Source organism: Croceitalea sp. P059 (assembly GCF_031846365.1).
In the GTDB taxonomy this organism is placed as follows: Bacteria; Bacteroidota; Bacteroidia; order Flavobacteriales; family Flavobacteriaceae; genus Croceitalea; species Croceitalea vernalis.
Genome location: NZ_JAVRHW010000003.1, coordinates 30,001 through 87,671, shown reverse-complemented (window position 1 = coordinate 87,671; position 57,671 = coordinate 30,001). Strand labels below are relative to the sequence as shown.

The window sequence follows — 57,671 nt, the reverse complement described above, 5'->3', positions numbered from 1 at the left end:
CTAAAAAATCTTCGGTAAAAATTATTTTATTGTATTGCTTGAGTTCAACTGAAGTTAAGAATTCACCAAAACTCCAGTCTAATTCTTTATTAATTAAAATGATAGACAAAATCACTGCTGCAATCATAAAGGCCGTTTGTAAAGTATCGGTCCAAACAATAGTTTTAATACCTCCACGATTCGTGTATATCCAGATTAATAAAATGGATATAACAACCGTGATTTCGAAAGGTATTCCAAAGTCATCAAATACAAATTGTTGTAATACAATGGCAACCAAGTATAGTCTAAAAGCAGCTCCTAAAACTCGAGAAACAAAAAAGAAAAAAGCACCAGTTTTATGACTTACTACACCAAAGCGATTTAGTAAATACTCATAAATTGAGGTTAGGTTTAGTCGATAGTAAATGGGTAGTAATAAAAAGGCCACAACGAAATAGCCAAATAGGTAACCCAATACTACTTGAAAATATCCGAATTGTGATGCTTCTACCCAGCCCGGAACTGAGATGAATGTCACTCCTGATAAAGACGCCCCTACCATGCCGAACGCTACCAGGTACCAAGGAGACTTTTTTCCCGCTTTAAAAAAATCGGCATTAGAATCATTTTTACCAGTGAAATATGAAATTAGAAGTAGTACAATGAAGTACGCTGCTATAAGCAAGACTATTTGACTAGCTGTCATAAAATGATTTTATTTTGCAAAGTACAAATAACTCTAATCATAAATGTAAAATCGTAATTTTACGACTTCAAGAGAAAGAATGGAATACGCATCAAAGCTTTTAGAAAATGCAGTTTACGAGGTGGCGCAATTACCAGGTATTGGTAAAAGAACAGCTTTAAGACTAGTGTTGCATATTTTAAAACAGCCTGAGCAACAGACAGTGTCGTTGGCCGAAGCTTTAATTAAGCTGAGAACAGAAATTAATTTTTGTAAATCTTGCTACAATATTTCAGATACAGATTTGTGTGAAATATGTTCTAATTCAAAACGTGATACTTCAGTGGTTTGTGTTGTTGAAGATATACGCGACGTAATGGCAATTGAAAACACGTCACAATACCAAGGTCTTTATCATGTTTTAGGGGGTAAAATATCTCCAATGGAAGGTATTGGTCCACAGGATCTTAACATTAGTCCTCTAATTAATAAGGTCAAAGAAGGTGAGGTTAAAGAATTAATTTTTGCATTAAGTTCAACAATGGAGGGTGATACTACTAATTTCTATATCTACAAGCAATTAGAAGGAATGCAGGTGACTACTTCGACCATAGCAAGAGGAATTGCTGTAGGTGATGAATTGGAGTATGCCGATGAAGTTACTTTAGGTAGAAGTATTTTAAATCGAGTCCCTTTTGAGAATTCTATGAAAGCTAATTAATTTTAGTTAAAAGCAAGAAGTACGAAAAGTAGATTTTTGTACGTTAAAATCAATGATAAGGGCTTTTTTGTAGTATTTTTGCAAAATATAAGCCATAAACGATACTTTAATTAGGAATATGTCAAAGTTTGAATTGAAATTACCTCAGATGGGAGAAAGTGTTGCAGAGGCAACATTGACTACTTGGCTCAAAGAAGTGGGCGATATTGTCGAACTTGATGAAGCCATTTTTGAAATAGCTACTGATAAAGTAGATTCAGAAGTGCCAAGTGAGGTAGAAGGGGTTTTAATAGCAAGAAATTTCAACGTTGATGATGTTATTAAAGTTGGTGAGGTTGTAGCTGTAATAGAGACTTCTTCAGAAGGTTCAATTAATATTGATGACACAGAAGAGGCTATTTTAGTTGAAGAAACAATACAAGAACCTATAGCTGAAATTGAGAAGCAAGTAATTGAAGCAAAAGAAACAATTGCACAACCTGCTCAAGATTTTTCAAGTTCGGATCGTTTTTATTCCCCTCTAGTAAAAAATATTGCCAAACAAGAAGGTATTTCTATTAATGAGCTAGATAAAATAGCGGGAACGGGAAAAGAAGGTCGAGTTACTAAAAATGATATTCTTGATTATGTTGGTCAAAGAGGACAATCTACCAGTCCATCTGCCGATAAAAATGTAGTTAAACCTAAAGATTCAGTTAGCCTAGGCAATACTAGCGTTAATAGCGAAGCAGAAAAAACTATTGCTAATTCAATGACCAAAAATTTAGGTGACGAATTAATACCAATGACAAGAATGGGTAAATTAATTGCTCATCATATGGTAGAAAGTATTACTACATCAGCGCACGTTCAAAGTTTTGTTGAGGTTGATGTTACCAATGTTGTAAACTGGAGAAATAAAACAAAGAAAATTTTTGAACAACGTGAGGGTGAAAAGTTGACTTTTACCCCGATATTTATGGAAGCTGTAGCTGTGGCGTTAAAAAAGTACCCTATGATAAATATCTCTTTAGAAGGGGATAACGTCATCAAAAAGAAGCATATCAATATTGGTATGGCCGCTGCCTTGCCAGATGGAAATTTAATTGTTCCAGTTATTAAGAACGCAGACCAATTAAATTTGGTTGGTATGGCTAAAACGGTTAATGATTTGGCTAATCGTGCTAGAAATAATCAATTAAAACCAGACGATATTAAAGATGGTACTTATACCGTCACTAACGTGGGTAGTTTTGGGAGTATCTTTGGAACACCAATTATTAATCAGCCACAGGTAGGTATTTTAGCCCTAGGTGCAATTCGGAAAATGCCATCTGTCATTGAAACTGCAGAAGGAGATTTTATAGGTGTTCGTAGTAAAATGTACTTATCACATAGTTATGACCATAGAGTTGTTAATGGTGCTTTAGGAGGCATGTTTGTAAAAACCGTAGCCGATTATTTAGAGGCTTGGGATATTAATAGAGAAATCTAAATATTCTTCTTTCTTTTTGCTTTTACTTTTCTAATTTTAGGGTAGTTAAAAACTAAAAACAAATGAGGTCTTTTTTCATTGTTGTAATTGCTATCGTTCTTTTCTTTAGTAACATAAATGCTCAAGATACATCGTCTTATCAAAAAGAGATATTTGAGTTAGATAATAGGACAATGCCCTACAGGCTATTGTTGCCAAAAGATTTCGATGAAAATAAACAATATCCTTTTATATTGGTTTTACACGGTGCTGGGGAACGAGGTAATGATAACGAATCTCAATTAGTTCATGGTTCGAATTTGTTTTTAAAAAATGAGGTTCGAGAAAAATATCCTGCCATTGTTGTATTTCCGCAATGTGCAACTAATAGCACATGGGCAACTATTGGATATGGAGGTAACGGACAATTTACTTATTACAAAAAAGGTCAACCAACTAATGATATGCTGTTGTTGGAGGGGCTCATAAAATCTTTAAAAAAGAAATATAAAATTAATAAAGATCAAATGTATGTTGGTGGTTTATCTATGGGTGGTATGGGTACTTTTGAATTGGTTCGTCGAAATCCAAAAATGTTCATCGCTGCGTTTCCAATTTGTGGCGGTGCAAATCCAGCTATAGCTAATAGAATCAAGAAAACTCATTGGTGGGTTTTTCATGGCGATGCAGATAAAGTTGTACCATCAAAATACTCTACTTCTATGGTGAATGCACTGCAAAATGTAGATTCAGATGTAACTTACTCTTTATATCCGAATGTCGGCCATAACAGCTGGGATAATGCTTTTGCCGAAGCAGAATTACTACCTTGGCTATTTTCCATATCTAAATAATATCTTATGCAGCTGAAACTTACAAAACCAATTTGCTTTTTTGACTTAGAGACTACAGGTGTCAATGTTGCTAAAGACCGTATTGTTGAAATCTCTATTTTGAAAGTATTTCCTAATGGAAATAAAGAAAGCAAAACATGGTTAGTGAATCCTGAAATGGAGATTCCTGCCGAAGTAATTGCCGTGCATGGTATCTCTAATGAAAAGGTAGCTAATGAACCAACTTTTAAGCAGTTATCAAAAGAAGTTTATAAAATGATAAAAGATAGCGATTTAGCTGGCTTTAATTCAGACCGATTTGATATACCCTTGCTAGCTGAAGAAATGTTGCGTGCAGAGGTTGATTTTGATATGAAGCATATGGTTTCAGTCGATGTTCAAACAATTTTTCATAAAATGGAAAAAAGAACCCTTGGTGCTGCTTATAAATTTTATTGCGATAAAGATCTAGATGGTGCTCATAGCGCAGAAGCAGATACATTAGCGACTTATGAAGTATTATTGTCGCAATTAGAAAGATATCCTGAATTAGATAATAATGTTAAAAAATTATCTGAATTCACAACTCGAAAACAATCTTTGGACTTTGCTGGTTTTATAGGTGTAAATAAAGATAAAGAACCAATTTTTGCTTTTGGAAAACATAAAGGAAAAACTGTTGAAGATGTTATGGAGAAAGAACCAGGGTACTTTGGATGGATTCTGAACGCCGATTTTCCTTTATACACTAAGAAAGTTTTGACACAATTAAAATTGAGCAAGTTTAACAACAAACTATCGTAATGCGTTTGTTTCTTTTTTCGATTTTTGTTTCATTCAGTTCATTTTCCCAGAATATAGATTTTGAAGGTGTTGTGTTTGATACCAAATCAGAGACCCCTATACCATATGTGAATATAAGTTTTCTCAACACATTGGTAGGTACATCTACTGATGATAATGGTCATTTTATTATTGAGATTTCTGAAAATTTACTAAACAATAGGGTTCATATTTCATCCTTAGGATATAAAGACACTATAATGCCAGCCGAAGTAATCTATAAGACGAAAAAATTAAGTTTAGTTGAAGAAACTTACGAATTAGATGAGGTAGTAGTTTCAGAAAAACTTGGCGATGCAATAGTTTTAAATTCCATAGCTAGTTACGATATTACTAGTGGTTTTGACTCTTCTTCAACACCTTGGGTATTGGCCTTATATTTTCCCAATATTGGCGCAAGTAAAAAATATTTGAAGAATGCTACTATTTTTTTTAGAGATCAAAATGAATTTAAGAGTGGTCAGTCTAAATTTAGATTACGGTTTTATGCAGTAGACCCAGAAACTAAAAAACCATCAACTGATTTAGTTCGAAAAAGCTTGATTTTAGAATCGATTAAAGGAAATGATTTTACCTCTATTGATTTAGATGCTTTAAGTGTTGAGATGCCAAGAGACGGAATTTATGTGGGTCTGGAGTGGTTGTTTATTCCATACAACTGGTATAAGAAAGAAGATAAAAACAACTTGACGAATGCATCAATGATTGAAGATAGGTTCGCACCAACTTTTGGTGGTGTTTATTCTGAAAACCAAAATTATAAAGTGATGATTTACGGAATGGGAGAGTGGCAGGAGTTTAACGTAAAGTCAAAAGGTAATAATAAGAACTTTATTCCGGCAGTAAGTCTTAAAGTAGTTAAGAGATAACTAATATTTAAAAAATTATCTATGAAATTGATTTGTATAGGCAGAAATTATGCCGGTCATATTGACGAATTGAATAATGAAAGACCTTCAGAACCTGTTGTTTTTATAAAGCCCGATTCTTCGATCCTGCCTAGAGAACAAGATTTTTATATACCCGAGTTTTCCCATGATGTTCATTATGAGGTAGAGGTGCTTATTAAGATAAAAAAGGTGGGTAAACATATAGCCAGACAGTTTGCGCATAAGTATTACGATGAAATTGGTTTAGGAATTGATTTTACAGCTCGAGACCTTCAATCTAAGTTAAAAGCAAAAGGATTGCCATGGGAAAAGGCGAAAGGGTTTGACGGTGCTGCGGTGATAGGTAAGTGGATAGCTAAAGAAAAGTACGAAAATATTGACAATTTAGGGTTTTCATTGTTAAAAAATGGGGAATTTGTACAAAATGGAGATACATCGCTGATGCTGTGGAAGATAGATGAGTTAATTTCTTACGTTTCGACCTATTTTACCCTCAAAAAAGGGGATATTCTCTTTAGTGGTACCCCTTCAGGTGTTGGTAAAGTAAATGCAAATGATTACCTTGAGGGAAGAATTGAAGGTGAGCAATTTTTTGCTATTAATGTGAGATAATGATTTACAATTTAGATAAGATTAACGAAATGGCTGAAGGTGATGAAGATTTCATCGTATCAGTAGTTTCCGTTTTTCTAGAAGAAGTTCCCGAAGATATTGAGGCTTTAGAAAGTGCAATTGCCTCTGAAGATTTTGAGCAGATTTATAAAATGGCTCATAAAATAAAACCTAATGTTGATTTATTGGGTATGGAACAAACACGTGCTAATGCTTTAGAGATTGAAACCTTAGGCAAAAGCGCAGGTAATCTTGAAACTATTCAGGAAAAGTTTGCACTACTGAAAAAAGATGTTGAGCAGGTTGTTGCAGAATTGCAAAAAGACTTTGATATCTAATTGCTTGACTTTCGAGCTAAAAATTCCTTTTATTACTTTTAATCCCTGATAATCTTTTTTTCATTTAAATGGGTTTTATGCAGGCAGAAATCATTACAATAGGTGATGAGATATTGATAGGTCAAATTGTAGATTCTAATTCAGCTTTTATAGCGAAAGAGCTTAATAAAATCGGAGTATCAGTGTATCAAATCACTTCCATTCAAGATGATAAGCAACATATTTTAAATGCTTTGCAAGAATCAAATAGGAGGAGTCAAGTCGTAATTATTACTGGTGGACTTGGTCCAACAAAAGATGATATTACTAAACATACTCTTTGTCATTATTTTGAAGATACTTTGAAGCAGAATAAAACAGTTTTATCACATATAGAGATGTTGTTTAAAAAGTTTGTTTCTACCCCAATTTCTGATTTGAATAGATTACAGGCTTTAGTACCAACAAAGGCTGAGGTACTTCATAATAGCTTTGGTACAGCGCCAGGTTTATGGATGGAAAAGGATGGAACATCCTTTATTTCTTTACCGGGTGTACCTTTTGAAATGAAAGGTTTAATAACTAATGAAGTTCTTCCGCGAATTATAGAAAAATACGAACGACCACATATCATTCATAAAACTATAATGACTTACGGTTTGGGTGAGAGTGCTATAGCCATGAAAATCGAGAACTGGGAAAACAATCTTCCTGAGGAAATAAAGCTAGCTTACTTACCTAGTTTAGGTCGAGTTCGATTGCGTTTAACGGCAAAAGGAAAAAATAAGGAACAGCTTCAAACTAGAGTTAATAATGAAGCTAAAAAATTATACCCACTTATTGGTGATATCATTTATGGCGAAGAAGAAGATGATAATTTAGAGGCAGTTATTGGTAAGATGTTAACTCAAAAGCAAATGACATTAGCAAGCGCTGAGAGTTTTACTGGCGGTAAAATTGCGGAACAACTAACGGCAATTTCAGGTGCTTCTAAGTATTTTAAAGGTACTGTTGTTAGTTATAGCACTGAATCCAAAATAAATGTACTTGGCGTTGATGAAAATTTAGTAAAAGAACATTCTGTAGTCAGTGAAGAAGTAGCCGTGGCAATGGCTAAAAATGTGAAACAGATTTTAAATTCAGATTTTGCTGTAGCAACTACCGGAAATGCGGGTCCAACAAAAGGAGATTCCGAAGAACCAGTCGGCACGGTCTTTATTGCAATAAGTACTCCAGAACTTACATTTGCTCAGAAATTTACTATGGGAAATCACCGAGAACGTATTGTTCAAAAGTCGGTTAATAAGGCTTTTGAAATGCTTCAAAAAGAAATTCTAAAATTTTGAGACTTAATTTTTGTCTGTCTAACAGAAATAACTAAATTTGCACCCTCAATAAAATCACTCAAAAGTAAGAGAGATGTCTAAAGTTTGTGAAGTTACAGGTAAAAAGGTGATGTTTGGAAACAACGTTTCTTTCTCTATCAATAAAACGAAGAGAAGATTTGACGTTAATATTTCTAAAAAGAAATTCTACATCCCAGAAGAAGATAAGTGGGTAACGCTTAATGTTTCTTCTAAAGGAATTAAAATTATCAACAAGAAGGGTATCTCAGCTGCTTTGAAAGACGCTAGAGCTAAAGGTTTTGTGAAGTAAAAGATTAGAAAATGGCAAAGAAAGGCAACAGAATCCAAGTTATACTAGAATGTACAGAGCATAAAGAATCAGGTATGCCTGGTACTTCACGTTATATTACCACAAAAAATAAAAAGAACACACCAGACAGAATGGAGATTAAAAAATTTAATCCTATTCTTAAGCGTATGACTGTTCATAAAGAAATCAAATAATATTTAGGACATGGCAAAGAAGACAGTAGCAACCTTACAAGGAAGTTCAAAAAGATTGACAAAGGCCATCAAAATGGTAAAGTCACCTAAAACAGGTGCTTACACATTTGTTGAGTCCGTTATGTCACCAGAATTAGTAAATGATTGGTTATCTAAAAAATAATCTTTTACGAGAACATATATTTAGAGAGCCGCTTTTTAGCGGCTCTTTTTGTTTTATAAAAATGCACTTACTTTCCTATCTTTGATTTTCAACAATACATTATAATGAGTCTGTTTAAAAATATATTCTCTAAAGAAAAGAAAGAGACACTTGACAAGGGCTTAGAAAAATCTAAAAGCAGTTTTTTTGGCAAGTTAAGCAAGGCTGTAGCTGGAAAGGCTAAGGTAGATGACGAAGTTTTGGATAATTTAGAAGAGGTATTAGTAACTTCTGATGTTGGTGTAAACACTACATTAAAAATTATCGACCGTATTGAAGCTAGAGTTTCAAAAGATAAATACTTAGGTACTGATGAGTTGAATCAAATTCTTAGGGAAGAAATTGCTGGTTTACTTTCTGAAACACATGTAGGCGAGGATATTGATTTTTCTTTACCAATTACGCATAAACCTCATGTAATAATGGTGGTCGGTGTTAATGGAGTGGGTAAAACAACAACTATTGGTAAATTAGCTAAACAGTTTAAGAATAAAGGTTTAAAAGTGGTTTTAGGCGCTGGCGATACCTTTCGTGCTGCAGCAATAGATCAGTTAGAAGTTTGGGCTAATAGAGTGAACGTACCGATTATTAAGCAAAAAATGGGTAGTGATCCGGCTTCAGTAGCTTTTGATACTTTAAATTCAGCTGTAGCAGATGAAGCAGATGTAGTTTTAATTGATACCGCAGGTCGTTTACATAATAAAGTCAACTTAATGAATGAGCTTTCAAAAGTTAAGCGTGTAATGCAAAAGGTAGTGCCTGATGCACCTCATGAAGTGATGCTGGTATTGGATGGTTCAACGGGTCAGAATGCTTTTGAACAAGCCAAGCAATTTACCAAAGCCACCGAGGTAACTTCGTTGGCTGTTACAAAATTAGATGGAACAGCAAAAGGTGGAGTAGTTATTGGAATTTCAGATCAGTTTCAAATACCGGTAAAATATATTGGAGTAGGAGAGGGAATTGATGATTTACAGGTATTTAATAAATATGAGTTTGTGGATTCTTTTTTTAACTTATGATAGTTGAATACGCAATCTTACCTACTAGAGTTAAAGCCGTAATTATTGATAGCCTAATTATTGTCGCAGCAATGTATTTAATATCTGAAGTACTAGATTCATTTGAAAATGTTGCGGTATTAATCAAGATGTTTTGCTTCGCCCTAATTCTATTATATGATCCTATTTTTACAAGTTTGTATGGTGGCACAATAGGCCATTCATTTTGCAATATTTCAGTTAAAAAGGAAAGTGATTTATCTGAAAATATATCATTTCCCTTAGCAATCTTGAGGTATTTAATTAAAACAAGTTTAGGCTGGGTTTCTTTAATCTCTGTAACAGCCAATGATAAACGTAAGGCAATTCATGACTTTTTAGCTAAATCTGTGGTAATAGAATCTTAATAGAATATATGAAAGCGATACTTCAAAATATTTATATCCTAGCCTTATTTTGTAGCTTTTCATTGATTTCTCAAATAAATCACCCTAAAGCAAGTCCGTTTGCACAAGTAGCGCAAGAAATAGGTTTATCAAAGGTATCTATTACATATTCTCGGCCATCAGCAAGAGGAAGAAAAGTAATAGGCGGTTTAGTGCCATATGGTCGAATTTGGCGTGTAGGTGCAAATGAAAGTACTAAAATTAGTCTTGATACCGACTTTATGATTCATGGTCATGCGCTATCAAAAGGGGTATATGCTGTTTATGCTTTTCCTGAAGAAAAAGAGTGGCAGATTGTCTTTCATACCAATGTGAGTCATTGGGGTGATGGCCGTAAAAATTATAATCCAGAAGAAGATGCTTTTCGCATTAAAGTAAAACCTGAAAAAATTCCATTTCATCAAGAAAATTTTTTAATAGCTTTTGATTCCATCACTCATAACTCAGCAAATCTCAATTTACTTTGGGAAAACACCAAATTGACTATTCCGATGTATGTAGACACTGACAGTCAAATGGAGTTAGAGATACAAAGACAACTCAATGAAAACCCAACTGCACAAACGTATTACGAAGCGGCTCGCTATTTACAGGAACAAGAAAAAGACTTTGAAAAGGCTTTAGGGTATTTAAATAAGGCCTTGGAGATTGGTGGTGATACTTATTATTTTCATCGAGTAAAAAGTTTAGTACAGGCTGAACTTAGGGATTTTAATGCTGCTATCTCATCTGCAAAAAAATCACTTAAGATTGCTTCAGAATTAGAAAAAGATGAGTTTGTTCGTATGAACGAAATCAATATCAAAAGGTGGCAGAGCCTTCTTGAAAAATAATTTCTTTATTTCTCACCGATGTTGAGAAGTCTTATATTTAGATTTCTTTCAATAAAATCAATCGAAATGACACCAATTCTATCCTTAAATATTAAAAGACTTTTAATAGTTCTCATTACTATTTTTTCATTTTCTTGCAATCAGGAAAAGAAATCTAAAGAAGTCCCACTACATGTACTTTGGAAACCTTACAATGATTCTTCTGAAGTGTCAGAAAACTCAGAACATGAAAAGGTTAAAATGCGTTATAAATTTATTCAAAGCAAGGTTTTAGACAAGAATGAGGTATTTCAACCTTTGTATGAAGAGGTTTCTCAATTTTCGGAAGTAAAATATGAAATGATGAAACCTTTAGTGTTGGAGCAAGACATTCCGACCTTGCAAAGTCATGTTTCTAAAGGTAAATTTAGTTATGTAGAGTTAACCCAGTTCTATTTATATCGCATTTACAAATACGAATTACCAAATGAAACTACATTAAACTCCATCATAGCTCTGAATCCACACGTAATTGAAGAAGCTAGACAACTAGACAAAAACTCTGATGGTCAACACGCCATCTATGGAATGCCAATTTTATTAAAAGATAATATTGGTGCTTTGAATATGAATACAACTGCTGGGGCCATTGCTCTAATGGAAAATAAAACTGATGACGCTTTTATTGTAAAGAAGTTAAAAGAAAAGGGAGCCCTGATTTTGGGCAAAGCTAATTTAAGTGAATGGGCTAATTATTTATGTAGTTGCCCAAACGGTCAAAGTGCTGTAGGTGGGCAAACCTTAAATCCGTATGGTCGTCGCGTTTTTGATACTGGTGGTTCAAGTGCTGGAAGTGGTGCCACTACTGCTGCCAACTATGCAGTAGCTGCAATTGGAACTGAAACCTCGGGTTCAATTTTATCTCCATCTGGTCAAAGTTCTGTAGTAGGTTTAAAGCCTACTATAGGTGTATTGAGTAGAACAGGGATTGTCCCAATTTCTAGCACATTAGACACACCAGGTCCAATGACCAAAAATGTTATTGACAACGCTATTTTATTTGATGCTATGCGGGGTCGTGATATGAAGGACTCAAAATCTATACACTCTGAATGGCCAACTAATTGGTATCATTCATTTTCATTGACTTTTGAAAATAAAAAGTTAGGTGTTATTAAGAAATATCTTGAAAATGATTCTATTTATAATGCAACGGTAAAAAAACTAGAATCAGCTGGGGTTTCCATCATTGCTTTTGACCCACCAGATGTTAGTTTTGATGGTTTTTTATCAATATTGAATATCGATATGAAATATGATTTACCAAATTATATCTTCGAAGAAGTCAAGAACCTTGAAGATACTAGTCTAAAAGATATTCAGGATATAGTGGATTTTAATTTAAATGATTCTTTGGTAAGGATTCCATATGGTCAAATTCGGTTTGAAGGTATTCTAAATGATTCAACTACATTAGAAGAACTACATATAATAAAGAAAAGATTAAAAAATAATGGGCGCCATTTTTTTGATAAAGCAATTGACGAATACGGTTTAGATGCCGTTTTGTCCATAAACAACTATGACGCGGGTGCTGCAGCGATTGCAGAATACCCTGCTTTAACAGTTCCTATGGGCTATAAGAAATCTGGTGAACCAGTAAATTTAACTTTTATTGCTAAGCAATATGAGGAAGCCAAACTATATGAACTTGGAGCTGCTTTTGAAGCATTGAGTAGAGTCAGAATAATACCTGATTCTTATAAAGATTAGTTGATAAAATAATTCAATAAACCCCATAGTTCATTGTCAAAACTTGAAGGTCCTAATAGGTTTTAACCAGTATAGGTATTTAATTTTCATCTAAATACAAGAATTTCGATAGTTTTTGTTGTGAAAGCTTATCTAGTTGATATTAAAGCTTAATCAATAAAATCAATTAGTCGAAAGAAAAAGATAGCCTTAAAAAAGAAGCAATAAATTTTGGACTTAAACTCATTAAACTAATCTTGAAATGCTATTTTTACCCAATAATTGGATTGGAATTAAAATATTAATTCTCCAAATTATGTTAAAATTAGAGCATTCGAGATGGTTTTTAGTTCTGCCGTATTTTTATTCATATTTCTTCCATTAGTTTTATTTATAAATATAATTTTAAAAGAAAGGTATAGAAATCCTTTTGTTTTAATAGCAAGTCTTTTTTTTTACGCCTGGGGCGAGCATATGTTGGTGCTCCTTATGGTCTCGTCAATATGTATTAATTATCTTGTTGGTATAACAATATCATATTATCATCAAAAAGATAATAAAAGGGGAGCAGTTTATATCTTAGCTCTAGGGATACTTATTAATCTTTCGATTTTATTTTATTTTAAATATACCTATTTTATAATAGAAAATCTTGAATTATTAGGCTCCTCCTTTGAATTTGAAATAGACCTTATAGTACTTCCGATAGGAGTATCATTTTTTACTTTTCAAAATATTTCTTATTTGATTGATGTTTATCGAAAAGAAGTGGAGAGCCAGAAAAATTTGTTTCATTTAGGCCTCTATGTTTCTTTGTTTCCGCAACTAATTGCTGGTCCAATAGTGAGATACGTTGATATTCAGAAAGAAATTCAAAAAAGAATAATTACCAAAGAGTTATTTCTTTCTGGTTTAACGCGCTTTATTAGAGGGTTAGGAAAGAAGGTTCTAATTGCCAATACAGCTGGGTTAATTGCTGATAATATATTTTCTTTTCGACCTGATACCATTTCTAGTGGAATTGCGTGGTTAGGAATTATATGTTATGCTTTACAGATTTATTTTGATTTTTCTGGTTATTCTGACATGGCCATTGGGCTTGGTAGAATGTTAGGTTTTAATTTTAAAGAAAATTTTAATTATCCTTATATTTCAAAATCAATTCAAGATTTTTGGAGAAGATGGCACATTTCCTTATCAACTTGGTTTAGGGACTACCTTTACATACCGCTTGGAGGAAATAGAAAGGGAAAGAACAGAACATATATAAATTTAGTGATTGTTTTTTTTATCACTGGTTTATGGCACGGGGCTAGTTGGAATTTTATAGTTTGGGGCCTTTATCATGGTTTTTTCTTGTTAGTTGAAAGAGTTAATCCTTTTCAATTGCCACGGAGAATGAGATTTTTAAGTCATGTATATTTGATTGTGGTGGTATTGGTCGGATGGGTATTTTTTAGAGCAGAAAACTTACCTTATGCGATTGACTATATTTATCAAATGTTTGCTTTTCAAGAGGGTGTTAACTTCACTAGTCTGCTATATGTAAATACTTATACCTGTTCAGTAATTTTATTTGGTTTTTTATTGGCGACACCAATAAGAAAAAAAATAAAGAATGTTTTAATAGAACGGGTAGCTTTGGGAAAACCTATTTTTTTTGTTAGGTATGTTATATATGGAATACTGTTTTTCTTTAGTATTTTAGAATTGGCACAAGCCACTTATAACCCATTTATTTATTATAGATTTTAAATCAATTTCATGGTCAATCGATTAATCATAATAGGTAAGGGTTTTTTAATTTCGGCTTTGCTGGTTTATCTTTTATTCAACATAAAAGATAAACCAGCTTTTATAGAATTAGAGATTAAAGCAGAGTTTTTGCAAGATGATCACCTTCAAGTTTTTTATAAATATCTTGGACAAGAAAAGTTTACAGAAAAACAAAGTACAAGAATCACTTTTGAAGGAAAACAAGGGATTCGTAAATTTAGATTGAAATTACCTGTAATTAAATCATTACAAGAGTTAAGACTTGATTTGGGTCAAAATAAGAATCAGAAAGAGATAAATATTAGGTCAATTGATCTTATTTCTTTGGGTACTAGAGCTAAATTGAATCTAACGGACAGCTATTTTAACTCTAATGAGTTTATTGATATTCAAGGTGATAGAGTTTATTTAAAACCTCTTAATAATCTTTATGATCCATTTTTAACTTCTAATAACGAAGTGTCCAAACAATTAATAAATCTAAGAGTTCCACAGCCTATAATTGAGAAAAAATTTATTTATTTAATCGGATGCATTTTTTTTATTTCAATTACTACTTTTTTATTTTCTTTAAATACAATATTTTATTTTAAACAAACGATTGAGAATGTTTTCTTGATATTCTTTTTTACTTCTATATTCTTGCCAACCTTACTATTAAATTTGAAATCTGATAAAAATGAAATAGAAAAGAGAAAAATGGCGTCAAAGCCAGAATTTACTTTTAATCAGAATTATCCAGCTTTATTTGAAGACTATTTCAATGACAATTTTGGGTTTAGGAACAATTTAATTGAATTATCTGCTTTGATAAAAGTCAAAATTTTCAAATCTTCTCCAAAACCTGAAGAAGCCTTATTTGGTAAAGATGGATATCTGTTTTACAATTCTCTTAAAGGTTCCATGTATTCAAGCTATGCAAATAAGAATCTTTACACCAAAAAAGAAATAGAAGAGAAGTATCAAGAATTATTAAAACGAAAAGTTTTTCTGAATGATCAAGGAATAATTTATGTATGTGGTTTTTGGCCTAACAAACACTCTATTTATTCAGAAAAATTGCCATTTTCTATGAAAATGCAAATAAGAAATGAGTTGAATTTAAGGACTCAGATAACTTCTTATTTAAAACAGAAAAACTTTCACTTTTTTGATGTCACCCAAGATCTTATGAAAAGTAAACTACAATATAATTTATACAGAAAGTTTGACACCCATTGGAATTCGCACGGTGCTTTCGTGGGATATAAAAGTTTTTTCAATATAAATTATGCTCTTTTAGGTGTTAAGCCGTTTGACTATGAAGACTTTAAAATTTCAAATATAAAACATGATTTTGGAGATTTAGCAAACATTATGGGTGTTGAAAAAATGTCGTATACTGATGATTTTCCGGTGTTTGAATTTAAAAAAGGATTGAATTATTTTAGTGAAACAAACAATTTTAATTTCGATATTGAAACAAAGATTACAAAAAACCCAAACTGCGGAAATGAATTAAGGGTTCTTATCTTTGGAGATTCTTTTTCTAGAGCATTAGTTCAGTTTATCTCTTTACATTACTCAGAAGTCATATACCTCAACTCTAGTTATCAACAAACCATGATTCAAGAATACTCACCAAATATTGTTATAACTACAAAGGTTGAACGGGATATTAAATTTCTGTAAACCTTAATTTATCAGAAGAGTTAGTCTCTCCCAAAGTTCATTGTCAAAACTTGAAGGTCCTAATAGGTTTTCTCCTGTATCTTCTCCCATTCTTACAATTACCAAACCTTGACTTGGAACGATATATAGTTTTTGGTCGTTTTTACCTAGGCCAGAATAGGTGTCTGTTGGTGCGTTGGGTATCAATTCACCATTAAATTCTAATTGAGAACCTGGGGCTCTGTATGCAGATTTGCCATTTAACCACCACAAATAACCATAAGCGTCATTTATATTTTGTGAAGTAGATTTCATATCACTTATATAATTGGTGTCGGCCAAAATAGTTTCTCCGTCCCAAATACCATTGTTTAGATTTAATAAACCAAATCTAGCCATGCTACGAGCAGTACTAAAATATACGTTGTTCAAGTCATTGGTAGAAAACCAGAAACCATCCATGCCTATTCTATCCCTTAAGTTTGTATTAAAATAATCGGACCAATCTTCCTGAGTTGCACTCTGAACTACGCTTTGTAATAAAGTGTAAGGTCCGTTATGGTAAGCCCAACGATTACCTGCATCAGAAACATATGTCAAACAATTGGCTGTAACACAATCAAACTGCAAATCATTCAAACCAGTGGTCATTGTAAGTTGATGCCAAACTGTAATTAAATCTTCCTTCTCTTCTTCTAATGAAGTCCAGTTTTGTCCTAGATAATTTGAAGATTTATCGTTAATACTCAAAAAGCCATCTTCTTGTGCCAATCCTACTGTAAAAGCGGTCAAGGTTTTACCTGCTGAAGCCCAATACCAACTTGTATTTTGTGTGTGGTCATCAAAGTACCATTCTACTAGTAATTGTCCATCTTTTAAAATAATAAAGGCTTTAGTGTCATTCTGATCTAAAAAATCTCTTAAAGGTTCTTCAGCACTACTATCCCAACCAGCTTCGACTACGGACATGGTTTCCCAAGTTGCCGATTGTAAGGGTGGAAAATACAAATTTCTAACTTCAGACTCTTCTTGATTTTCAGTATTGGTATTACTTGGTTCAATGCTATCTGTAGAACATGATATTATAAAAAAACTTATTAAGATATATATGATTGAATTTTTCATCAGTTCAAGGTTTTAGATTTGGACTCTTAAAGGCTTTAAAAGTTTAACGTACTAGCTAAAGAAATATGCATTAAAATCGACCAATTGCAGTGCTTGTTGTATTTTTGCCCTCCATTCAAAGAATATGCGGACAAAATCACTTAAAAAGAACAAAATCAACGTAGTAACCTTAGGCTGTAGCAAGAATGTTTATGATTCCGAAGTTCTAATGGGACAACTTCGAGCGAATAACAAAGAGGTGGTTCATGAAGAAGAAGGCAATGTGGTTGTAATTAATACTTGCGGATTTATAGCGAATGCAAAAGAGGAGAGTGTTAATACTATTTTGGAATATGTTCAAAAAAAGGAAGCCGGAGAAGTGGATAAGGTATTTGTTACTGGATGTTTAAGTGAGCGATATAAGCCAGATTTACAAGTAGAGATTCCTAATGTGGATGAATATTTTGGCACAAGTGATTTGCCAAATTTATTAAAAGCTTTAGGTGCAGATTATAAACATGAATTAATTGGTGAGCGCTTAACCACAACACCTAAAAATTATGCGTATTTAAAAATTGCTGAAGGTTGTGATAGGCCTTGCTCTTTTTGTGCAATTCCTCTAATGCGCGGGAAACATAAAAGTAAACCGATTGAAGAATTGGTTCAAGAGGCAGAAAAATTAGCTACAAAAGGGGTAAAAGAACTGATATTAATAGCTCAAGATTTAACCTATTATGGTCTTGACTTATATAAGAAAAGAAACCTAGCTGAATTACTTCAAAAATTGGTTGCTGTTGATGGAGTTGAATGGATACGTTTACATTACGCTTTTCCGACTGGTTTTCCTATGGATGTGTTAGATGTAATGAGAAATGAACCAAAAATTTGCAATTATATTGATATTCCGTTGCAGCATATTGCTGATCCTATTTTAAAAAGTATGCGTCGCGGAACTACAAAAGCCAAGACTACTAAGCTTTTACAAGATTTCAGGGCAGCAGTACCTGAAATGACAATTAGAACTACCTTGATTGTAGGTTATCCTGGTGAAACTGAAGAAGATTTTCAGACTTTAAAACAATGGGTTGTGGACATGCGTTTTGAACGTTTAGGTTGTTTTACTTATAGTCATGAAGAAAATACACATGCTTATGGTTTAGTAGACGATGTTCCTGAAGAACTGAAACAACAACGCGCTAATGAAATTATGGAGGTACAATCTCAAATTTCTTGGGAATTGAATCAAGAACGCATAGGAGCAATTTATCGCTGCATTATTGACCGTAAAGAAGGTAATCATTTTGTAGGCCGTACGGAGTACGATTCTCCTGATGTTGATAATGAAGTTCTCATTGATGCTAAGAAATATTATGTGAAGATTGGTGATTTTACCAAAATAAAAATTACAGAAGCATCTGATTTTGATTTATACGGTGAACCTATTTCATAAAAAAAGCGCAATCATATCTAATTGCGCTTTATCTTTTTTTTACTTAATTTTATTCTTGTTCTGGAGACAAAAGGCTGTAAACAAAACCAGCAAGTATTGCACCTAAAATTGGAGCAACCCAAAACAACCAAAGTTGTGGTATAGCCCAGGAACCGTCTGCAAATAATGCTTGACTAGTACTACGAGCAGGGTTTACAGAAGTATTTGTTACAGGGATACTGATTAAATGTATTAAAGTTAAACCTAAGCCAATAGCAATACCGGCCGTACCTTTTGGAGCTTTAGAATGAGTAGCGCCTAAAATAATCATTAAGAACATAAAAGTTAATACCAATTCAGCAAAAAAGGCAGCAACCATATTGTAACCAGCCGGTGAATGTTCACCAAATCCGTTGGCGGCAAATCCTCCAAGTTCGAAACCTGGTTTTCCAGTGGCAATAACATACAAAACGGCAGCGCCAGCAATTGCGCCTAAAAGCTGAGCAATAATGTAAGGAAACAAATCTTTTTTGTCAAAACGACCAGCAACAGCAAGACCAATAGATACGGCCGGGTTTAAATGACAACCAGAAATATGACCTATTGCATAAGCCATAGTTAAAACGGTTAAACCAAAGGCCAATGCCACCCCTACAAATCCAATACCAAGTTCTGGATAGGCAGCGGCAATAACAGCACTACCACACCCGCCTAATACGAGCCATAATGTTCCAATAAATTCTGCGATTAATTTTTTCATGATTTCTAAATTTAGTTAGTGTTCTAGTTTAGAAACCATTAGACTTATAAAGTCACATATGCTATTAACTTTTCAACCGTTGGGTGATCATTTCCTCCAGCTGGCTCAATAGTAATGTTTAGTGATTCTGCTTTATCTATATACTTTAGGGTAATAAGCTCTTCATTTGTAGGTAATAAACCCATATCAATCATTTCGCCATCAACATCACTCCACATTTGGTACGTGCTGTTATTTGGGAGTTCAGGCAAACCCTGTGCATTAACAACGACCATTTTATTTTCATGGTTCACATAAGCCACTGCTCTTGAATTTGGTACTAAATCATTTCCATGTAATATGAGCGGTATTGTTTTCGGTCCGTTAATGGTTTTTAAGCGTTGATTGGTTAAAATATAATTTTCTTCCAAAGCATTTAATCGTTCTTGTAAGACCATTGTTTGATTTTGCAAAGAATTATAGTTTGTCTTGGTATTTTGCCAACGATTAAACATTAAGAATGAGGTCATAAAAAATAGAACAGCGACACTTGCTGCTGCATAAAGCCAAATTCTTTCTTTAGACTTTTTTGTTGATTTATGAAGCTTTGTTTGTAATTGAACTTTTACATAATCTGGCGGGCTTATGGCATTTTCTATAGCCATTCTTTCGAAATCTTCTTCTAAAAGTTCAAATTGAGTTCTTAATTGTTCATCACTAGCAATGGCAGCAATGACCTCTTGGCTTTCAAGTGATGAAAGCTCGTCTAAAAGGTATTTTTCTAATAATCCGTTTTCTAATATTTTCTTTCTATCCATCATCAAAAAGTTTCTATTAGTAACCCAATGATTATCAACTCATGACTATAACTTTCGCGAAGCAAAACTAATGCTTGACGAATATAAGATTTGAAAGTACCCAAGGGAACTCCCATCTCTTGATTGGCCTCACGGTGGGTGTAACCCCTAAAATACACTAAAGAAATAGCTTCTTGGTGATGAGGTTCTAATTTGCTAATTGCTCCGTTGAGTCCATTAAAATCTGATTCAGGTTCTAATGTTGCTTTTCTAGTATTTACACTTAATTCTTCACTTTGGATGAGCAAGTCAGGTTTTCGCAAAGAATTTAAAGTAACATTTTTTGCAATGCGATAAGCCCAAGTATAAAATTTACCCTTTGAAGCATCATAAGAGTCAATTTTTTGCCAAATCTTGATAAAAGTCTCTTGTAATAAATCTTCAGCCATTACCTGATTACGGCACATTCTTATAATAACACCAAATAGAGCACCTGAATACTTATCGTATAACAAGTACAGCGCGTCTTTATCCTTTTTGGATAATCGACTGATTATTTCAATGTCCTCTAAGTTATGGGGCATAAGCGATGTTAAAGATATGATAAAATAAGGTTGAACTCATCCAACGGTATTTTTAGGGTGTAAATAAGAACATTAAACATTGAAAAATTAATAATTCTATTAAACAATTAAAAACACAAAAATGAAAAAAGTAATTTTTATTCTTTCAACGGTAGCATTAGTTTTATTTACACAATCAACAAATGCTCAAAAATCTCAAAACATTGTGGATATTGCAGTATCTGTAGACGATTTCTCAACTTTAGTTACTGCTTTAAAAGCAGCAGATTTGGTTGGGGCACTTCAAGGTGATGGTCCTTTTACAGTTTTCGCCCCGGTGAATTCAGGATTTGCAAAAATTGATGCAAATACATTGAATTCTTTACTTGAACCGGCAAATAAAGAAAAACTGGCTGCAATATTAACTTATCATGTAGTAGCTGGTAAAATTGTAGCTGCTGATGTTGTTGCGGCATTAGAAAAAGGAAATGGAAAAGCAGAATTAACGACTTTAAACGGTGGTAAAGTAACCGCGGTTAGCAAAGATGGAGGTATCTTCTTAATGGATGCTAATGGTAATTATAGTAAAATAGCTAAAATAGATGTTATGGCTTCAAATGGTGTAATACACATTATCGAAGATGTTGTAATGCCTCAATAATTTCCCAAATGTATTTATATAAGAACCATCGCTTTTAGCGATGGTTTTTTATTTTACTATACATTCACAAAAGGTTCGTTCAATATAGGTTCTTGCTCATTAAGAGTTAATGCGGTTTGAATGGTTTGACTCCAAATAGCATATCCTTTTTTGTTAAGATGTAAACCGTCGCTCAAATATAATTCAGGCCTTGGTCGATTTTCAGTAGTAATCATTCTAGCAAAAACATTGATGAATTGTGCGTTGAGCTCACCAATAATATATTTTGATAATAAAAGATTGGTTTCAATTATTTGAGGAATTAAATATGTTCTTTCAACACTTGGTTTTAAGCTAATAAAAGCTAATTCTACGGCATCATATTTCTGATGAATTAGGTCTACCAATTCCTTGCAATCTGCGAGTACCTCATGAGGTGTTTTGCCCTCAGCTAAATCATTCTCTCCTGCATATAAAACAATTTTACTTGGGTTTACGTTCTGAAATATTTCTGAAAAATAGTGGGTACACCATGAAAAAGAAGACCCTCCAAATCCTAAATTTAAAACATGTAATGGATGTAAGTCTTTTTTCATGTTTACCCATAAACGAATGGAAGAGCTACCATAAAAAGTAATAAGGTCATTTTGATGATTTAGCTTGTTTACCCTATTCTTAAGTCTTTTAATCTCGTTACTCCATATCTCTGGCGGATTAGACAATTCTTCAGAGTTTATTTGCTTAATCTTAAAATTGTCCGCTTCTTCAATAGTTTCTTGAACATAATTAGCATAGGTCTTTTGATAAGCTTCTACAAACTTAATTAAGTCTTTAGTTGAATTCGATTTTACATATTCGCTGACTTTAAAAGGAGCCAAAATTTTACAATAGTAGAGATTGTCTTTTATTTTTTTATCAAAATTAACAATTACAATAGGGATGATTTTTGGTTCTGGTTTTGAGTTGAGAGCAAGTTTAAAGCTTCCTAACTTAAAAGGACCAGGGGAATTTTCAGTTTTATATGAAGTGCCTTCCGGGCTAATAATCAAATTATAGCCATTTTTTAAATAGCGTTCTCCGTCTTTATAAAAAATACTTCTCACTTCTTTTTTGGTGGTGGAAGACTTATGTTCTGATTCTTTTGTAAATACATTAATATGTCCTAGTTTGTTGTAGTAATTTTGATGTCCATATTCTTGACCCTGACCAATACGAACAGTTCTAATACCAGGTTCGCCATATTTTTTATCTAAAAGCATAGCGCTCACAAAGTGGGAATCTAATGTTATTTGAAAATTGTTGTTTAAAGTATAAAGCTCATCATTAATAAGATGATTATAAATGAATATATTTCCGCTTTCTTCGGGCATGTTTTCCCAACCTTCGATGTGATATGCCAATGGTTCAAATAAGTCTGTAGTTGCTTTTGCGCAGGCCTTTCTAACTTGTTTAGAGTTATTTAATTTGTTGTTTGCTACGGTTTCATAAATATGATGTAAACCATCAATAAAGTCTAGTTCTTCTTTGTCATCTTTTAAAAGCTCAAGACTTAATGAGGCCAAATGTCTTTCTAAAGAAGTTCCTTCGCTTAATAGATTTTCTAGAATATTATAAGCTATTTTTTTAGTTGTACTGTTTTTTAAAAGATGATTGATTTGATGAAACTTAGAAGTTAATGGAAGTCTTGACTTGTTGTTTTCAATCAATTGAAACACTGCCTGAAGATTGTATTTACCCAAAAGACCAATATATCTTAAAAAGGCGGCATTAATTTGATTTCCAATTAGCCATAAGAGTCGTTTATAGAATTGTTCTTCAAAAGAAGGCTCGTCTTTGATAAGTATTGAGAAATCTTTGTAGTCAATAAAATAAACTGCTGTTTTCTTTGTAGTAATAGCTGAGCAAATATCTTTTTCATCAATCAGCGAGGACCATCCAAAAATAAATCCTGCATTACTTATTGAGCGTTGTTTTATTTCAATATTATCCACTTTTCTTTTGATGCTTACTTCGCCTTCAATGAGAATGTATACACCGGCTGCAATACGGTCTTGTATGTATAAAACTTCATAGGGTTCGTATTCACGACGTTCGGCAATAGCTGCTAATTTTGAAAGCCTACCCTCGTTAAATTGGTCAAGAAAAGGAGAACAACGCATTAGGGCTATGATTTCTGAATTATGAATTTCAGGCTTCATAAAAAACTCTTTATCTCTTGTTAGGGGATAGGGTTGAACAGGTTGCAAAAGTTCTACTTGTTTTAGTAAAGCAACTCTAAGTTGATGATATAATTTTGAACATATATTTTGTAATAGTTTGTTCTGAATATCTTTTTTAAAATGATTCTCAAGTTCAGCAATGGTTACTTCGAAGAAAATGGAATCATGAGAAGAAACTACAGTTTTGTAGTGGTATCTTTTTGCGGGTAAAAGACCACTTAAACCTATAGTACTAAATGGTTCGGAAATTTGACATACTAAAATTTCTTGATTAGTTTCTTGCAGTGCAATAAAATAGTCAAAAGCTCCTTGAATTAACCATCGGAAGGTGGTTACTTCTCTATGAATATCAGAAATAATAGTGTCTTTCGCATAATTTCTGGTTTTACCTTCAGGAAATAAATTTTTAAGTAAAGAAATCTCAATCTCTTCTTTCAACGGTTGTCAGTTTGGCGTTCATAAGTATTGAAACTATGAAAATTGAAAGAAGTAGCCAGTGATATTGAGAATTAAAGAGAATGTGGAAATTTAAACTAAAATGATTGACGTATTCTAAAAAAAAGGACCCAATAAATAAATATTAAAAAATTGATAGTTTTTTATTTTCGGCCTAATTCATAATCATATAACTCTCTTCCTAATTGAGCCAAAAAAGGTATGCCTATATCGTCATATTCATAATTGTCATCATTAAAGACACCATCGCTATTGACTAAAATTGTAGCAGTAACTAGAAAATCTATATTGTTTTTGGTGTCTTTTATGTAGGCGCAATCGGTTAAAGTTCCATAAGCATAGCCAACCTTATTATAAATTTTTATGTAATCTGGTATAGGCTCCTTAGTATCACCGTACATAAAGAACTTACCATAGCTATCATAATATTCTGCTTGGTTATAACCAGTGTTTTTTGGCAAGGTATGCATAGCATGGAGTAAAAACTCATGCTGATTTTTATTGAGTTTAAAACGTTCTACTTCAGGAAATTGATTTGGAAAAATAATCCTTTTAAGCAGCTCGTGCTGCGAGTTAATTGGATAGTAATTTTTTAAACCAAAATCAAAAGGTTCTTCATAAAGAGAATCACCAGCATAAAACCCATCACCTTTTTTTACTCCGTTGAATTTTAGTTGCTCCGGTATCTTTGAGGTAATTGATTCTGAAGTTGTAGTTGTACTATCATTTAGATAAATCACTAAGGGTTTTGTGGTTACTTCATCAGCATTAATTGTTGATAGCCTATGTGCTATTCTGAAGGGTTGAAGTCCTTTTAATCTAATTCTATTATTTAAATCATCAAACCCTAAGAACTCAATCAGTCTGTTATTTGCGTCGTTATCACTAACAGCAAAAATTTCTTCTATCGATCGCGCAAAGTTGCTTTTTATAGAATCACCTTCTACATAAAAGTTTGAATATCTATTTAATGAATCTAATTCATTAAGTTTTTCTAGTGTTGCTACTGCTGCAGGAAATTTAACTGTACTCGCAGGATAGAAGTAATTGTTTTTTTCAACTTGAAAGTCATAATCTGTAAAGATAATGCTGTCGTTTAGTCTATCTATTTTGGTATAACGTATTTGAACTTCATGTTGTTCAATACTATCTGCTACAACACTGATTTTTCTGTTTTCTGATTTAAGTGCCTCAAGTAAAGGATTTTTAGGTTCCTCTTTTTTGCACGAAAAAATTAGACATACGAATACTAAAAAGTATATTTTTTGAGATTGCATAACCTTTAGTTCTTAATCTAAATATAATTCTCCTCTATGCGGTTTTAAGTCGTCTCGGGCTTGTATCATTTCAAACTCGGCAACAACCAAAAAAGCAATACTATGCATATCACTTAAATGGCCAAATCCTGTAGTATCAAATTTTAATTCTTCATTTAAAACATATTCTTGCAAATGTTTTTCATAATGCTCGGCGGTTTTAGCCGCAGCTGGGCCTTTAAAATCCCAAATGAACTTAATTTTTCTGTCAAGAATTTTTTCCATTAACGGTTCTAATTTATAGATGGTTTTTATTTAAGCCTTTAATACGGTTGAAAATACTAAAATATTGATTTACAGCGACACTAAAAATGTGTTAATCAATTCCAAACAGCTTGTGTGGCTTTAAGTAATTGTTATTTTTGCGCAATGCTTTTTTTAAAACATCATAATAATAAGTACTTCTTTCTTATTGGGGTACTTTTTTTAGTGTCTTGTGGTTCTTTCTTTAAAGACGGTGAAGATACTTTGCCAATAGCTAGAGTAGGCGAGTCTTATCTTTTTGCTGAGGATCTTGAGCCCTTTATCACAAAGGGGATGTCTAAACAGGATAGTACAGCCTTTGCCGTTAATTTTATAAACAAATGGGCTTCTAAACAACTATTACTTTCTAAATCTAAAATTAACCTATCAGAAGAACAGTTGAACGAGTTCAACCGGTTGGTTAATGATTATAAAACTGATTTGTACACTCGTGCGTATACTGAGGCTCTGGTGCAACAGGCAAATGATACTGCTATTAGTAGTTCTCAATTAAAGACTTTTTATGAAGGTCAAAAAGAGAACTTTAAACTGAATGAAAAAATAGTTCAGCTTAGATTTGTTGAGTTGCCAAATCAATTTTTAGATAAAAAGGTAGTGGTTGATAAGATTAAATCATTTACCGAAGACGATAAAAACTATCTTGACTCGATTGGGGTTCAATTTAAGAAGATCCACTTTAATGATTCAATATGGGTCAGTGCATCTAGAGTGCTAAATGAAATAGCCCCGCTCAATAGCACCAATGAAGATAGGTACTTAAAGAAATCACAATTTTTTGAATTACAAGATTCATTGGGGGTATATTTGGGTAAAGTTACTGGTGTTTTGAATGTTAATGACATCGCACCGCTTTCTTATATAAAAACAGATATCAAAAGAGTACTGTTAAATCGGCGACGATTAGAGTATGTAAGAAAGTTAGAAACGGAAATTATAGACGAAGGTATTCAGAAAAACGAATTTGAAATATATGTGCAAGAAAATTAGAATTTTTACAGCTTTATTTTTTGTAATTGTAATTGGAGTATCAGCTCAAGAAACTAAAAGTAGTGAGTTGACTACTGAGAATAGTGATGAAGCTAAAGACACTGTAGTAATAGGTAAAAGAGTAAAATTAGATGGTATTGCTGCAGTAATTGGCGATTATGTAATTTTAGATTCTGATGTTGAAAAAACATTAATTGACTTAAAAAGTCAAGGGGCTACTACTGATGATATTACTCAATGTCAATTACTAGGAAAACTAATGGAAGATCGTCTATATGCCCACCAAGCAGTCCAGGATAGTTTATTGGTCTCTGATGACCAAGTAAATGCCACTAGTGATCGCCAAATTCAACAATTGACTTCGCAGGTTGGATCAATTGAAAAAGTATTGAAATTTTATAAAAAGCCTGATTTAGCCAGCTTCAGAGCCGAACTTTTTGAAATAAACAAATTGCAAATGTTGTCTCAAAAAATGCAAGGTAAGATTGTTGAAGAAATCGAAGTAACGCCTGAAGAAGTACGACAGTTTTTTTATAAAATACCAGAAGATGAACGCCCTGTTTTTGGTGCTGAATTAGAAATCTCTCAAATTGTTAAACAGCCTGAACCATCAGAGGAGGAAAAGCAAAAAATTATTGATAGACTTAATAATATTAAACAAGACGTAGAAGAGAATGATGCAAGTTTTAATGTAAAAGCAATACTTTATTCTCAAGATCCTGGTTCAAAGTCTAAAGGTGGTTTTTATAGTATGACTAGACAAACACCTTTTGTTAAGGAATTTAAAGATGTTGCTTTTAGTTTACAAGAAGGTGAAATTTCGGATCCTTTTGAGACACAATTCGGATATCATATTATTATTGTCGAAAAAATTAGAGGTCAAGAGGTCGATTTAAGGCATATTCTGTTAAGGCCTGAAGTGTCCGATGAAGAAATGTTAAAAGCTTCTCAAGAATTAGATTCAATCAGGCAGCAGGTTTTAGATGGTAAATATACTTTTGCCGAAGCTGCTCAAAATTTTTCTGATGAAAAAGAAACCAAATTTGATGGTGGTCTTTTACGTAATCCTGTAAATTTTGATTCCAAGTTTGAGTTAACTAAAATGGACCCTACCTTATATAATCAAGTACGTAATCTTAAAGACGGTGAAATTTCAAGACCAACACGTGAAGATGATCCTCGAGGTGGCCCGTCAAAATATAAAATCATGCAGATTTCAAATCGTTATGATGAACATAAAGCGGATTTTGCAAGGGATTACATAAAAATTCAAGAATTAGCCTTAAGGGATAAGCAGTTTAAAGCTGTACAGAAATGGTTAAAAGAAAAAATAGATGACGTTTACATTCATGTTGATAGCGAAAATAGAGATTGTGATTTTGCTAATAATTGGGTAAAAAACTAGTATGTCAGATGTAACCGCTATTGAAAATCTTGTTCAAAAACACAAGGCCCTAAAGTCTGAAATTGCAAAGGTAATTGTTGGTCAGAATGAAGTTGTTGACCAAATTCTTTTATCTATTTATACTGGCGGTCATTCTCTTTTAATTGGAGTGCCAGGTTTGGCAAAAACTTTAATGGTAAATACCATAGCTCAAACCTTAGGTTTAGATTTTAAACGTATTCAGTTTACCCCAGATTTAATGCCAAGTGATATTTTAGGAAGCGAGGTTTTAGATCAAAACAGAAATTTTAAATTCATAAAAGGACCAATTTTTGCTAATATTATTTTGGCAGATGAAATTAATCGTACGCCCCCTAAAACTCAGGCCGCGCTTTTAGAGGCCATGCAAGAAAGGGCAGTAACAATTGCTGGTCAGCAACATAAACTTGAACGTCCATATTTTGTTTTAGCCACACAAAACCCTATCGAACAAGAAGGTACTTATCCTCTTCCAGAGGCGCAGTTAGATAGATTTATGTTTGCTATCAACTTGTCTTATCCTTCAATTGAAGAAGAAATAAATATTGTAAAGTCTACAACTGCTGATAATTCAGTTGTGCTCAACACCTTGTTTAGCGCTGATGCGATTAATGAGGTTCAGAGTTTGATTCGTCGCATTCCCATAGCTGATAACGTAGTTGATTATACAGTACGTTTAGTAAACAAAACGAGACCTAATGTTGAAGGTGTTTCTGATTTTGTAAAGAACTATATTGAATGGGGTGCTGGACCTCGAGCTTCTCAAAACCTAGTATTGGCTGCTAAAGCACATGCTGCGGTCAATGGTAAATTCTCTCCAGACATTGAAGATGTTAAAGCTGTCGCCCCTGGTATTTTAAGACATCGTATTCTTAAAAATTATAAAGCAGAGGCTGAAGGTATTTCTGAAGATAATATTATTCAAGAATTGTTGTAAATAATAAAAACTGTATTGGTTATTTTTAGTTGATAAAATGACAATTATGGCCATAGGTTTACTTGCTTTTTAATAAAAGTGGTCTCATACCCTAATGTATTATTTTATACCCGACTTCATTTTTGTAATTTTAGCAAATTGTAATACTAAAATATTTTTGCAGAATGGCGTTTGACATTGACATGATTAAAGAAGTCTATGCTACCATGGGAGAAAGGGTAGACATGGCAAGGAAATTAGTTGGAAAGCCTCTTACACTGGCTGAGAAAATATTGTATTCCCACCTTTGGGACGGAAATCCTTCTAAAGTATTTCAAAGAGGAAAAGACTATGTCGATTTTGCTCCTGACCGCATAGCTTGTCAAGATGCGACAGCACAAATGGCTTTGTTACAGTTTATGCAGGCTGGAAAGCCAAAAGTTGCGGTACCAACTACGGTTCATTGTGACCATCTTATTCAAGCAAAAAGCGGAGCTGCTGTGGATTTGAAATCTGCGAACAGTAGTAGTGCCGAAGTTTTTAATTTTTTAGAATCAGTTTCTAATAAATATGGAATAGGCTTCTGGAAACCTGGCGCTGGTATTATTCATCAAGTGGTTTTAGAGAATTATGCATTTCCGGGTGGAATGATGATTGGTACTGATTCGCATACTGTGAATGCAGGTGGATTAGGAATGGTTGCTATTGGAGTTGGTGGCGCTGATGCTGTAGATGTTATGGCAGGTATGGCTTGGGAACTTAAGTTTCCAAAACTAATTGGAGTTAAATTGACGGGTACTATTTCAGGTTGGACAGCGCCTAAAGATGTTATATTAAAAGTTGCCGAAATACTTACTGTTAAAGGTGGTACAGGAGCAATTGTTGAATATTTTGGACCTGGAGCTAAAGCATTATCATGTACCGGTAAAGGTACTATTTGTAATATGGGAGCTGAAATAGGGGCAACAACTTCAACTTTTGGCTACGACGAATCAATGGAACGCTATTTACGAGCTACTGAAAGAGCTGATATTGCTGATGCTGCTAATGCCGTTAAAGAGCATTTAACTGCTGATGATGAGGTTTATGCAAACCCAGAACAATACTTTGATCAGGTTATTGAAATCAATTTATCTGAATTAGGACCTTTATTAAATGGACCATTTACTCCAGATTTATCAACTCAAATTGGTAATAGTATGACTGAAAAAGCCACGCAAAATGAGTGGCCAATTCAAGTAGAATGGGGATTAATAGGTTCTTGTACCAATTCATCTTACGAAGATTTATCAAGAGCTTCATCTATAGCACAGCAAGCTTTAGATAAAGGATTAAAAATGAAGGCTGAATTGGGAATTAATCCTGGTTCTGAACAGGTTAGATATACAGCGGAACGCGATGGAATCCTCGGTATTTTCGAAGAATTAGACGCTAAAATATTTACTAATGCTTGTGGACCGTGCATTGGTCAATGGGCTCGTTATAGCGATCCAAAAAATGCACCTAAAAATAGTATAGTTCATTCTTTTAATAGGAACTTCGCAAAACGTGCTGACGGAAACCCTAATACGCACGCTTTTGTTGCTTCGCCAGAAATTACGGCAGCAATTGCTATTGCTGGTCGATTGGATTTTAATCCTTTAACTGATACCTTAATCAATGAGAATGGTGAAGAGGTAAAGTTTGACGAACCAACTGGGTGGGAATTACCTCCAAAAGGTTTTGAAGTGGAGGATGCTGGATTTATAGCTCCGATGGAAAATGGAAGTGGCGTTGAAGTGGTTGTTGCACCAACTTCTGAACGTTTACAGTTGTTAGAACCTTTTGTTCCAATACAAACAGAAGATTTACAAGGTGTTAAACTTTTGATTAAAGCTTTTGGAAAATGTACTACCGACCATATTTCCATGGCCGGACCATGGTTGCGTTACCGAGGTCATTTAGACAATATTGCTAATAACACCTTAATTGGTGCTGTCAATGCATATAATAAGAAAACCAATTTTGTTAAAAACCAATTAACTGGAGAGTATGGCGGTGTTCCGGATACTCAAAGAGCATATAAAGCAGAGGGAATTAAATCAATTGTAGTAGGTGATCATAACTACGGTGAAGGTTCATCAAGAGAACATGCAGCAATGCAGCCACGTCATTTAGGCGTTGCGGCTGTCTTAGTAAAATCATTTGCAAGAATACACGAAACAAACCTTAAAAAACAAGGTATGCTTGGGTTGACTTTTGTAAATGAAAGCGACTATGATTTAATTCAAGAAGATGACACCTTCAACTTTGTTGACATAGCATCATTTGCACCAGGTACTCCCCTTACGCTTGAAGTAATTCATACAGATGAAACTAAAGATACTATAATGGCGAATCACACATACAATCAATCTCAAATAGATTGGTTTAATGAAGGATCTGCTTTAAACGTTATTAAGAAAGAAAACGCATAAATTGATATAAGCAAAACCAAAAAGCTCTTGAGATGTCAAGAGCTTTTTGGTTTTAAAGAACCATTGTATATGGCCATAAAGAAAAAGACAGTTTTAAATATAACTGTTATATTATTCATTCTTTCATTTTTTGTGACACCTCTTGGACACTATGGAAAGCTATTTTTAAATAGGATTTTTTCATTCTCACCGTACATAGTGGATGAAGCTAATCGAAGACAAATAACAGATTTTGATTGGCGTTTGAAAGATGCTGAATGGAATTTAGTAAATTTTGAAAAATCGAAGGGAAAAATTACTCTCATTAACTTTTGGGCATCATGGCGCTTACCCAGCGAGGCTGAGTTAAAAAGTATTCAAGATTTATATAATCAATATAAAGACCAGGTTGATTTTTATATTATTACAAACGAGAATCGACCGCCGGTTGAGGAATTTATGCAGAAGCATGATTTCACTTTTCCTGTTACTTATTTGATAATTGGTGATAAGTCAGCGGTCGAAGTGCCTGAAAAACCCCCTTATTCTTACCTAATTGACCAAACTGGAACCATTGTTATAGAGCAAGATGGTATAGCTGATTGGAATACTTCTACTGTTCGAGATTTAATTGATGATTTGATTGCTCGTTAGAATGAGTCAAGTTACTACCCTTACTTTTTTTAGATTTTCAAGTTTTAAAGAAAAACTTTGGGCTTTTACAATGATGCAATTTGCTCATAAACATCTTTCCAATATAAAAGGCCAACAGTTTTATAAACTTTTAGGTACCGGTCAAGAGGGTTTCAGCCCTAAGCCAGATTTTTCAACTTACGCCATAATTCAGGTTTGGGAGAATGAAACTTTTGCAATGGATTATCATCTTTCTAACCCATTAGTCAAACGCTATAAAGAAAAGTCGATTGAGCATTTTCAGGTCTATCTTAAAAACATCATAGCTCGTGGTGAATGGGCAGGACTAAATCCTTTCAAAAAGAGTAGTGATTTATCAGATATCCAAGCTTATGCAGTTATTACACGTGCTACTATTAAAACCAGGTTATTAGTGAAATTTTGGAAGTTCGTACCTAAATCCAGAAAAGGGCTAATGAAAAATGAAGGATTGCTTTTGACTAAAGGAATAGGGGAGTTACCTTTTAAAAATATGGCCACTTTTAGTTTGTGGAGAAGTCTAGATGATTTAAACAAATTTGCATATCAAACTAAAGGACATCTAAAAGCAATTGGAAAAACACGAGAATTGAAGTGGTATTCTGAAGAGCTCTTCGCCCGTTTTCAACCTTATAAGTCCTACGGAACGTGGTTTGGTGAAAACCCTCTAAATTCTATTAAATAGGAAAGTAATAGAATAATCCAAAAAATAATACCTGCGCAAAGAATAGATGTATTGATATAGTACTATTTCCTTTAATATTTGAATAATGCAGTATTGTTTGTAAGATTATACCAATGGCCAGCCACGCAACATAATTATCTAGTGGAACTTGTCCTTTGAATTCCCAAAAATCAAACACCGGAGCACTTTTTTCCATTAAAAAATCAAGACCTACCATTAAGACAGCTCCGAAGACAATTTTAGACCACTTTTTCAGCTTTAAAATTTTAGCTATTTCAGCAGTAATAAATGTTAGTAAAGCCCAATACGTGCCTATTAAATATGGCACACCATCAAATTTGAGACCTAAATTTTTACCATAACTATATTGACCAAATAGTAAGCCGTAATTAACTCCTAACCATTCCGCTAACATTCCAATCAAAAAAAACAAAACGAAGAATACCCATTTCTTTTTAGTGTTCATGGAAAAAAGCCAAACGAAAAGCACTAAACTAATCAGTAAGTTTAATGGTGATTTTGAAATAAACCAATTAGTGTCACCCCAATAAATACCTATGGCCCCTGAAATATGAAAAAGCCAAATGATTCCAACTCCGAAGGTAACTCGCGATATTTTATTTATGATATTTTCAATCATTAGGTATTACGTCAATTAAGATTTTGGCAGAAAATAAGCAAAGTGGAATACCGCCACCCGGGTGCACAGATCCACCGCAGAAAAATAGGTTTTCAATTTTTGTACTAAAATTTGGATGTCTTAAAAAAGCAGCGAATTTAGAATTACTGGCAGCACCATATAAAGCTCCTCTATGAGAGCTTGTGCTTGTTTCAATACCTACGGGGTCTAAAATAAATTCAGTGGTAATGTAACTTTCTACATCAGTTTTAAAAACACGATTAATTTTCTCTACAATAGTGGTACGGGCTTTTTTAATTAGTTCGGGCCAGTCTTGACCATAATTGCCTGGAGCATTAATCATAACAAACCAATTCTCTGAATCTTTTGGAGCATCCTGGGTATTTTCCTTGCTTGTAATATTGATATAAACGGTTGGGTCATCATGCAAAGTTTTCTCATCAAAAAGCTTTTGAAACTCTTTCTTGTAATTAGCGCTAAAAAGGATATTGTGTAAATCGAGTTCTGGAAACTCTTTGTTTATTCCCCAATAAAAAATAAGCGCTGAACTTGAACGTTCTTGTTGTAATACTCTTTTCGGCTGTTTTTGTTGAGTTAGTAGTTTCTTATAAGTTGGATATACATCCATGTTACTTACAACTATATCTGCTTTTAAAGCTTCACCATTACATCTGATGCCTTTGGCGATATTGTTTTCAACTATAATTTCATCAACCTGTCGATTAAAATGAAATTGTACCCCAATATCTTTCGCTAGTTTATATATAGATTTGGTTATACTATGCATTCCTCCTTTAGGAAAATAGGTTCCGAGGTCCATCTCTAAATGAGGAATCATAGACATAATGCCTGGTGTTTTAAAAGGTGAAGACCCATTATAAGTGGCATACCTATTAAATAGTTGAATGAGTTTAGGGTTTTTAAAATACGATTTGTTTTCAGTGTCTAGTGATTTATAGATACCCATTCCACCGATACGAAGAAGTGCTTTTAATGTTTTTTTAGAGAAATACGTACTTGATTTATGGAGTGATTTTTCAAGAAAAATAGAACTAGTATGCTCATATTTTTTTTTATTATTAACTAAATATTTTTTGATGTTTTCTGACGACTCGGAAAAGACTTCGGCTCCTTGAATGGCAAAAGTATCTGAATCTGCTGAAGCCTGAAATCTTGTACCATCTTCCCAAAAATAATTGCAGATAGTTTCTTTTCGTGAATATTGAAAATAGTCTTCTGGTTTTTTACTATGTAGTTCAAACAGTTCAGTGACTAACCAAGGCATGGTAAATAATGACGGTCCTAAATCAAATCGATAACCATCAACAGTCTTGGAATGTAATTTTCCCCCAGGATACGAATTCGATTCAAAAACAGTTACATAGTATCCTTTTTTGATTAATCGGATTGCAGAGGCTAATCCTGCTATTCCAGCGCCAATAATAATGGCAGTTTTTGGCATTACTTTTTAAAATACTTAAAAGGAACTACAAGCATTCCGAAACATTCTCCATGGTCCTTACCTAAATGTTTATGATGCATTTTATGTGCTCTTCGAACACCTTTTGCGTACCAATTATTGGCGTTTCTTAATAGCTTAAATCTTTGATGAATAAATATGTCATGAACAACAAAATAGGCAATACCGTACGCGAGAATACCGAAACCTAAAGGGTATCCATACCAGAAACTAGTTTCGGACCCTAAATAAAAACAACTCATACTCACAACAGCATAAAAAATAAAAAAGAAGTCATTGCGCTCAAACCATGAATCATGATCTTTTTTGTGATGATCTTGATGCAGCTTCCAAAGAAAACCATGCATCACATATTTATGAGTGAACCATGCCATGAATTCCATTGTAGAGAATGTTCCTAAGAAAATGACAATCCAAAGAAAAATTTTCATTGTACTAAACCAATTGAAGTTTGTAATTAACGTAAGATTTCGCTAAAAGACCAAATTTTTGGTAATTAGGAACACGAATTCTAGTATTCTTTATTTCAAGAGGAGGCGTATTTTGAAGTTTTTGTAATAGTTTGTTATAATATTTATACGCTGTATAAACACCAAACTTAGCATCAGCTGGTAGTCTTTCAATACCAGAATAGCCCAATGCAAAGTCTGTTTTAATTTCGTCCACGATTCTCTTTTTAGAAACTTCGTCTAGCTCCAACAAATTTGTGTTTGGAAAATACGAACGTTCTAGAAGCTCAAAATCAGCTTTCAAATCTCGTAAGAAATTGACTTTTTGAAAAGCAGAGCCTAATGCCATTGCAGACTCTTTTAATTCTTCGTATTGCTCTTTATTACCATCTACAAATACACATAAGCACATAAGACCTACAACATCTGCAGAACCGTAAATGTATTCTTTATATTCAGCATTTGTTTTATATTGTTTTTTAACCAAATCCATTCGCATACTTTTCATAAAAGAAGCCACAAGATCAAATGGGATATCATATTTATGATAGGTATATTGAAAAGAATTTAAAATTGGGTTTAAACTAATTTTATGCTCAATTGCATTTTGCAAATCTTTTTCGAAATTATTGAAAAGCTCTTCTTTATTATAGTCATGAAAGGTGTCGACAATTTCATCTGCAAAACGCACAAATCCATAAATATTATAAATATCGCTTCTTATTGAAGTGCCTAACATTTTAGTTGCTAAGGCAAATGACGTACTGTATGATTCAGTCACTATTTTACTACAGTCGTAAGACACGTTATCAAAAAGAGATTTCATTTTAAATGTGTTTTTTAATAATCAATTCGGAGACCAATTTACCTGATATTAAAGACGGAGGCACTCCTGGCCCTGGCACAGTTAATTGTCCGGTAAAGTATAAGTCTTTTACTTTTTTACTTTTTAATCCAGGTCTTAAAAAAGCAGTCTGGGTTAATGTGTTTGCCATTCCGTACGCGTTGCCTTTAAAAGAATTATACTCTTCTATAAAGTCGTTGACACAGAAGCTTTCTTTAAATATAATGTTATTTTTTACATCCTGCTTTGTTCTTAACGCGAATCGATTAAGAATAAGGTCAAAATATTGATTTCGTAATTGTTCTGTATCCTCAAGCCCTGGCGCAATAGGAATTAGAAAAAAGCCCGTTTCACAACCTTGAGGCGCCATACTATCATCCGTCACTGAAGGAAAATTTGCATAGAATAAAGGTTCGCTAGGCCATTTCGGATTGTCATAAATTTCTTCAGCATGTTTTTCAAAGTCAGTATCGAAAAATAGATTGTGATGCTCTACATTATCTAGTTTTTTATCAAAACCAACATAAAATAATAAAGAAGATGGAGCGTAAGTTTTCTTATGCCAGTAGGCCTCAGAATATTGTCTATAGTTTTTATTTAGCAGAGTTTCACTGTGATGATAATCTGCTCCGCTTATGACAACATCAGCATATATTTTCTTTCCATCCACTTGGATACCGGTTGTTTTTCCGTCCTTGACTTCTATTTTTTGAACTGCAGAATTAACATGAATATGTACACCCAAGTCCTCGGCCAATTTTTTCATGGCTTTGATAATTTCATACATACCACCTTCAGGATGCCAAGTGCCTAAACCGAAATCAGCAAAATTCATAAAACTATAAAATGAAGGCGTGTTACTAGGTTTGGCACCTAAAAACAAAACTGGGAATTCTAAAGTTGAAATTAATTTTGGATTTTTAAAACGCTTTCTTACCTCTTGACTTATAGTTTTAAAAAATTGATCTACTCTTAAAACAGTGTCTTTAGTTACAAGCTCAAATGGGGATAATCCAGGTCTAAGCACTATTTTATTAATGGCGATATCATAATTCTCTTGGGCTTTATTTATAAAACTTCTAAGATGTTCTGAACTTCCTTTTTCAATGCGTTCAAATTCATCACATATCTTATCCATACAGTCACCGATTGTAATGACTTCATCAGAAAAAAATATTTTATAGGCAGGGCTTAACTTGTTGAGTTTATAGAAATCAGAGGTAGATTTACCAAAATCATTAAAGAATTTTTCGAAAATATCAGGCATCCAGTACCAACTTGGTCCAATATCAAAAGTGAATCCTTCTTTTTTTAATTGTCTAGCTCTACCACCAACAGTTTCATTCTTTTCAAAAACTGACACATCAAAACCTGCTTTGGCAAGGTGACACGCTGCAGATAACGACGAGAAACCAGATCCAATAACTACTACTTTCTTCATATAATGTAATACGCTTACGCTAAACTATTGGTTAATTTTTCAATAGAATTAAATGTTTTAATAGAATCTGGTAGTGTTTGTTGCGAAATATGTTGCACTTGATGTCCAAGAATCCAAAGCTTAGAATTGCCAGACTGATTTAATGTGGTATTGAATTGTTGTATATATTTTCCAATTTCATCTTTGTTTGGAGATACTGTGAAATAAGAAACAAAATGAAGGTTGTCATAGTACTTTAATAAATCTACCAAGTTTTCAATTGGCATTGTTTGCCCAAGGTAAATAGATTTATAGCCTTTTAAAATAATTTCATAGTTAAGATATAAAAGCCCTAATTCATGAATTTCATTTTCAGGTAAGAATAATGCAAAAACCTTGTCTTTTCTAGTAGGCTCAATGAGTTGTAACTTCTCAGTATTAATGTAAACCTTTTGTTTAATCAAATTAGTTATAAAATGTTCGTGAGAAGGACTTATGGTATCAGTTTGCCATAAAAGCCCTAACTCATTCAAGAGTGGAATAAAAACTTCGTTAAAAATGTCTCTAAAAGAACGCTCTGCGAGTAAGCTATTGTAAGTGTTGAAAAATAGGGTCTGATCAAAATTTATCATTGACAATTTGAACGCATTGATAGCATGACTCTTTTCACTATTCTTGGCTACAATTTCCCGGACTATAACCGGAATTTCGCTTTCAGGAAGTTTCGCAATTTTTGATATTTTATATCCGTTGTGATATAGAAGGGTGATGTTCAAAAGCTTTTGCAAACTTTTTAAACTGTATGTTCTAATATTAGTAGACGTTCTTTCGGGTGAAAAGAGATTATAACGCTTCTCCCATATTCTAATAGTATGCGCTTTAATTCCGGATAGGTTCTCCATATCACGGATGCTGAATAATTTCTTTACGTTGTTCATTTTTTTAGAAAAATCGTTAAACAAAGTTACAATTTTAATAATACTATTGTTATAAGCAAGAGTTAAATTTTCATGAAAGTCTAATAAGAAAAGGATACCAAATAAAAAACCTCTTAATTATCATAAGAGGTTTGTGCGCACGAGAAGACTCGAACTTCCACGGCCTAGTGGCCACCAGCCCCTCAAGCTGGCGCGTCTACCAATTCCGCCACGTGCGCTAAAGAGTGCGCAAAAATAATCAAAATACTTGTTCTAATAACTAACTTGATTTCATTAAAAAAGAGTTTAACTGCTTTTATGGCATAAAAAAAACCAACCTAAATTTAGATTGGTTTTTATAAAGTGACCTGACTGGGGCTCGAACCCAGGACCCTCTCCTTAAAAGGGAGATGCTCTACCAACTGAGCTATCAGGTCAAACGCTTTAGAAGAAATTGCCCTAAGCGGCTGCAAATATAATATCAATTATTAATTTATCAAGCCCATTTAGTAATAAATTTGTGTTTTTAAAATCATAAAATGTCTAAGAACTTAAAAGTAGTCTTATTAGGATATATGACTAGTGGAAAATCTACCATTGGAAAAGTATTAGGTGAGCAATTAAAAATAGCCTTTGTTGATTTAGATGATAAGATTGCCGATGCCGAAGGAATGCCGGTTTCTGAGATATTTAGTAGAAAAGGAGAATTATTCTTTCGAAAAAAAGAAACTGAAATACTTAGTAGACAACTAAATGAAGAATCTAGTTTTATTCTTTCCCTGGGTGGTGGAACACCTTGTTACGGAAAAAACCTCGAAATCATCCATGCGAAGACTGAAAATACTTTTTATTTAAAACTTAATATTTCGTCATTACTAGAGCGCCTAACAAATGAAAAAAGTAAAAGGCCTTTGGTGGCCAATATTGCGGATGATGATTTGCCTGAATTTATAGGAAAACATTTATTTGAAAGAAATCAGTTTTATGCTTCAGCTAAACGTATTATTGAATGTGACGGAAAATCAGTTCAATGGATTGTGGACGAAATCGCAAATAAACTACTTTAAAAAAACTGCATCATTTTTTGTTTCAAATACCACCTCAATATGTTCATTCAGTGATGTTGATAGTGAAATGCCTTTATAATCAGCCTTAACAGGATACTTTTTATGATTTCTATTCACTAAAACAGCAGTCTTTAATTGCTTTAATGGTGTTTTTAAAAAATGATGAACGCCATAAATAAGTGTGGTGCCCGAATTTAAAACATCATCAACTAACACAACTGATTTGTTGGTGTAATCTTCAATTGACAGCGAAGTTGAGACACCGCTATCTAAAGGATTTGACTTATTCATTTGTACTTTGCAAAGCGTTATTTCGGCTTGTGTGATTTTTCTAAGGATTTGACTTATTTTTTTTGCAAAATTGAGGCCTCCACCTTCTATTCCAGCAATAATTATCTCCTTCTCTTCAACATTACCTTCATAAATTTGATAAGCAATACGCTTGGTTTTGTGCTGTATTTGTTGATGTGTCAGAATTTGATTGATCATAGTATTATGATTTTAGCAAAGATAAAACAGATTATTCTGATTCATCTAGATAACCGTCAATATCACGTCTATCTTTTTTTGTTGGTCTACCCATGCCTTTTTTTCTGTAATAGTCTTTTGCATGTTTTAACAATTCGTCATGGTGAAAGGCTTCTTTTGGAGTAGTGTCTTTTCTGTAAACATTGACAAGTTTAGCACCAACTCTGCTTTCTGGCAAATCTAAAATTGTTAGTTGATAATCAATTTGATTTTTTCGAACAACTAGTTTGTCCGTAGGATATACATCTCTTGACGGTTTGACGACTAGACCATTGACTTTAATTTGCCCCTTTTTACAGGCAGTGGTGGCGATATTTCTTGTTTTATAGTAGCGAACGCTCCATAAGTATTTGTCAATACGCATATCGAATGCAAATGTTTGTTAAGATTAGAATCAAAAATAAGGGAAAATTGTATCTTGCGCGTTCCAATAATTTAATGCTTAATGAAAAGGTTTTTATTATTATCAATTGTATTAACTGTTTTATGTTCGTGTAATGGAGATGATGGTATTTTAGAAGCAGACCCGCCAAGACTTTTAGCAGAGGTTGCCGCTGAGAATGAGGCTGAAATACAAGAGTTTCTTCAAACGCATTTTTATAATTATGAAGAGTTTCAGACCGCAGCTTCAGATTTTGATTTTAAAGTTGTAATAGATACTATAGCTGGAGATAATGCTTCAAAAATACCATTGTCGCAGCAAGTTGAATCTGAAGTTGTTTTAATTTCTTCTACAGATTTTGGACTAGAGGAAGATGAGGTTGATATTCCACACACTTATTATTGGCTAGTTGCTAATGGAGGTGGAGGTAGTGCGCCAACCGTTGCTGATTCTACTTTTGTTGTATTTGAAGGTGTTGCTATAGACGGTAATGTTTTTCAGAGTCAAATAGGGAGCGGTATTTGGTTAGACTTACAAGGTAATGGAACAGCTGCAAACCCTGGAGTTGTTGCCGGTTTACAGGAAGGAATAGTAAATTTTAAATCGGGTACAGATGTGACAGATTTTCCTGATGGTACATTTGAAATTGATAATTTTGGATCCGGATTAGTAATTATGCCATCCGGACTTGCCTATTTTAATGGTACTCAACCAGGCTCATCTTATGAGCCTATAATTTTTAATATCAATCTTTTAGCAGTTGAAACTGCAGATCATGATAGAGATGGTGTGCCTAGTATACTAGAAGATAGAGATAATGACACTGATTTATTTAATGATGATACTGATGAAGATGGGATACCAGATTATATAGATTTTGACGATGACGGTGATGGTACTTTTACTGAGGATGAAGATGTTGATGGAGATGGTGATCCAACCAATGATGATACTGACGGTGATGGTATTCCGGATTATTTAGATCCAGATAACAGCTAAAAAAAAGCCCCAATATTGGGGCTTTTTAATTTTATATTTTCAAAGAAAAACTCAAAATTAATTGATCTGGTCTAGTATCAACTCTATCACCGTTTAGGGTAGTGATGTTAGAATTAATAAAATTGACCTCGTTCTCACTAAAACCTCTTTCATAACGTAAGTCAATTCCGAACTTGCCAAGATTTACTCCCGCACCAATGTTAAGACCTACGGAAAAATTGTTTTCAACATCGTCAAAAGTGATTCCATCAAATTCTGTATCTAAAAGATATTGAAAAGCCGGTCCAGCAAAAACATGTAAAGGTCCAATAACTTTAGTACCTACTAAAATGGGTACATCTAATTTCTTAATCTTTAGGTCACCTTCATCGTAACCAGAGCTAGTACTTGTATAAACGACTTCAGGGCGTAGGTAAATTCTATTTCCAATTTTACCAAAAAAGCCAACATGAAATCCTGCGTTCTTATCAGGGTTTTCAAAAGCCTGTTCAGCAGAATTAAAATAATCGCCGTTGCCATTGTAATTTAAACCTGCTTTGATACCAAAGCTTGAACCTGCTTGTGAAAAAGCTGTAGTACTAATAAGTGCCACAACCAAAACTAGAAGTGTTTTTTTCATAATGTGTTTCGTTTTAATAGTTACGTTGAAAAGAGGTATCAAAGACGATACCAAAACCTATTTTCTTTTCAATACTTTTAAAACGGCTTCCTCTATAGCTTTATTGTTGAGACCATACTTATCCATTAATTGGTCAGGAGTACCACTTTCACCAAAGATGTCTTGTGTTGCTATAAACTCTTGCGGTGTTGGATGATGTTGGGCTAATGTTCTAGAAACACTTTCGCCTAACCCTCCTAAATAGTTATGCTCTTCTGCCGTTACAATGCAACCGGTTTTTTTAGCAGAAGCTATAATAGCCTTTTCATCAAGAGGTTTAATGGTATGTATATTAATAACTTCGCAAGAAATGCCTTGGTTTTCTAAGGTTTCAGCAGCTATTAAAGATTGCCATACTAGATGACCAGTAGCAACAATAGTTACATCAGTTCCTTCACTCAGCATTAGAGCTTTTCCAATTTTGAAGTCTTGGTCAACCGGTGTAAAATTTGCAACTTTAGGTCTTCCAAAACGAAGATATACAGGACCATGGTGTTCGGCTATTGCTAAAGTCGCGGCTTTTGTTTGATTAAAATCGCAAGGGTTAATAACCGTCATTCCAGGCAGCATTTTCATTAGACCAATGTCTTCTAAGATTTGATGTGTAGCCCCATCTTCACCTAATGTTATACCAGCATGTGAAGCACAAATCTTTACATTTTTATCTGAATAAGCAATAGATTGTCTGATTTGATCATATACACGACCGGTAGAAAAATTTGCAAAAGTACCGGTAAACGGAATTTTTCCTCCAATAGTTAAACCAGCTGCAATACCCATCATATTCGCTTCTGCAATTCCAATTTGAAAAAAACGTTCAGGATTCTCATCAATAAAGGTTTGAATCTTTAAAGAACCTACTAAATCAGCACAAAGTGCTACAACATTTGGGTTAGTTCTTCCTAATTCAGTCATACCAGCTCCATAACCACTTCTTGTATCTTGCTTTCCTTGATCTATATATTTTGTCATAATTCCCGCTTGGTCTCCCTCATAGGGAGAAAATTATTTGTTTTATTCAATTTAATCGACCCTCTTAGGGTTAAGGATTTAATAATCCCCTAAAGTTTCTGGATTTTGTGAAAGTGCATTTTCTAACTGCTCATCACTGGGCGCCTTTCCGTGCCATGCGTGTGTATGCATCATAAAATCAATACCATTACCCATCATGGTGGTCATTACGACACAAACTGGTTTTCCTTTCCCAGTTCTGGTTTTTGCTTCTTTCAGGCCATCAATAACTTGTTGTAATTCATTACCATTTTCAATCTCCAAAACATCCCAACCAAAAACTCTAAATTTTTCAGCTACATCTCCTAAAGGTAAAACATCGTCTGTTGATCCATCAATTTGTTGGCCATTCAGGTCTATAGTAGCAATATAATTATCGACTTTATTACCAGCGGCGTACATAATTGCTTCCCAATTTTGTCCCTCTTGTAATTCTCCGTCACCATGCAAACTGTATACAAGCTTGTTATCGCCATTTAACTTTTTTGATAAGGCTGCGCCTATAGCAACAGACATTCCTTGACCTAAGGAACCTGAAGCTATTCTTACTCCAGGTAAACCCTCATGAGTTGTTGGATGACCTTGGAGTCGTGAATTAATTAATCTAAAAGTGTTTAATTCTTCTACCGGAAAATATCCTCTACGTGCAAGTACACTATAAAAAACAGGAGAAATATGTCCGTTAGATAAAAAGAATAAATCTTCTCCATTTCCATCCATGTCAAAACCATCTTTAAGTTCCATTATCTCATTATATAATGCAACAAAAAACTCCGTACAACCAAGAGAACCTCCAGGATGCCCAGAATTGACTTTGTGAACCATTCTTAAAATATCTCTTCTTACTTGAACTACTAAGTCTTGTAATTCTTTAATTTCTGCCATCAGATTAAATTTATTTCTCTTCAAAAGTAATTGCATTCAGTCTGGTAAACAAGCTCAAATCCATTATTTTACCAAACCCTTTGCGGATTAAACTTTATTTTTTTGTTAAGGAGTTCTTGCAGGCCAGTTTCCTATATTTGCCTTTCAAAAAACAGCTTTGAAATATTCCCTATTACATAAAGATAAAGCTAGTAAAGCAAGGGCAGGAGAGATTATAACGGATCACGGCACTATACAAACGCCAATTTTTATGCCTGTTGGTACCGTAGGTACCGTCAAAGGTATTCATCAACGTGAATTACGTGATGATATCAATCCCGATATTATTCTTGGTAATACCTATCATCTTTATTTAAGACCAGGTATAGATATTTTAGAAAGAGCAGGTGGTTTACATAAATTCATGGGTTGGGATAGAAATATTCTAACGGATAGTGGAGGTTATCAAGTGTATTCTCTTTCTGGAAATAGAAAGATTAAAGAAGAAGGCGTAAATTTTAAATCACATATTGACGGATCGAGCCACTTTTTTTCGCCTGAGAGTGTTATGGAAGTGCAAAGAGTTATTGGGGCAGATATTATCATGGCTTTTGATGAATGTACTCCGTACCCCTGTGATTATGGTTATGCAAAACGTTCTATGCATATGACGCACCGTTGGTTAGATAGATGTATCTCTCATTTAAATAAAACCCCAACGAAGTATGGTTATAGTCAGGCTTTTTTTCCTATTGTTCAAGGCTCAACCTATAAAGACTTAAGAAAGCAATCTGCAGAATATATAGCCGAAGCGGATGCTGTAGGTAATGCTATTGGTGGCTTATCAGTAGGAGAACCTGCGGAAGAAATGTATGAAATGAGTGAGATTGTTTGCGATATTTTACCGGAAGATAAACCTCGGTATCTTATGGGTGTAGGAACTCCCCTTAATATATTAGAAAATATAGCACTCGGAGTTGATATGTTTGACTGTGTAATGCCAACACGAAACGCTAGAAATGGTATGCTTTTTACAGCTCATGGAACCATAAATATCAAAAATAAAAAATGGGAAGATGACTTTTCAGCAATAGATGAAATGGGAATAACTTGGGTAGATACCGAATATTCTAAAGCTTATTTAAGACATCTTTTTGCGGCCAATGAGTATTTAGGAAAACAAATAGCGACAATACATAATTTAGGGTTTTATCTTTGGTTAACAAGACAAGCAAGGGAGCATATCATTGCGGGTGACTTCGCAAAATGGAAAGAAACAATGGTAAAACAAATGGATAAAAGGTTGTAATGCTAACGATTCTAGATAAGTACATTTTAAAGCGTTATTTAATTACCTTCATTGGTATACTACTTCTTTTTATTCCTATCGGGATAATGATAAGCCTAGCTGAGAAAATCGGCAAGATTATAGATAATGAAGCGCCGTTAGCCGAAGTAATCGTTTTTTATGGAAACTTCAGTTTGGTTTTGGGTAACATCCTAATGCCAATATTATTATTTCTTTCAATTATTTTTTTTACTGCCAAACTTGCTGGAAATACTGAAATTGTGGCCATTTTAAGTTCTGGTATATCTTATTGGCGTTTTTTAAGACCATATCTTATAGGTGCAAGTCTGGTTGCAGTACTGATTTTTATAATGGGTCAATTTATTGTACCACATGCTAGTATTGGCTTTAATGAGTTTGAATACAAATATTTTAAAAAGGGTCGACAAGACAGACAAACGAAGAATATATTTAATCAACTTAATGAACGCGATTTTCTTTATGTTAGCAGCTTTGACCCAAATAGACAAATAGGGTATAATTTTACTTATGAGCATTTTAATGATGAAAATCAGCTTGATTATAAGCTATCTGCCGCAAATATTCGATGGGTTGAGAAGGACAGTACTTACAGACTTACTTCATACACCAAAAGAAAAATTAAAGATGGTTACGAGTTAGTAGAAACTAAAAGAAGATTGGACACCGTATTCAACTTTAAGATAGATGATTTGACACCGGTTTCTTACATAGCTGATACAAAGAATCTCTTTGAGTTGAATAAGTTTATTGATGATCAAAAACAAAAAGGAGCTTCAAATATTAATAGCTACGTTTTGGTAAAGTATAAACGTTGGGCATTACCAATAGCTGCTTTTATTTTAACTATAATAGCTGTTGCAGTGTCATCTGTTAAGCGAAGAGGTGGTATGGGTTATAGTTTACTTCTGGGTATTGCTTTAGGATTAGTCTACATATTTTTTGATAGAATTTTTGGGACTATGGCTGAGCAGTCAGGCTTTTCACCAATACTGGCAGTTATAATACCCAATCTAATCTTTGGAATATTAGGAATTGTATTGCTCCAAAAAGCGAAGCGATAACATAAATACGACTTAGAATAATAGTATTGCAGTATTTGATACATGTTATATATTTGTCGCACCAAACCAAATTGACTACAACATAAAATTTTATGGAATATTTAGAATTTGAACTTCCTATCAAAGAACTTGAAGACCAACTTCAAAAATGTATGATTATCGGGGAAGAAAGTGATGTTGACGTAACTGAAACTTGCCAGCAAATAGAAAAAAAGCTTGCAGATACTAAGAAAGATATTTATAAAAACTTGACCGCGTGGCAACGTGTTCAGCTTTCAAGACACCCAAATAGACCATATACGATGGACTATATCAATGCTATTTGCGGAGATACTTTTTTAGAATTACATGGTGATAGAACGGTTAGTGATGATAAGGCCATGATCGGTGGTTTAGGTAAAATTGGTGACCAGAGTTATATGTTTATTGGTCAGCAAAAAGGGTACAACACGAAAACACGTCAGTACCGTAATTTTGGTATGGCTAACCCAGAAGGATATCGGAAAGCTCTACGTTTAATGCGATCAGCAGAAAAGTTCAATGTTCCAGTTGTATGTTTTATTGATACTCCAGGTGCTTACCCAGGTATTGAGGCTGAAGAGCGAGGTCAAGGTGAGGCAATTGCTAGAAATATTTTGGAAATGACTCGTTTAAAAGTTCCAATAATTGTTGTTATTATTGGTGAAGGTGCCTCAGGTGGTGCTTTAGGAATAGGTGTTGGTGATAAAGTACTAATGCTTGAGAATACATGGTATTCAGTAATTTCACCAGAATCGTGTTCTTCTATATTATGGCGTAGTTGGGAATATAAGGAGCAAGCTGCAGAAGCTTTAAAGCTTACCGCACCTGACATGAAAAAATTAAAACTTATTGACGAAATCGTGCGTGAACCTTTGGGTGGTGCGCATAGTAATCGTGATAAAACATTTGATACCGTAAAAAACAAAATTTCAAACCATTTTGCAGAACTTAAAAAGTTATCACCAAAAGATTTGGTGAATCAGCGAATGGATAAATATGCCAATATGGGCGTATTTAACGGCTAAGCCCTGAATTTAGGTTTTTCAATATTTTATATTAATCGTTTTTATTTCTTTTTTGGAGTTGTTAACACGATTTTTAAGTTATCAACACTAATTTTGTTGAATACCTGTGAACATCCATAAGTATAATTTCAAAGTTAACTAAAGGTTAATTCCATATTTTAGCGCTCATGGACAAACCAAACCCTATTGTTGGACGTAAAATTGATAAATCGACTATTATCAATTTAGAACGTGGAAAAATACCCCCTCAAGCTGTTGATTTAGAGGAGGTTGTATTGGGTGCAATGATGATTGATAAGAAAGGGGTTGATGAGGTAATAGACATTTTACATCCTGAAGTTTTTTATAAAGATGCGCATAGGTTTGTGTATGAGGCTATTTTCAAATTATTTGAAACCTCCGAACCTGTAGACTTATTAACTGTTTCTTCTCAATTAAAGAAAGATGGTCATTTAGAAGCAGTTGGAGGTGATTTTTATTTAATTAAACTAACTCAGAAAGTAGCTTCTTCTGCTCATATTGAGTTTCATGCACGTATCATACTTCAAAAATATATTCAGCGTAGTTTGATAAAAATATCAAATGAAATAATCGAAGATGCATATAGCGAAGGCACTGATGTTTTTGATTTATTGGATAATGCAGAATCTAAATTATATGAGGTAACGCAGGGTAATTTAAAGCGTTCTGCTGAAACAGCTCAGAATTTAGTCATTCAAGCTAAAAAGAGGATTGAAGAAATTGCAAATAAAGAAGGTCTCAGTGGAATTCCGTCTGGCTTTGATAAACTTGATAAATTAACATCGGGTTGGCAACCTAGTGATTTAGTAATTGTTGCCGCAAGACCTGGTATGGGTAAAACTGCTCTTACGTTATCAATGGCAAGAAATATTGCTGTCAATGCTGAAATACCTGTGGCATTCTTTTCTTTGGAGATGTCATCTGTTCAATTAATCACCAGATTAATTTCCTCGGAAACAGGGCTTTCTTCAGAAAAATTAAGAACAGGACGTTTAGAAAAACATGAATGGGAACAGCTTAATGTAAAAGTAAAAACTTTAGAAAAAGCACCCTTATTTATTGATGATACTCCTTCGCTTTCCATTTTTGATTTAAGAGCAAAGGCAAGACGATTAGCTTCTCAGCATGGAATTAAATTGATTGTTATTGACTACCTGCAATTAATGACAGCTGGTGGTAGTCAAAAGGGTGGAAATCGTGAACAAGAGATTTCTACAATATCAAGAAATCTAAAAGCATTAGCGAAAGAATTAAACGTTCCGGTTATTGCATTGTCTCAGCTTTCTAGAGCAGTTGAAACTCGTGGTGGTAGTAAAAGACCAATTCTCTCTGACTTGCGTGAATCAGGGGCAATAGAACAAGATGCAGATATTGTTTCATTCATTTATCGACCAGAATACTATAAAATTGATGAATGGGATGATGAAGAACGCACACCAACACAAGGTCAAGCAGAATTTATTGTTGCTAAGCACCGTAATGGCGGACTCGATAATATTAGGTTAAAGTTTATCGGTAATCTAGGTAAGTTTGATAACTTAGATGACTTTGATTCTCCGTTTGAGTTTCAATCAAAGATGAATGAAAATGAAGAAAACCCGTTTGCTACTCCAAATTTACCAAGTACTGATGAAGCTTTCGGCAGTTCCTTCAATGATGATTCTAGTGCCGATGAAGACGACGTCCCTTTCTAGAACAAATCATTCTAAAAAAGAATTTTCTCTTACGGCTGAAAACCAAATATTTAGGAAGACCATTCTACCAATTGTTTTTCTTTTCACCTCCTTTTATTCCTTTGCTTCAGTAATACTTATACCTATGGATGCTGAAAGCCAAAAGAACCACTTAAAAGCTTATGGTCTTACATATTGGGTGTTGGCAAAACAACAGAAGGTACAGTGGTTACTAAATTACCGTGGAGGGGCCTTTTTGCTACCTGATGGTGATGCTGTTCGTAAAGAATGTCAAATTAGAGGTGTTTCGTTCGAAGTTTTGTCTGATGGTCAGGCTAATAGTATTTTAAGTGATATCGGCAGTCCGTCTCAAAATCAAGAAGCTGTAATATTAGAAAAAGCTCCAAAAATTGCAGTTTATTCTCCTAAAGACAATCAGCCATGGGATGACGCAGTTACTATGGTTTTGACTTATGCTGAAATTCCTTATGTAACTATTTATGATGAAGAGGTTTTAGATGACAAATTAGCTTTATACGATTGGTTGCATTTGCACCATGAAGATTTTACTGGACAGTATGGTAAATTTTATAGAAACTACAGAGCGACTCCTTGGTACATAGAAGGCAAAAGATTAGCCGAAGAACGCGCAACAAAATTAGGGTTTTCAAAAGTATCGCAAGAAAAAGGGGCGGTTGCTGAAAAAATAAGAAGATATGTTATAGGAGGTGGGTTCATGTTTGCAATGTGTTCTGCAACAGATAGTTTTGATATTGCCCTTGCTGCGGATGGGATTGATATTTGTGAGCCTATGTTTGATGGAGATCCTTCAGATGCAAATTACCAAGAAAAATTAAACTATAGTAGAACTTTTGCATTTCAAAATTTCAATTTAGAAAGGAATCCATTGCGATATGAATTTTCGTCCATAGACATGACAGCTAAACGCAAAATTCCGAAAGAGTCTGATTATTTTTCCTTGATGGAGTTTTCGGCTAAATGGGACCCAGTACCTACTATGTTAACACAGAATCATACAACTTTGGTAAAAGGGTTTATGGGACAAACTACTTCATTTACTAGGGGAGAAGTAAAACCAACTGTCATCGTATTAGGAGAAAATAAAATCAACGATGAGGCAAGATATATTCATGGTATAAAAGGCAAAGGATTCTTTACTTTTTATGGCGGGCATGACCCAGAAGATTACCAGCATAGGGTGGGGGACCCTAAAACAGAATTAGAATTGCATCCAACTTCACCTGGATATCGTTTAATTTTAAACAATGTGTTATTCCCAGCAGCTCGAAAGAAAAAACAAAAGACCTAAAGAAACATTTGCTCTAAAACTCTTTCAACTCCAAAGTCATTATTGTTTGTGGTCTCAAAATTAGCAACTCTTTTCACGTTAGGATGGGCGTTGGCCATTGCAAAACTATAATTGGCTAATTGAAGCATTTCAATATCGTTATTGTAATCTCCAAATACCAGCAGTTCATCAGACGAAATATTATATTTCTTCATTACTTTATCAAGTGCAAAACCTTTATGGGCGTTTTTATGAGAGATGTCTACCCAATTAGAGCCCGATACTTTTACCTTAAGTATTTCTTCTAAATGCTTTGTTGCTGGATAAATAAATTTTTCAGAATTCTCGAAATGATAAATTGCTATTTTTAAAATTTCATCTTTTACCTCTTCTTGACTTTCTACAACTTCAAATTGAGTGTAATATTCTTTAAGTAGCTCTATAAATTTTTCCGAAGAACCATTTACGTAAGCATTATTTGGGCTACATAAGACTGGATGCGCATTCTCGATTTTTGAAACTACTTTTAGTATGGTATTTAAATTTTCATGCTTCAGAGGAGTAGTTAACAGCACTTCCTCTTTGTTTTTTATCATAGCACCATTCTCAGCTATAAATATCATATCGTTCTTAATGGAATGTAACTTCTCTACCATACTATGATATTGGCGACCGCTAGCGGCTACAAAATGGATGTCTTTCTCTTGCATTTGCTTGAATAGCTTAAAAAATCGAGAGCTGACTTCGTGGTTAGCATTTAGTAAGGTGCCATCCATGTCTGTTACAACCATTTTAATTCTAGATAAATCCATCTAACATTTTTAGGGTATAAAGGTAAGAGTATGATATGCTAAAGTGGTTAAGTTTGTATTATTTTAGTCTAATGAAGTCTTTTCAAAAAGAGATTACTTTAAAACCTTTTCATCGAGGTTTTCACTTAATAACAGATACTATTTGTAATGCTATACCTGAATTAGGGAATGTAGCGTCTGGTTTGTTACATGTATTTATTAAACATACTTCGGCTGGTTTGACTATTAATGAAAATGCTGATCCTACTGTGCGCATGGATTTTGAGAGTCATATAAATGAAATGGTTCCTGAAAACATGAGCTATTACAAACACGATTACGAGGGGTCTGATGATATGCCTGCTCATATTAAAGCCTCTCTAATGGGGTCATCAATTCAAGTTCCTATAACGAATGGTAAACTTAATCTTGGTACATGGCAAGGAATTTATCTTTGTGAGCATCGTAACCATGCTACTGGTAGAAAAATAGTTTTAACTATTTTAGGGGCGTAACAAATATCAAATCAATTTCAATCAGAAAGTTATTAAATAAAAAAATCCTGCTCTTTACAGAACAGGATTTTAATAAGCGGGGTAAGTTTAATTAAATTTTTATTTTACTTTCTCAACGATAGCCTTAAAAGCATCTGGGTGATTCATTGCTAAATCTGCAAGAACCTTTCTGTTTAAATCAATTCCATTAGACTTAACTTTTCCCATAAATTGTGAGTAAGACATTCCATGTAATCGGGCACCTGCATTTATTCGAGTAATCCATAGTGCACGGAAAGTTCTTTTCTTATTTCTTCTATCACGGTAAGCATAAAGCATTGCTTTTTCTACCGCATTTTTTGCTACTGTCCAAACGTTTTTACGTCTTCCAAAGTAACCTTTGGCTTGCTTCATCACCTTTTTTCTTCGGGCTCTTGAAGCTACTGCATTTACTGATCTTGGCATTTCTTTTTAATTTTTTTGTAGTAGGCGGGCGATTTGGCCACTTTTTAATTTATTTTAACTCAATTTGAATTTTAATAAATTGCCCAACTCCAGGGTTAATAATTTTACCGATTTACAATTACTTCAATCGTAATTGCTCTTTAATACTATTGACATCAGACTCATGTACTAATGTAGAATGTGTCAATTTAAGCTTCCGCTTTTTTGATTTCTTAGTCAAAATATGACTCTTGAAAGCGTGCTTTCTTTTGATTTTACCAGAGCCTGTAAGCTTGAACCGCTTTTTAGCACTGGATTTTGTTTTCATTTTAGGCATTTTTCCTTTTTATGATTTATCTCCGCTTATTTCTTACTTGCTTTAGGAGCGATGAACATTGTCATTCGCTTACCTTCTAATTTTGGCATCTGTTCTACCTTACCAACTTCTTCTAATTCAGAAGCTAGTCTTAATAACAATATTTCCCCTTGGTCCTTATACACTATAGAGCGCCCTTTGAAAAATACATATGCCTTTAATTTAGCCCCTTCTTTCAAGAATTTTTCAGCATGTCGCTTTTTAAACTCATAATCATGGTCGTCCGTCTGTGGGCCAAATCTAATTTCTTTTACAATAACTTTGGTCGCTTTGGCCTTCATGACCTTTTCGCGTTTTTTCTGTTCGTACAAAAACTTTTTGTAATCAATAATCTTACAAACAGGAGGATTAGCTTTTGGAGATATCTCCACCAAATCAAGTTCTAATTCCTCGGCTTTATCTAAAGCCTTTCTTATGGGGTATACACCAACTTCAATATTGTCTCCAACCAACCTCACCTCGGGTGAGAGTATTTTTTCATTGATATTATGAGGGTTTTTATTTTCCCTTCTTGGCTGAGGCCTAAATCTTCTTCGTATTGCTATGACTTATTATTTTTAATTAAACTTATTTTTTAGAACGACTTTAAGGTACTATTTATTTCTTTTGAAACCAAGTCTGAAAATTCGATAATGCTTATGCTACCTAAATCTTCTCCTCCATGCTTTCTAACGGCAATAGTGTCGGCGTTTTCTTCGCTCTCACCTACTATCAGCATAAAAGGTATTTTCTTTAGCTCTGCCTCTCTGATTTTTTTCCCTACAGTTTCGTTCCTATTATCAATGAGCGCGCGAATTTCGTGATTTTCCAACGAATTCAAAACTTTTTCAGCATATTTTTCATGTTTCTCGCTAACAGGCAAAACTATAGCTTGCTTTGGAATTAACCACAACGGGAAGTTTCCACCAGTATGTTCCAATAATAATGCCACAAATCTTTCCATGCTACCGAATGGCGCACGATGAATCATAACAGGTCTATGTGACTCGTTATCACTACCTTTATAAGTGAGGTCAAAGCGTTCAGGTAGGTTGTAGTCCACTTGAATAGTTCCTAATTGCCAATTGCGACCAAGGGCGTCCTTAACCATAAAATCAAGTTTCGGACCATAAAATGCTGCTTCACCACTTTCAATTACATAATCCAGGCCTTTTTCTTCGGCAGCTTCGATAATTGCTTTTTCCGCCTTTTCCCAATTTTCAGCCTCTCCAATATATTTTTCAGGTTTTTCTATGTCCCTTACCGAGACTTGAGCGGTAAAGTTTTCGAAACCTAAAGACCCTAGAACATATAAAGTTAAATCAATAACATTCTTGAACTCATCACTTAATTGATCAGGTGTACAGAAAATGTGAGCGTCATCTTGGGTAAATCCTCTAACTCTAGTCAAACCATGTAGTTCACCACTTTGTTCATACCTATATACTGTTCCAAACTCGGCATAGCGTTTAGGTAAATCTTTATAGCTGAAAGGACTTGTATTATAAATTTCACAGTGGTGAGGGCAATTCATTGGTTTTAGCAAAAATTCCTCGTCATCTTTTGGTGTTCGTATAGGTTGAAAACTATCTTCACCGTACTTAGCGTAATGCCCGGAGGTGACATACAGTTCTTTTTGCCCTATATGCGGTGTTACTACCATTTCATATCCGGCCTTTTTCTGAGCTTTTTTTAGAAAATCTTCTAAACGCTCTCGTAGGGCGGCACCTTTTGGTAACCATAACGGAAGTCCTTGTCCTACTTTTTGTGAAAAAGTGAATAATTCTAATTCCTTACCAAGTTTTCTGTGATCTCTTTTTTTAGCTTCTTCGAGTAATTCTAAATATTGGGTCAGTTCTTTTTGTTTAGGAAATGAAATGCCATACACTCGTGTTAGTTGTTTGTTGTTCTCATCCCCTTTATAATAAGCTCCTGCGACGCTTAAAATTTTAACCGCCTTAACTATGCCTGTATTTGGTATGTGACCTCCTCTACATAAATCTGTAAATGTGGCGTGATCACAAAAGGTAATTTCACCATCTTCGAGATTACTTATTAAGTCAACCTTATATTCATTCTTGTCTTGATAATAAGATAATGCATCAGCTTTACTTACAGCACGCATATTGAAATCATGTTTTCCACGAGCGATTTCAAGCATTTTATCTTCTATTGATTTAAAATCTTTTTCAGAAAGAGTTGCTTCACCTAAATCTACATCATAGTAAAACCCATTTTCAATCGCCGGACCTACCCAAAGTTTAATATTTGGATATAACTCTTCTAAGGCTTGTGCTAGAATGTGTGCTGAAGAATGCCAAAATGCTTTTTTTCCTTCATCATTTTTCCAGGTATAAAGAGTAAGACTGCCATCAGTCATTAAAGGTGTAGTTGCTTCAACGACTGTATCATTAAATTTAGCCGAAATCACATTTCTTGCTAAACCTTCACTTATGCTTTTGGCTACATCAAAAGGTGAATAACCTTTTTCAACCTCTTTCACTGCTCCGTCAGGTAGCGTAATCTTTATCATCCTATTTTCAAATTAAAGTAGCAGCAAAGATAATATCTTGTGCCGATGTGGCAATTATATTAACCTGTTTCGTTTACATTAAATTTTGGATAAAGAACACATACTTAGGGTTGTATGGTGAACGAGGCAAAAGCAATAATAAAGTCTTTTAGGTAATTACAATTTATTTTCATTGTAATCTACTGATAGTAAGACAGTTGAAAGTTTTTTGAATTTTTATTGAAAAAGGTTTTGTCTGGTTAAAAAAAGGTTTTTATATTTGCACCCGCTTTGCCGATGAGGTGAGTGTTAAAGGAGATAAAAACCGTAGGGGTTTTTATTTTTTTTGAGAAGGAATGAAGAAGTTCATATACATATTGGAATAGACAGCGTAGAAGAGAATAAATAAAACCATTTTGAAGTCAAAGAACTTAGAGGGGTTGATGTAGGTATCGCGAGATATTTAACGATCAACAATGAAGAGTTTGATCCTGGCTCAGGATGAACGCTAGCGGCAGGCCTAACACATGCAAGTCGAGGGGTAACAGAGGTGCTTGCACTTGCTGACGACCGGCGCACGGGTGCGGAACGCGTATGGAACCTACCTTTATCAGGGGAATAGCCCAGAGAAATTTGGATTAATGCCCCATAGTACTGTTTGATTGCATGATTAAATAGTTAAAGATTTATCGGATAAAGATGGCCATGCGTACCATTAGTTAGTTGGTAAGGTAACGGCTTACCAAGGCAGCGATGGTTAGGGGCCCTGAGAGGGGGATCCCCCACACTGGTACTGAGACACGGACCAGACTCCTACGGGAGGCAGCAGTGAGGAATATTGGACAATGGAGGAGACTCTGATCCAGCCATGCCGCGTGCAGGATGACGGCCCTATGGGTTGTAAACTGCTTTTATACAGGAAGAAACCTTTCCACGTGTGGAAAGCTGACGGTACTGTAAGAATAAGGACCGGCTAACTCCGTGCCAGCAGCCGCGGTAATACGGAGGGTCCGAGCGTTATCCGGAATCATTGGGTTTAAAGGGTCCGTAGGCGGGCCTATAAGTCAGGGGTGAAAGTTTGTGGCTCAACCATAAAATTGCCCTTGATACTGTAGGTCTTGAGTTATAGTGAAGTTGCCGGAACATGTGGTGTAGCGGTGAAATGCATAGATATCACATAGAACACCAATTGCGAAGGCAGGTGACTAACTATATACTGACGCTGATGGACGAAAGCGTGGGGAGCGAACGGGATTAGATACCCCGGTAGTCCACGCCGTAAACGATGGATACTAGCTGTCGGGACTTCGGTCTCGGCGGCCAAGCGAAAGTGATAAGTATCCCACCTGGGGAGTACGTTCGCAAGAATGAAACTCAAAGGAATTGACGGGGGCCCGCACAAGCGGTGGAGCATGTGGTTTAATTCGATGATACGCGAGGAACCTTACCAGGGCTTAAATGTACATTGCATAGCGTAGAGATATGCTTTTCTTCGGACTATGTACAAGGTGCTGCATGGTTGTCGTCAGCTCGTGCCGTGAGGTGTCAGGTTAAGTCCTATAACGAGCGCAACCCCTACCGTTAGTTGCCAGCATGTAATGATGGGGACTCTAACGGGACTGCCGGTGCAAACCGTGAGGAAGGTGGGGACGACGTCAAATCATCACGGCCCTTACGTCCTGGGCCACACACGTGCTACAATGGCCGGTACAGAGGGAAGCCACCACGTAAGTGGGCGCGGATCTATAAAACCGGTCACAGTTCGGATCGGGGTCTGCAACTCGACCCCGTGAAGCTGGAATCGCTAGTAATCGGATATCAGCCATGATCCGGTGAATACGTTCCCGGGCCTTGTACACACCGCCCGTCAAGCCATGGAAGCTGGGAGTGCCTGAAGTCCGTCACCGTAAGGAGCGGCCTAGGGCAAAATCGGTAACTAGGGCTAAGTCGTAACAAGGTAGCCGTACCGGAAGGTGCGGCTGGAACACCTCCTTTCTAGAGACGATGCGCCTAATTGGCCCCGTTTTTTGACTAAGGAGTGGTTCTTACTCTTTTATGTTGTCTATCAATATGTTATTTAAAATATTGTGTACTGTTGTAAACAGGCCAAGACAGTCTCATAGCTCAGCTGGTTAGAGCGCTACACTGATAATGTAGAGGTCGGCAGTTCGAGTCTGCCTGAGACTACAACGTTCATATAATTGAAATACTGAATAGGAAATTCTAGAAGTTGGGTAGTAGTTAAGTACTAACTGCTAACTACTAATTACTAACGACTAGTAATTGGGGGATTAGCTCAGCTGGCTAGAGCGCCTGCCTTGCACGCAGGAGGTCATCGGTTCGACTCCGATATTCTCCACGATGGATGCTTAAAAAGTAGAATCGAGATTGAAGGAAACAAAAGAAGCTTGCTTTTAGTTGTTTCTGAGATAAGATTTTTTTAATGCATTCTCAAGATTGAAGTTTGAGGAGCAGCGTAGCTACTCTGATATACTGATAATCTTGCACAACGTTCATTGACATATTGGGACGTATTATAAAGACACGAGTCATTTATAATAAGTCAAAAGAAGAAACTTAAGTAGTAGAATAGAATACAATAAGTTAGAAGTAATTATAAGGATTACGAGAGGGCGCATATATCAAGTGATATATAGTGCGACAAGCAAATTAAGGGCGTATGGGGAATGCCTAGGCTCTCAGAGGCGAAGAAGGACGTGATAAGCTGCGAAAAGCTACGGGGAACTGCACACGAGTGTTGATCCGTAGATATCCGAATGGGGCAACCCACTATGTTGAAGGCATAGTATCCGCAAGGAGGCAAACCCGCTGAACTGAAACATCTAAGTAGGCGGAGGAAGAGAAAACAAAAGTGATTCCGTTAGTAGTGGCGAGCGAACGCGGAT

57 protein-coding genes, 4 tRNA genes and 2 rRNA genes (2 of these 63 only partly in view) are annotated in these 57,671 nt (G+C 34.5%); 37 read left to right on the top strand and 26 right to left on the bottom strand.

Annotated features, from left to right (window positions below; translation table 11 throughout):
* Positions 1–688 carry the beginning of a sodium:solute symporter gene (locus RM542_RS10585; protein ID WP_311385719.1) on the bottom strand. It extends 782 nt beyond the left edge of the window, so only the first 688 of its 1,470 coding nucleotides appear in the window; the start codon lies at positions 686–688; its stop codon lies beyond the left edge, outside the window.
* A 79-nt stretch (positions 689–767) separates the two neighbouring features.
* On the opposite strand from RM542_RS10585, the gene recR reads away from it, so the two are divergent.
* The 17 genes from recR (at position 768) to RM542_RS10500 (ending at position 15,846) form a co-directional block, all read left to right on the top strand.
* Positions 768–1,388 carry a recombination mediator RecR gene (gene recR / locus RM542_RS10580; protein WP_311385718.1) on the top strand — a complete coding sequence of 207 codons (621 nt, stop codon included), beginning with the start codon at positions 768–770 and terminating at the stop codon, positions 1,386–1,388.
* Between the two features lie 118 nt (positions 1,389–1,506).
* Entirely contained in the window at positions 1,507–2,862 is a 1,356-nt protein-coding gene (locus RM542_RS10575) for a dihydrolipoamide acetyltransferase family protein (protein WP_311385717.1), read from the top strand.
* Between the two features lie 62 nt (positions 2,863–2,924).
* Entirely contained in the window at positions 2,925–3,695 is a 771-nt protein-coding gene (locus RM542_RS10570) for an alpha/beta hydrolase-fold protein (RefSeq protein ID WP_311385716.1), read from the top strand.
* Positions 3,696–3,701: 6 nt separating this feature from the next.
* Complete coding sequence (locus RM542_RS10565; protein WP_311385715.1) at positions 3,702–4,478, top strand: exonuclease domain-containing protein; 777 nt, start codon at positions 3,702–3,704, stop codon at positions 4,476–4,478.
* On the top strand, positions 4,478–5,386 hold the full coding sequence (locus tag RM542_RS10560) for a carboxypeptidase-like regulatory domain-containing protein (protein WP_311385714.1): 909 nt from the start codon (positions 4,478–4,480) through the stop codon (positions 5,384–5,386). The genes RM542_RS10565 and RM542_RS10560 overlap by 1 nt, the downstream gene beginning before the upstream one ends.
* A gap of 21 nt (positions 5,387–5,407) precedes the next feature.
* The gene (locus RM542_RS10555) at positions 5,408–6,019 is read left to right on the top strand and encodes a fumarylacetoacetate hydrolase family protein (RefSeq protein WP_311385713.1); all 612 of its coding nucleotides are present in this window, start codon (positions 5,408–5,410) and stop codon (positions 6,017–6,019) included.
* On the top strand, positions 6,019–6,357 hold the full coding sequence (locus RM542_RS10550; protein WP_311385712.1) for an Hpt domain-containing protein: 339 nt from the start codon (positions 6,019–6,021) through the stop codon (positions 6,355–6,357). Before RM542_RS10555 ends, RM542_RS10550 begins: the two co-directional genes overlap by 1 nt.
* A gap of 77 nt (positions 6,358–6,434) precedes the next feature.
* Positions 6,435–7,682, top strand: a complete 1,248-nt coding sequence (locus tag RM542_RS10545) for a competence/damage-inducible protein A (RefSeq protein ID WP_311385711.1) — start codon at positions 6,435–6,437, stop codon at positions 7,680–7,682.
* 73 nt (positions 7,683–7,755) lie between these two features.
* Positions 7,756–7,992, top strand: a complete 237-nt coding sequence (rpmB, locus tag RM542_RS10540) for a 50S ribosomal protein L28 (protein WP_311352880.1) — start codon at positions 7,756–7,758, stop codon at positions 7,990–7,992.
* An 11-nt stretch (positions 7,993–8,003) separates the two neighbouring features.
* The gene (rpmG, locus tag RM542_RS10535; protein WP_031444791.1) at positions 8,004–8,186 is read left to right on the top strand and encodes a 50S ribosomal protein L33; all 183 of its coding nucleotides are present in this window, start codon (positions 8,004–8,006) and stop codon (positions 8,184–8,186) included.
* A gap of 10 nt (positions 8,187–8,196) precedes the next feature.
* Complete coding sequence (locus RM542_RS10530; protein ID WP_311352885.1) at positions 8,197–8,349, top strand: DUF4295 domain-containing protein; 153 nt, start codon at positions 8,197–8,199, stop codon at positions 8,347–8,349.
* A gap of 104 nt (positions 8,350–8,453) precedes the next feature.
* Complete coding sequence (gene ftsY, locus RM542_RS10525) at positions 8,454–9,410, top strand: signal recognition particle-docking protein FtsY (RefSeq protein WP_311385710.1); 957 nt, start codon at positions 8,454–8,456, stop codon at positions 9,408–9,410.
* Positions 9,407–9,796 carry an RDD family protein gene (locus RM542_RS10520; protein WP_311385709.1) on the top strand — a complete coding sequence of 130 codons (390 nt, stop codon included), beginning with the start codon at positions 9,407–9,409 and terminating at the stop codon, positions 9,794–9,796. The genes ftsY and RM542_RS10520 overlap by 4 nt, the downstream gene beginning before the upstream one ends.
* 8 nt (positions 9,797–9,804) lie before the next feature.
* A complete protein-coding gene (locus RM542_RS10515; protein ID WP_311385708.1) occupies positions 9,805–10,668 on the top strand; it encodes a DUF2911 domain-containing protein in 864 nt (287 codons plus the stop codon).
* A gap of 66 nt (positions 10,669–10,734) precedes the next feature.
* Complete coding sequence (locus tag RM542_RS10510; protein ID WP_311385707.1) at positions 10,735–12,420, top strand: amidase family protein; 1,686 nt, start codon at positions 10,735–10,737, stop codon at positions 12,418–12,420.
* A gap of 318 nt (positions 12,421–12,738) precedes the next feature.
* Positions 12,739–14,154 carry an MBOAT family O-acyltransferase gene (locus RM542_RS10505; RefSeq protein ID WP_311385706.1) on the top strand — a complete coding sequence of 472 codons (1,416 nt, stop codon included), beginning with the start codon at positions 12,739–12,741 and terminating at the stop codon, positions 14,152–14,154.
* Between the two features lie 9 nt (positions 14,155–14,163).
* Positions 14,164–15,846 carry an alginate O-acetyltransferase AlgX-related protein gene (locus RM542_RS10500; RefSeq protein ID WP_311385705.1) on the top strand — a complete coding sequence of 561 codons (1,683 nt, stop codon included), beginning with the start codon at positions 14,164–14,166 and terminating at the stop codon, positions 15,844–15,846.
* 3 nt (positions 15,847–15,849) lie between these two features.
* On the opposite strand, the gene RM542_RS10495 is transcribed toward RM542_RS10500, so the two are convergent.
* On the bottom strand, positions 15,850–16,950 hold the full coding sequence (locus RM542_RS10495; RefSeq protein ID WP_311385704.1) for a serine hydrolase: 1,101 nt from the start codon (positions 16,948–16,950) through the stop codon (positions 15,850–15,852).
* A 124-nt stretch (positions 16,951–17,074) separates the two neighbouring features.
* Between RM542_RS10495 and rimO the strand changes: the two genes are divergently transcribed.
* A complete protein-coding gene (gene rimO, locus RM542_RS10490; RefSeq protein WP_311385703.1) occupies positions 17,075–18,379 on the top strand; it encodes a 30S ribosomal protein S12 methylthiotransferase RimO in 1,305 nt (434 codons plus the stop codon).
* 49 nt (positions 18,380–18,428) lie between these two features.
* Here the strand turns inward: rimO and aqpZ are convergent, their stop codons facing one another.
* From aqpZ to RM542_RS10475, 3 genes are read right to left on the bottom strand one after another with little or no spacing between them, the layout of a single operon-like run.
* Positions 18,429–19,118: an aquaporin Z gene (aqpZ, locus tag RM542_RS10485; protein ID WP_311385702.1), complete on the bottom strand. Its 690-nt coding sequence runs from the start codon at positions 19,116–19,118 to the stop codon at positions 18,429–18,431.
* A gap of 44 nt (positions 19,119–19,162) precedes the next feature.
* Entirely contained in the window at positions 19,163–19,915 is a 753-nt protein-coding gene (locus RM542_RS10480) for an anti-sigma factor (protein WP_311385701.1), read from the bottom strand.
* Positions 19,916–19,917: 2 nt separating this feature from the next.
* A complete protein-coding gene (locus RM542_RS10475; RefSeq protein WP_311385700.1) occupies positions 19,918–20,478 on the bottom strand; it encodes a sigma-70 family RNA polymerase sigma factor in 561 nt (186 codons plus the stop codon).
* Positions 20,479–20,599: 121 nt separating this feature from the next.
* Here RM542_RS10475 and RM542_RS10470 point away from each other — a divergent pair, with 121 nt between their 5' ends.
* Entirely contained in the window at positions 20,600–21,118 is a 519-nt protein-coding gene (locus RM542_RS10470) for a fasciclin domain-containing protein (RefSeq protein ID WP_311385699.1), read from the top strand.
* Positions 21,119–21,174: 56 nt separating this feature from the next.
* Here the strand turns inward: RM542_RS10470 and RM542_RS10465 are convergent, their stop codons facing one another.
* From RM542_RS10465 to RM542_RS10455, 3 genes are all read right to left on the bottom strand, one after another.
* Positions 21,175–23,754 carry a cyclic nucleotide-binding domain-containing protein gene (locus RM542_RS10465; protein ID WP_311385698.1) on the bottom strand — a complete coding sequence of 860 codons (2,580 nt, stop codon included), beginning with the start codon at positions 23,752–23,754 and terminating at the stop codon, positions 21,175–21,177.
* 161 nt (positions 23,755–23,915) lie between these two features.
* Positions 23,916–25,049, bottom strand: a complete 1,134-nt coding sequence (locus RM542_RS10460; protein WP_311385697.1) for a serine hydrolase — start codon at positions 25,047–25,049, stop codon at positions 23,916–23,918.
* Between the two features lie 12 nt (positions 25,050–25,061).
* A complete protein-coding gene (locus tag RM542_RS10455; RefSeq protein ID WP_311385696.1) occupies positions 25,062–25,313 on the bottom strand; it encodes a hypothetical protein in 252 nt (83 codons plus the stop codon).
* Between the two features lie 144 nt (positions 25,314–25,457).
* Here RM542_RS10455 and RM542_RS10450 point away from each other — a divergent pair, with 144 nt between their 5' ends.
* The 6 genes from RM542_RS10450 to RM542_RS10425 all read left to right on the top strand — a co-directional run bounded on the left by RM542_RS10450 (position 25,458) and on the right by RM542_RS10425 (position 32,470).
* On the top strand, positions 25,458–26,339 hold the full coding sequence (locus tag RM542_RS10450; protein WP_311385695.1) for a peptidyl-prolyl cis-trans isomerase: 882 nt from the start codon (positions 25,458–25,460) through the stop codon (positions 26,337–26,339).
* A complete protein-coding gene (locus RM542_RS10445; protein WP_311385694.1) occupies positions 26,323–27,744 on the top strand; it encodes a peptidylprolyl isomerase in 1,422 nt (473 codons plus the stop codon). Before RM542_RS10450 ends, RM542_RS10445 begins: the two co-directional genes overlap by 17 nt.
* Before the next feature lies 1 nt (position 27,745).
* Complete coding sequence (locus RM542_RS10440; protein ID WP_311385693.1) at positions 27,746–28,699, top strand: MoxR family ATPase; 954 nt, start codon at positions 27,746–27,748, stop codon at positions 28,697–28,699.
* 164 nt (positions 28,700–28,863) lie between these two features.
* Complete coding sequence (locus RM542_RS10435) at positions 28,864–31,134, top strand: aconitate hydratase (RefSeq protein ID WP_311385692.1); 2,271 nt, start codon at positions 28,864–28,866, stop codon at positions 31,132–31,134.
* A 27-nt stretch (positions 31,135–31,161) separates the two neighbouring features.
* Positions 31,162–31,767, top strand: a complete 606-nt coding sequence (locus RM542_RS10430) for a TlpA disulfide reductase family protein (RefSeq protein WP_311385691.1) — start codon at positions 31,162–31,164, stop codon at positions 31,765–31,767.
* 1 nt (position 31,768) lies between these two features.
* The gene (locus RM542_RS10425; protein WP_311385690.1) at positions 31,769–32,470 is read left to right on the top strand and encodes a DUF3291 domain-containing protein; all 702 of its coding nucleotides are present in this window, start codon (positions 31,769–31,771) and stop codon (positions 32,468–32,470) included.
* Here RM542_RS10425 and RM542_RS10420 read toward each other — a convergent pair.
* The 8 genes from RM542_RS10420 to RM542_RS10385 all read right to left on the bottom strand — a co-directional run bounded on the left by RM542_RS10420 (position 32,463) and on the right by RM542_RS10385 (position 38,657).
* A complete protein-coding gene (locus RM542_RS10420) occupies positions 32,463–33,110 on the bottom strand; it encodes a carotenoid biosynthesis protein (protein WP_311385689.1) in 648 nt (215 codons plus the stop codon). The genes RM542_RS10425 and RM542_RS10420 overlap by 8 nt on opposite strands.
* Positions 33,103–34,572 carry a 1-hydroxycarotenoid 3,4-desaturase CrtD gene (gene crtD, locus RM542_RS10415; RefSeq protein ID WP_311385688.1) on the bottom strand — a complete coding sequence of 490 codons (1,470 nt, stop codon included), beginning with the start codon at positions 34,570–34,572 and terminating at the stop codon, positions 33,103–33,105. Before crtD ends, RM542_RS10420 begins: the two co-directional genes overlap by 8 nt.
* On the bottom strand, positions 34,572–35,021 hold the full coding sequence (locus RM542_RS10410) for a sterol desaturase family protein (protein WP_311385687.1): 450 nt from the start codon (positions 35,019–35,021) through the stop codon (positions 34,572–34,574). The genes crtD and RM542_RS10410 overlap by 1 nt, the downstream gene beginning before the upstream one ends.
* Positions 35,022–35,025: 4 nt before the next feature.
* A complete protein-coding gene (locus RM542_RS10405) occupies positions 35,026–35,865 on the bottom strand; it encodes a phytoene/squalene synthase family protein (protein WP_311385686.1) in 840 nt (279 codons plus the stop codon).
* A 1-nt stretch (position 35,866) separates the two neighbouring features.
* Positions 35,867–37,324, bottom strand: a complete 1,458-nt coding sequence (locus tag RM542_RS10400) for a phytoene desaturase family protein (protein ID WP_311385685.1) — start codon at positions 37,322–37,324, stop codon at positions 35,867–35,869.
* A 14-nt stretch (positions 37,325–37,338) separates the two neighbouring features.
* Positions 37,339–38,241, bottom strand: a complete 903-nt coding sequence (locus RM542_RS10395; RefSeq protein WP_311385684.1) for a MerR family transcriptional regulator — start codon at positions 38,239–38,241, stop codon at positions 37,339–37,341.
* Between the two features lie 134 nt (positions 38,242–38,375).
* Positions 38,376–38,459, bottom strand: a tRNA-Leu gene (locus RM542_RS10390).
* A 125-nt stretch (positions 38,460–38,584) separates the two neighbouring features.
* Positions 38,585–38,657 (bottom strand) — tRNA-Lys (locus tag RM542_RS10385).
* A 102-nt stretch (positions 38,658–38,759) separates the two neighbouring features.
* Between RM542_RS10385 and RM542_RS10380 the strand changes: the two genes are divergently transcribed.
* Complete coding sequence (locus tag RM542_RS10380; protein WP_311385683.1) at positions 38,760–39,287, top strand: shikimate kinase; 528 nt, start codon at positions 38,760–38,762, stop codon at positions 39,285–39,287.
* Here RM542_RS10380 and RM542_RS10375 read toward each other — a convergent pair.
* A complete protein-coding gene (locus tag RM542_RS10375) occupies positions 39,279–39,776 on the bottom strand; it encodes a phosphoribosyltransferase family protein (RefSeq protein ID WP_311385682.1) in 498 nt (165 codons plus the stop codon). The genes RM542_RS10380 and RM542_RS10375 overlap by 9 nt on opposite strands.
* Before the next feature lie 31 nt (positions 39,777–39,807).
* On the bottom strand, positions 39,808–40,179 hold the full coding sequence (locus tag RM542_RS10370) for an RNA-binding S4 domain-containing protein (protein WP_311385681.1): 372 nt from the start codon (positions 40,177–40,179) through the stop codon (positions 39,808–39,810).
* A gap of 81 nt (positions 40,180–40,260) precedes the next feature.
* Here RM542_RS10370 and RM542_RS10365 point away from each other — a divergent pair, with 81 nt between their 5' ends.
* Entirely contained in the window at positions 40,261–41,196 is a 936-nt protein-coding gene (locus RM542_RS10365; RefSeq protein WP_311385680.1) for a hypothetical protein, read from the top strand.
* Positions 41,197–41,227: 31 nt separating this feature from the next.
* Here the strand turns inward: RM542_RS10365 and RM542_RS10360 are convergent, their stop codons facing one another.
* From RM542_RS10360 to RM542_RS10350, 3 genes are all read right to left on the bottom strand, one after another.
* Entirely contained in the window at positions 41,228–41,815 is a 588-nt protein-coding gene (locus RM542_RS10360; protein ID WP_311385679.1) for an outer membrane beta-barrel protein, read from the bottom strand.
* A gap of 57 nt (positions 41,816–41,872) precedes the next feature.
* Positions 41,873–42,826, bottom strand: coding sequence for a transketolase C-terminal domain-containing protein (locus RM542_RS10355; RefSeq protein ID WP_311385678.1), 954 nt, complete (start codon positions 42,824–42,826; stop codon positions 41,873–41,875).
* Between the two features lie 78 nt (positions 42,827–42,904).
* A complete protein-coding gene (locus RM542_RS10350) occupies positions 42,905–43,750 on the bottom strand; it encodes a transketolase (RefSeq protein ID WP_311385677.1) in 846 nt (281 codons plus the stop codon).
* A gap of 157 nt (positions 43,751–43,907) precedes the next feature.
* On the opposite strand from RM542_RS10350, the gene tgt reads away from it, so the two are divergent.
* From tgt to RM542_RS10325, 5 genes are all read left to right on the top strand, one after another.
* Positions 43,908–45,038, top strand: coding sequence for a tRNA guanosine(34) transglycosylase Tgt (gene tgt / locus RM542_RS10345; RefSeq protein WP_311385676.1), 1,131 nt, complete (start codon positions 43,908–43,910; stop codon positions 45,036–45,038).
* Positions 45,038–46,120, top strand: coding sequence for an LptF/LptG family permease (locus tag RM542_RS10340; RefSeq protein WP_311385675.1), 1,083 nt, complete (start codon positions 45,038–45,040; stop codon positions 46,118–46,120). Before tgt ends, RM542_RS10340 begins: the two co-directional genes overlap by 1 nt.
* Before the next feature lie 92 nt (positions 46,121–46,212).
* Positions 46,213–47,166 (top strand): acetyl-CoA carboxylase carboxyltransferase subunit alpha, encoded by a 954-nt coding sequence (locus RM542_RS10335; protein ID WP_311385674.1) that lies wholly within the window; start codon positions 46,213–46,215, stop codon positions 47,164–47,166.
* 167 nt (positions 47,167–47,333) lie between these two features.
* Positions 47,334–48,881, top strand: coding sequence for a replicative DNA helicase (gene dnaB / locus RM542_RS10330; RefSeq protein WP_311385673.1), 1,548 nt, complete (start codon positions 47,334–47,336; stop codon positions 48,879–48,881).
* Positions 48,841–50,190, top strand: coding sequence for an asparagine synthetase B (locus tag RM542_RS10325; RefSeq protein WP_409220543.1), 1,350 nt, complete (start codon positions 48,841–48,843; stop codon positions 50,188–50,190). Before dnaB ends, RM542_RS10325 begins: the two co-directional genes overlap by 41 nt.
* On the opposite strand, the gene RM542_RS10320 is transcribed toward RM542_RS10325, so the two are convergent.
* Positions 50,187–50,981 carry an HAD family hydrolase gene (locus tag RM542_RS10320; RefSeq protein ID WP_311385671.1) on the bottom strand — a complete coding sequence of 265 codons (795 nt, stop codon included), beginning with the start codon at positions 50,979–50,981 and terminating at the stop codon, positions 50,187–50,189. The genes RM542_RS10325 and RM542_RS10320 overlap by 4 nt on opposite strands.
* Positions 50,982–51,052: 71 nt before the next feature.
* Between RM542_RS10320 and RM542_RS10315 the strand changes: the two genes are divergently transcribed.
* The gene (locus RM542_RS10315; protein ID WP_311386099.1) at positions 51,053–51,475 is read left to right on the top strand and encodes a secondary thiamine-phosphate synthase enzyme YjbQ; all 423 of its coding nucleotides are present in this window, start codon (positions 51,053–51,055) and stop codon (positions 51,473–51,475) included.
* A gap of 99 nt (positions 51,476–51,574) precedes the next feature.
* Here the strand turns inward: RM542_RS10315 and rplT are convergent, their stop codons facing one another.
* From rplT to thrS, 4 genes are all read right to left on the bottom strand, one after another.
* Positions 51,575–51,919: a 50S ribosomal protein L20 gene (gene rplT / locus RM542_RS10310; protein WP_311385670.1), complete on the bottom strand. Its 345-nt coding sequence runs from the start codon at positions 51,917–51,919 to the stop codon at positions 51,575–51,577.
* A gap of 118 nt (positions 51,920–52,037) precedes the next feature.
* Positions 52,038–52,235 carry a 50S ribosomal protein L35 gene (gene rpmI, locus RM542_RS10305; RefSeq protein WP_073181711.1) on the bottom strand — a complete coding sequence of 66 codons (198 nt, stop codon included), beginning with the start codon at positions 52,233–52,235 and terminating at the stop codon, positions 52,038–52,040.
* A 26-nt stretch (positions 52,236–52,261) separates the two neighbouring features.
* Positions 52,262–52,819, bottom strand: a complete 558-nt coding sequence (infC, locus tag RM542_RS10300) for a translation initiation factor IF-3 (RefSeq protein WP_409220542.1) — start codon at positions 52,817–52,819, stop codon at positions 52,262–52,264.
* Positions 52,820–52,848: 29 nt separating this feature from the next.
* Complete coding sequence (gene thrS, locus RM542_RS10295; RefSeq protein WP_311385669.1) at positions 52,849–54,786, bottom strand: threonine--tRNA ligase; 1,938 nt, start codon at positions 54,784–54,786, stop codon at positions 52,849–52,851.
* Positions 54,787–55,238: 452 nt separating this feature from the next.
* Between thrS and RM542_RS10290 the strand changes: the two genes are divergently transcribed.
* From RM542_RS10290 to RM542_RS10275, 4 genes are all read left to right on the top strand, one after another.
* Positions 55,239–56,760, top strand: a 16S ribosomal RNA gene (locus RM542_RS10290).
* A 118-nt stretch (positions 56,761–56,878) separates the two neighbouring features.
* Positions 56,879–56,952: transfer RNA gene (locus tag RM542_RS10285), tRNA-Ile, on the top strand.
* Positions 56,953–57,050: 98 nt separating this feature from the next.
* Positions 57,051–57,124: transfer RNA gene (locus tag RM542_RS10280), tRNA-Ala, on the top strand.
* Positions 57,125–57,423: 299 nt separating this feature from the next.
* Positions 57,424–57,671: ribosomal RNA gene (locus RM542_RS10275) — 23S ribosomal RNA — on the top strand (it continues 2,571 nt past the right edge of the window).
* The 16S and 23S rRNA genes sit together here with 2 tRNA genes alongside, the layout of an rRNA operon.

What these genes read in the sequence shown, in the direction of transcription:
- recR (WP_311385718.1), top strand. Translation starts at nt 768, where the DNA reads ATGGAATACGCATCAAAGCTTTTAGAAAATGCAGTTTACGAGGTGGCG.
- RM542_RS10575 (WP_311385717.1), top strand. Translation starts at nt 1,507, where the DNA reads ATGTCAAAGTTTGAATTGAAATTACCTCAGATGGGAGAAAGTGTTGCA.
- RM542_RS10570 (WP_311385716.1), top strand. Translation starts at nt 2,925, where the DNA reads ATGAGGTCTTTTTTCATTGTTGTAATTGCTATCGTTCTTTTCTTTAGT.
- RM542_RS10565 (WP_311385715.1), top strand. Translation starts at nt 3,702, where the DNA reads ATGCAGCTGAAACTTACAAAACCAATTTGCTTTTTTGACTTAGAGACT.
- RM542_RS10560 (WP_311385714.1), top strand. Translation starts at nt 4,478, where the DNA reads ATGCGTTTGTTTCTTTTTTCGATTTTTGTTTCATTCAGTTCATTTTCC.
- RM542_RS10555 (WP_311385713.1), top strand. Translation starts at nt 5,408, where the DNA reads ATGAAATTGATTTGTATAGGCAGAAATTATGCCGGTCATATTGACGAA.
- RM542_RS10550 (WP_311385712.1), top strand. Translation starts at nt 6,019, where the DNA reads ATGATTTACAATTTAGATAAGATTAACGAAATGGCTGAAGGTGATGAA.
- RM542_RS10545 (WP_311385711.1), top strand. Translation starts at nt 6,435, where the DNA reads ATGCAGGCAGAAATCATTACAATAGGTGATGAGATATTGATAGGTCAA.
- rpmB (WP_311352880.1), top strand. Translation starts at nt 7,756, where the DNA reads ATGTCTAAAGTTTGTGAAGTTACAGGTAAAAAGGTGATGTTTGGAAAC.
- rpmG (WP_031444791.1), top strand. Translation starts at nt 8,004, where the DNA reads ATGGCAAAGAAAGGCAACAGAATCCAAGTTATACTAGAATGTACAGAG.
- RM542_RS10530 (WP_311352885.1), top strand. Translation starts at nt 8,197, where the DNA reads ATGGCAAAGAAGACAGTAGCAACCTTACAAGGAAGTTCAAAAAGATTG.
- ftsY (WP_311385710.1), top strand. Translation starts at nt 8,454, where the DNA reads ATGAGTCTGTTTAAAAATATATTCTCTAAAGAAAAGAAAGAGACACTT.
- RM542_RS10520 (WP_311385709.1), top strand. Translation starts at nt 9,407, where the DNA reads ATGATAGTTGAATACGCAATCTTACCTACTAGAGTTAAAGCCGTAATT.
- RM542_RS10515 (WP_311385708.1), top strand. Translation starts at nt 9,805, where the DNA reads ATGAAAGCGATACTTCAAAATATTTATATCCTAGCCTTATTTTGTAGC.
- RM542_RS10510 (WP_311385707.1), top strand. Translation starts at nt 10,735, where the DNA reads ATGACACCAATTCTATCCTTAAATATTAAAAGACTTTTAATAGTTCTC.
- RM542_RS10505 (WP_311385706.1), top strand. Translation starts at nt 12,739, where the DNA reads ATGGTTTTTAGTTCTGCCGTATTTTTATTCATATTTCTTCCATTAGTT.
- RM542_RS10500 (WP_311385705.1), top strand. Translation starts at nt 14,164, where the DNA reads ATGGTCAATCGATTAATCATAATAGGTAAGGGTTTTTTAATTTCGGCT.
- RM542_RS10495 (WP_311385704.1), bottom strand. Translation starts at nt 16,950, where the DNA reads ATGAAAAATTCAATCATATATATCTTAATAAGTTTTTTTATAATATCA.
- rimO (WP_311385703.1), top strand. Translation starts at nt 17,075, where the DNA reads ATGCGGACAAAATCACTTAAAAAGAACAAAATCAACGTAGTAACCTTA.
- aqpZ (WP_311385702.1), bottom strand. Translation starts at nt 19,118, where the DNA reads ATGAAAAAATTAATCGCAGAATTTATTGGAACATTATGGCTCGTATTA.
- RM542_RS10480 (WP_311385701.1), bottom strand. Translation starts at nt 19,915, where the DNA reads ATGGATAGAAAGAAAATATTAGAAAACGGATTATTAGAAAAATACCTT.
- RM542_RS10475 (WP_311385700.1), bottom strand. Translation starts at nt 20,478, where the DNA reads ATGCCCCATAACTTAGAGGACATTGAAATAATCAGTCGATTATCCAAA.
- RM542_RS10470 (WP_311385699.1), top strand. Translation starts at nt 20,600, where the DNA reads ATGAAAAAAGTAATTTTTATTCTTTCAACGGTAGCATTAGTTTTATTT.
- RM542_RS10460 (WP_311385697.1), bottom strand. Translation starts at nt 25,049, where the DNA reads ATGCAATCTCAAAAAATATACTTTTTAGTATTCGTATGTCTAATTTTT.
- RM542_RS10455 (WP_311385696.1), bottom strand. Translation starts at nt 25,313, where the DNA reads ATGGAAAAAATTCTTGACAGAAAAATTAAGTTCATTTGGGATTTTAAA.
- RM542_RS10450 (WP_311385695.1), top strand. Translation starts at nt 25,458, where the DNA reads ATGCTTTTTTTAAAACATCATAATAATAAGTACTTCTTTCTTATTGGG.
- RM542_RS10445 (WP_311385694.1), top strand. Translation starts at nt 26,323, where the DNA reads ATGTGCAAGAAAATTAGAATTTTTACAGCTTTATTTTTTGTAATTGTA.
- RM542_RS10440 (WP_311385693.1), top strand. Translation starts at nt 27,746, where the DNA reads ATGTCAGATGTAACCGCTATTGAAAATCTTGTTCAAAAACACAAGGCC.
- RM542_RS10435 (WP_311385692.1), top strand. Translation starts at nt 28,864, where the DNA reads ATGGCGTTTGACATTGACATGATTAAAGAAGTCTATGCTACCATGGGA.
- RM542_RS10425 (WP_311385690.1), top strand. Translation starts at nt 31,769, where the DNA reads ATGAGTCAAGTTACTACCCTTACTTTTTTTAGATTTTCAAGTTTTAAA.
- RM542_RS10420 (WP_311385689.1), bottom strand. Translation starts at nt 33,110, where the DNA reads ATGATTGAAAATATCATAAATAAAATATCGCGAGTTACCTTCGGAGTT.
- crtD (WP_311385688.1), bottom strand. Translation starts at nt 34,572, where the DNA reads ATGCCAAAAACTGCCATTATTATTGGCGCTGGAATAGCAGGATTAGCC.
- RM542_RS10410 (WP_311385687.1), bottom strand. Translation starts at nt 35,021, where the DNA reads ATGAAAATTTTTCTTTGGATTGTCATTTTCTTAGGAACATTCTCTACA.
- RM542_RS10405 (WP_311385686.1), bottom strand. Translation starts at nt 35,865, where the DNA reads ATGAAATCTCTTTTTGATAACGTGTCTTACGACTGTAGTAAAATAGTG.
- RM542_RS10400 (WP_311385685.1), bottom strand. Translation starts at nt 37,324, where the DNA reads ATGAAGAAAGTAGTAGTTATTGGATCTGGTTTCTCGTCGTTATCTGCA.
- RM542_RS10395 (WP_311385684.1), bottom strand. Translation starts at nt 38,241, where the DNA reads ATGAACAACGTAAAGAAATTATTCAGCATCCGTGATATGGAGAACCTA.
- RM542_RS10380 (WP_311385683.1), top strand. Translation starts at nt 38,760, where the DNA reads ATGTCTAAGAACTTAAAAGTAGTCTTATTAGGATATATGACTAGTGGA.
- RM542_RS10375 (WP_311385682.1), bottom strand. Translation starts at nt 39,776, where the DNA reads ATGATCAATCAAATTCTGACACATCAACAAATACAGCACAAAACCAAG.
- RM542_RS10370 (WP_311385681.1), bottom strand. Translation starts at nt 40,179, where the DNA reads ATGCGTATTGACAAATACTTATGGAGCGTTCGCTACTATAAAACAAGA.
- RM542_RS10365 (WP_311385680.1), top strand. Translation starts at nt 40,261, where the DNA reads ATGAAAAGGTTTTTATTATTATCAATTGTATTAACTGTTTTATGTTCG.
- RM542_RS10360 (WP_311385679.1), bottom strand. Translation starts at nt 41,815, where the DNA reads ATGAAAAAAACACTTCTAGTTTTGGTTGTGGCACTTATTAGTACTACA.
- RM542_RS10355 (WP_311385678.1), bottom strand. Translation starts at nt 42,826, where the DNA reads ATGACAAAATATATAGATCAAGGAAAGCAAGATACAAGAAGTGGTTAT.
- RM542_RS10350 (WP_311385677.1), bottom strand. Translation starts at nt 43,750, where the DNA reads ATGGCAGAAATTAAAGAATTACAAGACTTAGTAGTTCAAGTAAGAAGA.
- RM542_RS10340 (WP_311385675.1), top strand. Translation starts at nt 45,038, where the DNA reads ATGCTAACGATTCTAGATAAGTACATTTTAAAGCGTTATTTAATTACC.
- RM542_RS10335 (WP_311385674.1), top strand. Translation starts at nt 46,213, where the DNA reads ATGGAATATTTAGAATTTGAACTTCCTATCAAAGAACTTGAAGACCAA.
- dnaB (WP_311385673.1), top strand. Translation starts at nt 47,334, where the DNA reads ATGGACAAACCAAACCCTATTGTTGGACGTAAAATTGATAAATCGACT.
- RM542_RS10325 (WP_409220543.1), top strand. Translation starts at nt 48,841, where the DNA reads ATGATGATTCTAGTGCCGATGAAGACGACGTCCCTTTCTAGAACAAAT.
- RM542_RS10320 (WP_311385671.1), bottom strand. Translation starts at nt 50,981, where the DNA reads ATGGATTTATCTAGAATTAAAATGGTTGTAACAGACATGGATGGCACC.
- RM542_RS10315 (WP_311386099.1), top strand. Translation starts at nt 51,053, where the DNA reads ATGAAGTCTTTTCAAAAAGAGATTACTTTAAAACCTTTTCATCGAGGT.
- rplT (WP_311385670.1), bottom strand. Translation starts at nt 51,919, where the DNA reads ATGCCAAGATCAGTAAATGCAGTAGCTTCAAGAGCCCGAAGAAAAAAG.
- rpmI (WP_073181711.1), bottom strand. Translation starts at nt 52,235, where the DNA reads ATGCCTAAAATGAAAACAAAATCCAGTGCTAAAAAGCGGTTCAAGCTT.
- thrS (WP_311385669.1), bottom strand. Translation starts at nt 54,786, where the DNA reads ATGATAAAGATTACGCTACCTGACGGAGCAGTGAAAGAGGTTGAAAAA.